This is a genomic window from Nostoc sp. PCC 9305, assembly GCF_963920915.1.
GTDB lineage: Bacteria > Cyanobacteriota > Cyanobacteriia > Cyanobacteriales > Nostocaceae > Nostoc.
Genome location: NZ_CAWUDN010000055.1, coordinates 1 through 52,875 on the forward strand (window position 1 = coordinate 1; position 52,875 = coordinate 52,875).

A 52,875-nucleotide genomic window follows, 5' to 3' on the forward strand; every position below is an offset into this window, starting at 1 on the left:
AGCTTTGGCGGGGTGGGGTTCTTTCTTATTTTTGATTTATGCAAGAGGTCTACTGGATCTGTGGGTTTATTCTAGAAACTACACGGTACAGCGCAAATTTGTATGTACCACAAAAATCTGTATTACCGTACTTTTATGGAAAATCAACTAGGATTAATTCTAAAACTGCTTTTACTCTCGGCTTTGTTATCGGTTTTGATCAAGTATGCAGGGCCAAGTCTACCAATTCCGGCGACAGCAACCAACGCGCTAATTATAGTATTCTTGCCGATTGCGATCGTAGCGATCGCTCTACTGTGGCGATTTCAAGCACAAAAACAAAATTAACTCAAACCATTTACGCACAAGTTCCTAAAATCAGCTAACCTAGCTTAATTACAAGAAAATTCCATCTCGCCAACCGTTGGGAGTTAGCCTGTGAACCTGGGTCAATGGATCGGCTTAATCGCCATACTTCTTTGTTTATACATCCTGTGGCAAATTCGGGAAGTGCTTTTGTTGATGTTTGCCGCAGTTGTGTTAGCCACCACCTTAAATCGCCTAGCGAAACGCTTCCAAAGATTTGGGATGAAGCGCGGATTCGCCGTACTCCTAGCAGTAGCTATCTTTTTCGCAGGTGTCGTGGGTTTTTTCTGGCTAATTGTGCCGCCATTTGCCCAGCAGTTTCAAGAACTAACATATCAAGTTCCTAAAGGGTTTGGACGCTTTAATAGTTGGCTTGATGCCCTGAGAACTCGTATTCCTGACCAGTTAGTTCCTTATATCCCAGATATCAATAGCCTCATTCAACAAGTACAGCCCTTCGCCAATCGGTTGCTGGGAAACTCCTTTGCTTTTGTATCTGGCTCTTTAGAAGTCGTCCTCAAGATTTTGCTAGTGTTGGTTTTAACAGGAATGATGTTAGCCGACCCCGTGGCTTATCGCAAAGTATTTGTCCGGCTTTTCCCTTCATTTTATCGGCGACGGGTAGATGGGATTTTAGATAAATGTGAAGTTTCTTTGGAGGGATGGATTACAGGCGCTTTCATTGCCATCTTTGTAGTGGGGGTGATGAGTCTGATTGGCTTATCAATTTTGCATGTCAAGGCAGCACTAGCTTTAGCGGTTTTAGCGGGATTTTTTAACTTGATTCCCAATCTGGGGCCAACAATGAGTGTAATCCCAGCAATGGCGATCGCTTTCTTGGATGAACCTTGGAAAGCGATCGCTGTCTTGATTCTTTACTTTATTATTCAACAGATTGAGAGTAATTTCATCACGCCTGTTGTCATGGCGCATCAAGTCTCATTACTGCCAGCCATAACCTTAATTGCCCAGCTATTTTTCGTCACGTTCTTTGGCTTTTTAGGATTATTCCTAGCACTACCTTTAACTGTTGTCGCTAAGATTTGGTTACAAGAGGTGTTAATTAAAGATGTTTTAGATGAATGGGGAAATAATCATAAAAAAGAGACTGAGTTTGTGATAGTTTCTGAATCTCCTAGAACAGATGATAATTGGACGGCAGAAAATCCAGATATAAATGAGAATCCCTCGATTGATGATGATATCTTGAAAAAATAAGATTAGTCACTCGACTTTTAATGCGGCAATAGGGTTCGGTTAAGGTTTTTTGATGAAAATTTTAGATTAAAAAGATGCTATAAATCGCCGTCAAGACGAAAGACCAATTATTGTAGAGGCGGCGATTCATCGCGTCTCTTGCCTTAATCAAAGATAGCAACAATAATCCCTGGAAAGCCAAAAAACTCAATGACACGAGTTATATGAAGTCTTGTAAATTTTGAAGCTATTAGGATAATGAGTGCTGGAGTGAAAAAACAATAAGATTCCCAACTTCTTAAAAAAGTTGGGAATCTCATACTTTTGAATCAGTCTGAATAAATCCTCTTTGAAAGAATAACCATGAGCATAGACACAATTAGCTAATCAGCTATTGTTTGTTCTGGCTCTTTACCTCTGCTTCTGCTTTGTTTGGCTCATTAGATGAAGCTGATTCTGTCTTTTCTGATTGCGTCTCACTAGTTTGTTGCAATTGGTTGAGATGAATATTGTTCACTTGAACAATAAAATATTCTAATGCCTGACTTGCCTTTTGTTGCTGTTGGGTTTCGTCAGATACATCATAACAACGATAAGGCGGAGTCACGCCCAATATAAATTTCTCTTGTTCCGCTTCTAATAATTCAACGGCTGTATTAGCAGCAAGCGAATTCTTCTGAAAAGGAAAAGAGGTAACTATACTCGCAACTATAGAAGCAATAGCTGGGCAAAGCACAGGCAGCCACTTCAGCCAAGCTTGTCCCGCTTCTAATTTGTCTACCAGAACTAAAATCGGTGTGACTCCTGATAAAATCACTGTCGAAATTTGTAAGCTATAGTAAAGGTTCCTTGATACACTCCTAATTTTTTTATAATCGTCAATCAAGTCTTGGCTATATTGTAAAGCCTTCCCTCTTGTCAGAGTCAGCGTATCTTTATCCCAAGAATTAGGATTGGTCAATAAATAACTATAGAGTTCAGCTTTTTTGGTGAGTTCAGATTTATAAGCGGCCTGCTTATAGTTCTGATATACTTGTCTATTGATAAGCAGCAAAAAAAACAAAAAAGTTAGAGATACGGCTCCAGAAATTACAACTGTTTTATCATCTGAAAGAAAAATAATAAAGAGTCCAGCAGAGACAAAAGCTGCAAGTAATAAATACTCTATTACCTTCAGGTTGAACAACTTTTTTTCATCTAATGAAGAGGATAAATTTTCAATCCTATCGGAAACCTTATTTTGGTTTTTTTGCTCAAGATTAGCTAATTCTGAAGTAGTCATTGCCTCTTACTCAATTCATTATCGGGTCAAATGTAGCAATAAAATCAATAGCAATAAGTAGAATTGCTTTGAGGAAGTAGAAGTCAGAATAAGTCCGCCAGAAAGCAACTTATTTTTGCTTATACTTCGCTTCTATTAACGCTCTTAAATAATTTCTACCTTCTCAAAACTTTCTAGTATCTGCTATTAACTTCCACTTTGCGATTGACTAGTTGGCTTATAATGCTTTACAAAAACCAGAAATGTTTCTTTCGGTTGACGTAAAATTATTTAAGTCCAGTAAGTCCACTTAATCCTAACCATACATACATTTGATTAATAATGCAAGGCTTAGTTTATGGTAATTTTACGTAGAGTAAAAACTATTTTGGATACAAGCAGCTTGTTTGCCCCAAAAAATATATCATCTTAATTTTGCAATCCTTGAATTGTTTTTTGGAATTTTATCCTTATTCGGGGTATTAAGCTGTCGTGCAGAGATTGGCGATCGCTATTTGGAGATGAAATTATCCTAGAGTCTCGATCATCTGCGCTCACAAAGAGCAATGAAAATTTCTTTTCCCTAATCCCCATTTCCCACTCACCAGGAAGCGTAAGCACTGATAAGATGCGAACAATTGCAGAAATTAATGAAAAAATTAAGCGTCAACGTGCAGTGGTGTTGACAACTGAAGAATTAAAAGCGCGAGTTGTAGAAATCGGTGTTACTAAAGCTGCTAAAGAAGTCGATGTAATTACCACTGGTACTTTTGAGCCGATGGAATCAAGTGGTGCAATTATCAATCTGGGACATACCGATCCCCCAATAAAAATTCGTCGTTGTTGGTTAGATGGCGTGCCAGCATACTCTGGTTTTGGGGCAGTAGATTTATATTTAGGTGCGAGTTGCGCTGTGGAGACGACGGACGGAGAAGAAGTGCGAGAACGTGGTGGCGGTCATGTAATCGAAGATTTGATCGCTGGTAAATCTATACACGTGAAAGCGCAAGGACAAGTAACAGATTGTTACCCCAGAGCAAATTTTGAAACTACAATTACCAGTGACACAATTAATCAGTTTTATTTATTCAATCCGCGCAATCTTTATCAAAATTTTATTGTTGGTGTAAATGGTGGCGATCGCCCCCTTTTCACCTATCTCGGCCCTTTACAACCGCGTCTGGGGAATGCTGTTTATTCTAACCCCGGTGCGATTTCCCCCTTACTCAACGATCCCGATTTGCAACTCGTTGGTATAGGTACTCGAATTTTTTTAGGTGGTGGTATTGGCTATGTCGCTTGGGAAGGCACTCAGCACTTCCCCTTACAAAAGCGTTTAGCTAATCGTACACCGATTGGGCCTTCTGCCACTTTAGCTTTAATTGGTGATGCCAAGCAAATGGATGCTCATTGGGTGCGGGGGTGTTACTTCAAAAGTTATGGCCCCTCATTAATGTTAGGGGTTGGTGTACCACTACCTGTATTAAATGAACAAGTAATTGAACACTGCGCCGTCCAAGATCGAGACTTAGTAGCCCCAATAGTAGATTTTTCTATTCCCCGGCGCGTCCGTCCCACCTTTGGTTTGGTGAGTTACGCCCAACTCAAATCTGGGCGGATAACTATAGAGGGCAAAGCAGTACGCTCTGCCCCCTTAGCGAGTTTGTTTTTTTCTAGGCAAGTCGCCCTAGAGTTGAAAAAGTGGATCGAAGCAGGTACGTTTACCCTGACAGAACCAGTTTCTCCAATTCCGATGGAGCGATCTTTTCTACCCCAAGACCGTCGGACGGATTTTTGATTGGAGCAGGGGAGCAGGGGAGCAGAGGAGAAGTTGCAGTCAGTTTTCCCCTCTGCCCCTCTGCCCCTCTGCCCCATACCCTACTCTTGAGTCGGTTTCGGTCGCTTGATGGGTTTAGGAGCGGGTGTTCTTGGTATAGGTTTTGATACCACTGAGGTGTCGCCGCCTGTACTTGTTTTCTTAATGGGACGAGGGGTTTCGCCAGTGCGTCTGGGGGGGAATGGTTTTCTACCACCAGCACCACCAATGCCAGCACGAGGCCCACCTTTAAATGGTGGTTTGCGTTTTTTGGGCAAATCAGCGATCGCTTCAGCTTTTTCTACTACCAAAACGTCTGCTTCCCGCTTGGCTTGGAAGTCCCAGAATTTGCCTACTGCTTTGGTGGTTAGCACACCCCTCAATTTCAACTTAAAATATTTGGGTTTGTCAGTTGATTTGCGTGGAGCCTGCCTAATTTTGACTACCAAGCTTTTAGCATCAAAAGATTGGTATACTACTTCACCACGAACAGAAAAACCACCATCTGCAACTTCTGATGAAGGTTTGGGGGCAGTTGTATTTAGTTCAGAGTTCTCGGATAAGCCATCATCGAGTGTCTCTAACTCTTGCAACTCAAAATCCGATTCGTCCTCATCTGTTGAGTTTTTAGCCAGATTTTCTGGCTCCCAAACTCCGACGATTTGGATGTGCAAGGTGTCATTTTCTTGTCTAGTACGTGGATATACTACCCACAAGTGTTCTTTTTCTAAGTCTAGATGATTCTTGACTAAGCTCATAATCCGGCCTAGGAGGACGGCATTGAGTTCTACACCATCTGGAGTCAGCAACGTACCTTGAGTAAATTGTTCGCTGCTAGCATGATAGCGACCCCGGACTAAGCCGATCGCTCGATACTGCATCGGTTCACTGGGAGGCGGAATCGGTTGCTGGCGATTAATCAAGTTCCCATTTGAGTCAGTCTCGCTGGTGTTGACAGGCAAATTGTCAACTTGTTTAGAGGACTGGGCTGCTATATGAACATTAGCGGCTGCCTCTACGTTAGTTGGGCCCTGGTTAGAGGCAGAAGAATTGGAAGATTCAGGCAACGGCATCAGGTCGGAATTCATAAAAACTCCTTGCGGCGGAGACACATCCCATTGTGGGATTTTACAAAGGCAGCTGAAAAGAGCATTTGTGCGACTGATGAAAGTATATTGGCTTTTCACAAAATCACACTAGGGTACTCTATACAATCCTAAAGGCGCTAAATTTAATGTATAAACACTAAATGTCTAATTTAGCGGCTTTACACTAGTTTCGGAAGCATATCATAGCTACAATTCTGACGGCTCCTCCTAAAGTCATCACTTACTTTAGCAGTGTGGATAGTTAATTGTTATAAAATTCACAGGCAATTGGCGGTATTCCGCAAAGTTTTGGAAATTTTTAACTTTACGATTTGTGTAAATGATAATGTCATTAAAATTTAGGAGAAAGACAAAACCGTGTCTCAACCGCGCAATCGTTGGATAGTTCAAGTCGTCTTAGCGGTGGCAATTCTTGCTTTTGTGGGTGTTTCGGTGATTCCCATAATTGGAGCATTTAATAATACGCCACCCTCAAGTCAGAATACTGCTAGCACCAGAGGCAGTTTGTCCTCTGCTGACCAAAAATCAAAACTGGAAGACGAAGCACGGGGTTATGAACAGGTTTTGCAACGGGAACCAGAAAATCAGACTGCGCTTAAGGGTTTATTACAAGCGCGACTGCAATTACTGAGTCAAAAAGATAAAAGTGAGGTTAAACCAGCTGATATCCAAGTTGTCATTGAACCTCTAGAAAAGCTAGCAAAGCTGAATCCCGAACAGTCAGAATATTCAGTGTTACTAGCTCAAGCCAAACAGCAAATTGGCGATCGCGAAGGAGCCGCTCAAGCTTATCGCTCGATTTTGTCCACGAAACCAGGTGATTTGAAGGCTTTGCAAGGAATGGTGGCTTTATTAATCAGTCAGCAACGACCCGAAGCAGCCATTGGTTTGTTGCAAGAAACCCTCTCTAATGCAGCCCAAGCAAATACAATTCAGCCTGGAAGTGTAGATATAGTAGCTGTGCAGGTACTGTTAGGTTCTGTTCATGCTTCCCAGAAACGCTACGCTCAAGCTAGCTCTGTTTATGACCAGGCAATTAAGAAAGATCCCAAGGATTTTCGCCCTGTCGTGGCAAAAGCGATGCTCCTAAAACAACAGGGCAAAGATGCAGATGCAAAACCTTTATTTGATAGTGCCGCAGCTTTAGCACCTGCTAAGTACAGAGACGAAATTAAGAAGGCAGGAACGGTTTCTCCCATTCCTAAATCTGCTCCATCTGCCGCGCCTTCAGTGGGAAATACTCCCAAGTAATGAGCATTGGGGAAGAGGGAGCAGGAGTCAGAATTTCTTTAATTTTGAATTTTGAATTTTGAATTGATTTCTCCCCTGCTTCTTCCCCTCACGCTCCTTCTATGGCAGCGACGACACCAAAGACTAAAAACAGGCATCCGCCAATCAGGGTGAGTTGACGCTCAGAAATGCGTCCGGCAATCATTTTGCCGCCGATAACTGCGATCGCAGCACAAATGGCATGTCCTAAAATTGCACCTATTGTGACTCCAATGGGGTTATTGCCTGCCGCTAGAGCAATAGTGGCAATTTGGGTGCGATCGCCCCACTCTGCCATAAATGTCAACACAAAGGCTTCTACGACAATTGCCAACTGAGTCTTTTGCTTTGGTAACTGCAAATCTGCTTGTTTCACCGCAGCTTCAGCTTCTTCCACAACTTCTGTATCACAAGCAGCATTGGACATCTTACTAGCGTCATACAACAGCTTGATACCGAAGGCAATAAATAAAGCTATTTCGGCGTAATGAATATAAACTTTTGGCAACAAAGATACTGCTTGTCCAAATATCACCGAAAGAATTGTCATCGCCGCTAAAGCAGCTGTCACACCTACAAACACTAGCCGCCGTGGGTGGTGCATTGCCAAAATTACAGCAATAAAAAATGTTTTATCGCCTAACTCTGAAACCGTGATTAGTAATAAACCTGCGGTAAAAGCTGTTAACACTCTCTCAAGCTCCTGAAGAATCGTTTACCGATGTGAAGCTTGATGAGAGCCAAAAGACCTCACCAAGTTTACACTTTTCGGTGTGAACTTAGTGAAGGTCTCGCTTTCAAATATTGATTATTTGCCACCTGAACCAGGCTCATCGCCAGTATGTTGATTCAGATGTACTGGCTTTCAAGTTTTTTGCCAGCAGCTACTCCCCTTCTATGCGTTCTCTATTATACATTTTTTCCATGTATTAAGTCAATAGAGTAAGCAATATAGAGTAGCCCTTTCAAGGTGACTCGTAAACTCTCTGTTTTTCTCTCTGCGCTCTCTGTGTCTCTGCGGTTTAAAAGTAATTTATTTAACCACAGAGACGCAGAGAACACAGAGTTAAGAGATTAAAGAGGAATTTTTTGAGCAAAATTTTCACTCACCTTGAAAGGGCTAGCAATATAGAGGTATAACTGTACAGTGAAGCATTATATACAGACCAATTCAGGGCTTAGTGAGGTAAAAACTCATCATCTGTGACTTCTGCTAGCTGGTATGGGCAGTTCAGAGGAAAGGATTCCATTGACAAGCCAGTTTCAGCTTTTGCTTGCTTCACTGCTTGTGCATAACACTCAGCAAAAACTATCTCAAGATAGGATTTGAGACTAGGTGAATCATCTAGAGCTTCTTTGACAGGTCTACGATGTTCAATTATGCTTCCTTCCCAGCTACCGCTTCTTTTGTCGGGCTGAAATTGCCATTTGAGCAAATGCATCAGAATTACAATCAGATTACTCTTGAGACTCCGGCGCTCACTCCTTCCCATATCGGCAATTTCTTCAATTAGGTTCTCCCACTCAACGTTTGCGTAATCCTGACTTTGCAATTTTTCTACAGTCGTTTCTATCCATTGCAAGTAATCAGTTTCATATAGGGTTTGGGAATGTGCCTTTAGAGAAGACATGGCAGTTTCCATCAGAAATCTTTAGATAACTTTTCGTATCTTTTTACAATTAAGATCGGTGCGTTAACACAGTGTAACGCACCCTAAATAAAGCTATCAATAAAGTCAGAGGTGACGTAATAATCACCTCAAGCATTTTTACCTCTACAATGATGCCAATTCAAAAAAGTGGATTGATGAATAGATGAATCATGCACAAGGGTAATGCCACCTCCTGTTCCGTCATGCAAGTCCAACCAATTTGGCGCTTAGTTCCCACATGCGATCGCCTTTGTCGTCATCGCGAGCTTGAGGAGAGACTTTTTGCACAAAAGACTTGCCATCTTTCTTCTGGCGATTTCCCCAACTCCAATAAATACCGGATTGATTATACTCAGGATCGGCAACCACGGCAGCAACCCGTTCTCCCGCCAACTCCTGAGACACATATCCCCCAGTAATGTATTTCTGGAATAATGGGAAGATTTTCTGAAACAGGGGATAGTGGTTTCTAAATAGCGGCGTTTCTGCAACACATCCCGGATAAAGAGAATTGAAGACGATACCGGTTGACTCGTGATAGCGCTCGTGCAGTTCCCGCATAGTCAGCACATTGCAAACCTTGCTGTCTTTGTAAGCTTTGACTGGTTCAAATTTCTTGCCATCAATCATCGATATTGGCTCTTTAAACCCTTCTGCAAAGCCTTGCAAATCGCCTAAGTCGGGACGTGGTGGAATCTTTCCACCCAGTTCGTCTGGATTGTGCGTGACTGTTCCTAAAATTACCAGCCTTGGCTCTAAAGATGATTTCTTCAGATCCTCTATCATCAGGTTGCACAATAGGAAATGCCCCAGATGATTAGTAGTGACAGTTAACTCGTAACCTTCTGGACTGCGTAAAGGCTCTTTGATTAAGGGCATATAAATTGCAGCGTTACACACCAAAGCGTCTAAAGACTTGCCAGTGGCTCGGAAGTTCTTCACAAATTGTCGAACACTTTCCAAGGAGCCAAGGTCAATATGTATGCTGGTATAACTGTTGTAGGGGATTTCCACATCTTGAGCAGCTTTTTGTGCCTTCGCTAAATCCCGACATGCCAATATTACATACCATCCTTTATCAGCAAGAGCTTTTGCAGCATACAAGCCCACCCCCGAAGATGCACCCGTAATTACAACCGTTGGCTTTTGATGTTGTTCCATTGTGTTCGCACTCCATTGACTGTCTCTAGGATCTCATACCAGTGAGCCATGATTGTCATCAGCTTTTTCAAGGCTGCATTAGGCTGAACTAATCTCATACTCTAAATAGCAGAGACTAATGGTCAATAAAAAAGTATATAATTATACAAAAGTTGTTCAAAAAAATATAATTACAATCATATTTGTAATTTACTAATAGAGTTTAAAATTGTATCAATGCCATCTTGAATTTTTCTGGTTTCAAGTATTTTTTCAGATGTATATTATTATTACTGGGCCAAAAATTATATAGTGTTTCCTAATCACATAAGGTACATCATAGTTACCTTCTCGCTTATGGGGAGGTGATTGGGGTGGGGTTCTCATACCTTACTAAACCTAGAACCGCTATAAGTAAATTGCCTACCTGTTTAACAATTTATACACTGTGGACAAGCTTCTACAATCTGTAAAAAAAATTCTCCAAGACAAACCTCTCGATTCAATTCAGTGGTTTGTGCTCTATCAATCGTGGTTGGGTAAAACTTATGGTGAGATGGCAGAGGTATCAGGCTACGGCAACAATTACATCAAGGAAGTTGGTTCTGAGTTGTGGCAAGACCTTTCTATAGCACTTGGAAAAAGAATAACGAAAAAAAATCTGCATTTAGCCTTGAATAAACACTTACAAGACGAGTTAGGTAATCAAGAAAATCAGATCCAAGAAAAGTTCGGTCAAGAATCTAGCTTAAAAATGGTTTCTCCAGACTTTTTTTCAGCAAGCAAGATAGAATTTCCTAGCGGCCCTGTAGCGCTAGATTCTCCTCTTTACATCAATCGCCCTTCCCTGGAAGAACTTGTTTGTAATGAGATTTTACACCCTGGTTGCTTAATCCGGATCAAAGCACCTAGAAAGATGGGAAAAAGTTCTCTGCTCAATCGGATGATTGCTTATGCTAGAGAGCAAGATTATCAAATTGTCTATTTAGACTTTCAAGAAGCTGACCAAGACGTTTTTGCTTCCCTGGATAAATTTTTACGTTGGTTTTGTGTAAATGTCAGTAGGCAGTTAAACCTCCTTCCTTGTGTAGATGATTTTTGGGATATAGAAATGGGCAGCAAGGTAAGCTGCAAAATCTATTTTGAAGCTTATCTGTTGCAATACATTAATGATAGTCCTTTAGTTTTGGCCTTGAATGAAGTCCATCGGATTTTTGAACATCCCAATATTGCCCAAGACTTTCTGCCAATGCTGCGATTTTGGCATGAACAAGCAAAGCAAGATCGGACTTGGCAAAAACTACGGATGGTAGTGGTTCACACCACAGAAATTTATATTCCGCTTAAGCTCAACCAATCGCCTTTCAATGTAGGGATAACAATTACACTGCCACCATTTACGCTTAAGCAAGTACAGAGTTTAGCATTACGTTACGGACTAGATTGGGCAGGAAACTCGGAAGGGATAAAACGCCTTGCACCCCTACAAGCAATGGTAGGAGGACATCCCTATCTGGTGAGCCTTGCATTTTATCATCTATTTCAGGGAGAAATGACGCTAGAGATGTTATTAGAAACTGCATCTATACCAGTAGGAATTTACGGTCAGCATTTACGAGAACTGTTCACACTACTGCAAGAAGAACCAGAATTAATGTCAGCTATGGAACAGGTAATTGCAACAGATGAAAAAGTAGAGTTAGATGCGATCGCTGCTTATAAACTAGAAAGTATGGGTTTGGTTCAATTAAACGGCAATCAAGCTAGTGCCATGTGTGAGTTATATCGTCTTTATTTTAGTCAACAGTTGGGAAAGCAAAATAGTGCTAATACTTCTATTAAATTTCCACGCTAGTTTTAAGGGTTCATAGTAAGTACTAAATTTTTTACTATGAACTTAATATCTCATGAAGATGATGAGAATTTTATCAAAATTACCTACCTAGACAATTTTTTTGATTCAGATATACGAAGAAATTTAGAATTCAAAATCAATTAAATGAACAATTACCGATACCAAGTTGGTGGTACTCTTACAAATGATGCTCCTAGCTATGTTCAGCGCAGAGCGGATGTAGAACTTTACGAAGCTTTAAAACAGGGTGAATTTTGCCACATTTTAACCTGTAGACAAATGGGTAAATCCTCACTTATGGTCAAAACAAAGCACCGCTTGCAAAAAGAGGGCTTTAGATGTGCCACCGTTGATATGACTAATATTGGTTGTGAAAATATAACTCCCGAACAGTGGTATAAAGGAGTTGTCGGCGATTTATGGTTGAGTTTTAAACTGTTAGGGAAAGTTAATTTAAAAACTTGGTGGCAAGAACAAAACGATCTTTCTTTAGTTCAAAAAACCAGTCGATTTATTTCGGAAGTTTTGTTAACTCAGTTTCCTAACGAAAAGTTATTTATTTTTATTGATGAAGTTGATAGTATACTCAGCCTCGATTTCTCTGTTGATGACTTTTTTAAATTGATTCGGTTCTGTTACAATCAACGAGCAATTAATCCAGAGTATTATCGGATTACATTTGCAATTTTTGGAGTTGCTACACCTTCAGACTTAATTATATATCAAAATAATACTACCCCATTTAATCTTGGTAAAACCATCCAAGTAAATGGTTTCACCTTTGAAGAAGCTCAACCACTTTCTTTGGGACTAGATATTAAAGACAATCATCCTCAGAAAGTTTTGAAAGAAGTATTAGCTTGGACAGATGGGCAACCATTTCTTACTCAAAAGCTGTGTCGACTACTTGTGAGTTTATCTCAAGATGATATGGGTAGAAAGCTGAAAATTCCTCCTGGCACAGAAGAATTTTGGATAGAAAATGTGGTGCGATCGTACATTATCGAAAAATGGGAATCACAAGATGAACCAGAGCATTTACGAACTATTCGCGATCGCATCCTCAGAAACGAAAAATTTGCCGCCAGATTGTTAGGAATTTATCAACAAATCCTCCAAGGATTGAAAGTACCAGCCGATGATAGTCGAGAACAGGTAGAACTGTTACTGTCTGGTTTGGTAATCAAAAAACAAGGTTGTCTCCAAATAAAAAACCGAATTTATCAAGAAGTTTTTAATTTAGAATGGGTTGGAAAAAAATTAGCTTACTTGCGCCCGTACTATGAAAGCTTTAATGCATGGGTAGCTTCAGAAGAAAAAGATAAATCTCGCCTATTGCGTGGACAAGCCTTAATCGATGCTCAAACGTGGGCAAATGGTAAAAGCTTGAGCAACTTAGATTATCGGTTTTTAGCTGCTAGTGAAGAATTAGATCGGCGAGAAGTACAGCAAGCATTAGAGGCTGAACGTGCTCAAGAAGTCGAAGCACGACTTTTTGAGCAACAAAAAAGGCTAGCTCAACAAAAGAAAAATGCCACAATAGTGACACTTTTACTCGTGGGTATGACTATCAAGTTGGTGATTTCTATAGTGTGGGGAGTATCGCTTTTACGAAAGATTGATGTTTTAGAATCACAGCTAAAATGTGCCGAGCCGACTACACCCCTTCAATTTGCTCACTGTCCAAAGTCAAGAGCTGCTAGGGAAACCTCAGAATAACGATCGTTAAAAAAACTCTCAATAACGCAAGTGCAGCCGATGTATAGGTTAGTTATCGCCAGCAAATTTAAAACAGCTTTCCGAAAATTTCCTCGTCGTAATGCTGACTTACTTATGACGATGTTTATTAGCTCAATACAAATGCGATCGCTAATATTGTAGCGACAGTTTTTAAAGTCAAACGTAGGCGTAGCTCGTCGTAGACATCTCTCATGTATAAAGGTTGATTTAGTGCGATAAATTAATATGAGTTTGACGAAGCTCAAAAAGCGATAAGGATAAGACTTTTAAGTTGTTTATATCTTACGAGTTCTGTTATCAACGCAAATAATTAAGAGGAGTAAGCAATTGACTAACCTAGATAGAGTTTTAGATGCCGCAATGGAGCTTACTTTAGAGCAACAAGAAATGCTGGTACAAATTCTCAAAAACCGAATTATTAAAAGTCGGCGAGATGAAATTGCGTCAGATGCAGCAGCTTCCATTGCTGAATTCCAAGCAGGTAGGCTCAAAGTCCAGACTGCTGCCGAAGTAATTCAAGAATTACGGGAATATCTCAATAACCCAAATGCAGCCGATGTATAAGTTAGTAATCACGAGCAAATTTAAAAGAGCTTTCCGAAATATTTCCTCGTCGTAATGCTGACTTACAGGCCAGAATAGAAGAAACGATTGCTGCTATGGAGAATGACATATTTGCAGTCAAATTGGGCACTCACAAGCTAGAGGGAAAGCTCTTAGGGTTTTTCATGTTCTTGTGGATATGAATATGATTGTCGCGTTGTTTTCTCACTGAAAACCGATGACAATAGTGGGGAACTCGGTACTCATGACGATATTTATTAGCTCAATACAAGTGCGATCGCTAATCTTGTAGCGGCAGTCTTTAAAGTCAAGCGTAGGCGTAGCCCGTCGTAGACATCGCCAATAGAAACGCAGTTCTGACCAAAGCTACCAATGATGTGAGTTAAAATCCTGATATCTTCAATCACTACTCACGCAGACAGGCCCCGAAAAAGCGATCGCTATGCTTCAGTATCCCCATCTCGAACAAGCGCTAAAATATCACTTCGGTTATGACCAATTCCGCCCCGGACAACGGCAAATTATCGAAGATGCGCTGCAAAACCGAGATTTAATGGTTGTGATGCCGACTGGCGGGGGGAAATCTCTATGTTTTCAGCTACCAGCATTGTTGAAAAATGGACTAACTGTGGTAGTGTCGCCGTTAATTGCTTTGATGCAAGATCAAGTAGAAGCACTGCGAAATAATAATATTAACGCGACATTTCTCAATAGCAGTTTGAATGCTTACAAAGTGCGATCGCGGGAAGAAGCAATCCTCAGCGGTAAAGTAAAATTACTATACGTCGCCCCTGAACGTCTCCTCAGTGAAAGGTTTCTACCGTTTCTCGATTTAGTTAAAGAAAAAATCGGTATTTCTAGCTTTGCTATTGATGAAGCGCATTGTGTTTCGGAATGGGGACACGATTTTCGTCCAGAATATCGCCAGTTAAAATCTCTGCGAAAACGCTATCCTGATGTGCCTACAGTCGCCCTCACCGCCACAGCAACCGATCGCGTCCGTAGTGATATCATTCAACAATTAGGGCTGAAGCAACCAAGCATCCATCTTGCCAGCTTTAACCGTGAAAATCTTTATTACGAAGTTCGTCCTAAAACTAAATATGCTTACGCTGAATTATTAGAACTAATTCGAGAAACTGAAGGTTCGACAATTATTTATTCTTTAACTCGTAAAAAAGTTGATGAACTCACTTTTAAACTACAAAATGATAAGATTGGTGTTCTGCCTTATCACGCTGGATTAACTGATGAGGAACGTAGTAGTAATCAAACGCGATTTATTCGAGATGATGTTCGGGTGATGGTGGCAACAGTTGCCTTTGGTATGGGAATTAATAAACCCGATGTGCGGCTGGTAGTTCACTTTGATATGCCCAGAAATATAGAAAGTTATTATCAAGAATCTGGTAGAGCAGGTAGAGATGGAGAAGCATCTCGATGTACAATATTTTTCAGCTTTGGTGATGTTAAAACAATTGAATGGAGCATCGATCAAAAAACCGATCCTCAAGAACAGTTGATTGCTAAACAACAATTGCGTCAGATGATCGATTACGCTGAAGGCACTGATTGTCGGCGAACGATTCAACTGGGTTATTTTGGCGAAAGGTTTCCTGGTAATTGCGGTAATTGTGACAATTGTCGTCATCCCAAACCCATGCAAGATTGGACAATTGAAGCCATGAAATTTTTATCTTGTGTGGCGCGTTGTAAAGAAAGATTTGGGATGGTACACATAATTGATGTGTTGCGAGGAGCAAAAAAAGACAAAATTCTCCAGTACGAACACGATAAACTTTCTACTTACGGTATTGGTAAAGATAGAACTGTAGATGAATGGCGAATGTTGGGGCGATCGCTTTTACATCAAGGGTTAATAGAACAAACTAGCGATGGTTACTCAGTTTTAAAACTAAATGCCCTAAGTTGGGAAGTCATGCGAAAACAACGCACAGTTTCGCTAGCTGTAACCACAGTCCAAAAGATTACCTGGGAACAGGGGAGTGAAAAAGCAGAAGAAGCTGAAATATTATTACAGAAGTTGCGATCGCTACGTAAACAATTAGCTGATGAGCAATCTGTACCACCTTACGTGATATTCCACGATTCCACTTTAAAATTGATGGTACAGGTGCAACCCCAAAACTTAGCTGAATTTGCCAAACTTTCTGGTGTAGGTAGTCACAAACTTGCTCAATATGGCGAAAAGTTCCTTACAGAAATTCGCGCCTACCGCCAAGAAAAAGGTTTGCAAAATAAATCTGCTACTTCCGTATCTTCTTCCAAATCATCTTCTTCTTATACTGAATTGCAAACATTGCAATTGCATCAACAGGGTTTAAATATCGCTCAAATTGCCCAAAAACGCAACCTTAGTCCGGCAACAGTTAGCACTCATCTAGAAAAACTAATTGGAAAAAATCAGCCAGTTGATTTAAATCAATTAGTACCTTTAGAACATCAACAAAAAATTTGGCAGGTTTTAGAAGTACTGGGTGACATTTCCCTCACTCCCATCAAAGAACAACTAGGCGAAAGCTACACTTTTGATGAAATTCGTTTAGTACGGAGTAAGTGGCGGCGGGAAAATCGCAAGTGATAATTTGCTTAGGACAAATAATAAAAACAAAACAATGATTGTTTTGTTATGAAGGATAATCAAAATTAACATAATAGAGAAATAAAATCTCTCAAATATGCAAAAATTAATGCATTACCATAACTTGATATATTTTCTTTGTTGTGTTTTGCTTATTGCATTTGGAGTCAAGTTAATATCTGTACCAGGAAAGATTACAACTTTCTCTTGTGAGCGAACACAAAAGTACATCAATTGTCAGCTATTTATTTTTTGAAAAACTAGATAAGGAAGCTAAACTTAAATCTTATGATTAAAATATAGTGTTTCTGGGTTGAGTCTAATACAGACCTAACCCCCAATCCCTTCCCTACAAGGGCAGGGGAGTAAGATTTATCAAAGCCTCTCTCCTTTTAGGCTACGGTGTACACACAAATCATCTGATCCCCCTAAATCCCCCTTAAAAAGGGGGACTTGAAGAAATTTCCCCCCTTTTTAAGGGGGGTTAGGGGGGATCGAAACACTGTTAGACAACTTTATAAGACTTGTGTGTACACCGTAGCCTTTTAGGAGAGAGGTTTGGAGAGAGGTCAGAGTGTATTTCATACAAACGAGAAACGCTATACACAAAAGCCAGATTAAAGGAGTTAGCCGATGAGTCAGATGCTTAATACAGGAGTACGCTGGACAACTCAGGATGTGGAATTATTACCAGAAAATGAAGGGACGCGCTACGAGATAGTTGATGGAGAATTATTTATGACCAGGGCACCTCACTTTAAACATCAGCAAACTTGTGGCAAAATTTTCCGACAACTTGATGTTTGGTCAGAGTCTACTGGTTTAGGAGAAGCTGTGATCAACCCTGGCGTTTTGTTTTCAGAATCAGATAATGTGATTCCTGATGTAGTTTGGGCTACTAAAGAAACCTTGGCGCTAACATTGGATGAAGCGGGACATTTAACTGGCGCACCAGATTTAGTAGTCGAAGTTTTGTCTGCTAGCAACGAAGACCTAAGACGAGATAAAGAAGCGAAACTTAAACTTTATTCTTCCAGAGGAGTAAAAGAATATTGGATTGCTGATTGGCGATCGCGTAAACTAGAGGTCTATCGGCGCGAACAAAGTCAACTTAACTTGGTAGTAACCTTATTTAGTAGCGATCATCTTATTTCTCCGCTATTAACTGGTTTTAGCTGTATTGTAGACCAGCTTTTTCCTGTATAAATTTTAGATTGCATGGAAAAACAACTCTCATTCTTTTCCCAAAACACAATATGTATAATTTATTGTTCAGATATCGCCTTGCACCAATAACTAAGTTTTCTCCTCATCAAGGCGGTATCTATAGATCGTCAGTTTACATTAAGAAAAACTGGGAATTTCAGAGTTAGAATCTTGTGATGTCATAGCAGACTTTGAAGACTCAGTGTTTCGGTTTTTGACAGGCAGAATTATAGATAGCAGCTTAGGCAGTGCTAGACAGGCAACAGCATTTAATATCGTCAGAAATATACCATCTATCAAACTCATGTATTAATCTTCTCCGTTTGAAAATTGGTGATGACTATATTTACTAGTTTGAAGCAAAATCAGTAGAATTGCGTAAAAACAGAATTTAGATTTCTTTTAGAGAATATAAGCTAAATAAATATATTTTTATCAAAACAGAATTCAGGAGTCAGGTGGTCGCCGAGCGTAGTCGTTCGTGCAGCGTCTCCGGCAGGAGAGGTAAGCCAGAATTCAGTTGGGTATTTTGAACGAAAGAGCGGATAGCGTAGCGTTAGCGAGTATTTTCGAGTCGCGTCTTGATTTGGAATCCTGAATTCTGACTTCTTTTTCAAGTCTTCTGACTTCCTACTCTGATATATGCTGTGGGGTTAAACCCCTCATTCACCAGATATATCCTCACACAAGTCAGGGATATGAGTCTCTAGGCAGAGAGCAAATTAAAATTGCCGTATCTATTGCCATATCTATGAAATTAAAGCTATAGGTGAATGAAAAAATCTCATTTTTATCTATCAAAAGTATGAGATATAGATATAACAATTTCCTATATCTAAAGAAACTAAATATGTTGTATTTACTCTAAAAGTATACTTCTGACAGAGGATGTAAAAAAAAATTAGACATAGTAAATTAAAATCAATATTAATCAAAGTTCCTAAATAATTCAGGTAAGTGTGCTATACACGTGCTTGTAACAGACTAAAACTTTGTTAAAATCAGCAACACACAAACTATGAACTCTAACACCGAAAAACGTATCGCCTTGATTTCCGTCCACGGAGACCCAGCGATTGAAATAGGGAAAGAAGAAGCAGGGGGACAAAATGTTTATGTGCGCAATGTGGGTGAAGCACTAGCGCAGCTGGGATGGCAAGTTGATATGTTTACCCGTAAAGTGAGTCTGGAGCAAGACCCCATTGTTAAACATAGCGACAACTGCCGAACTATTCGTTTAAAAGCTGGCCCCCTAGAGTTTGTGCCGCGAGATGAGATTTTTGAATATCTGCAAGAATTTGTGGATAATTTCCGCCAATTTCAAGTAGAAAATGACATTACATACCAATTGGTTCACACTAACTATTGGCTCTCTGGTTGGGTGGGGATGGAGTTAAAGGAAATCCAAAAGAGTAAACAGGTTCACACCTACCACTCATTAGGAGCAGTAAAATATAACACTATAGAAGATATTCCTCTGATTGCTAATAAGCGATTAGACGTGGAAAAAGATGTGTTGGAAAAAGCAGAGCGAATTGTGGCGACAAGTCCGCAAGAACAGGAACACATGCGATCGCTAGTTTCCACAAAAGGTAATATCGACATTATTCCCTGTGGTACAGATATTCAGCGATTTGGTTCGATTGCACGAGAAGCAGCCAGGGCTGAATTGGGGATTGATAAAGAAACCAAAGTTGTACTATACGTGGGGCGCTTTGACCAACGCAAAGGTATAGAAACTTTGGTACGAGCAATAAATCAGTCTGAGATACGCGACTCCAACAATCTCCAGCTAATTATTGGTGGTGGTAGTACTCCAGGTAACAGTGACGGCATTGAGCGCGATCGCATTGGGCAAATCGTCAACGAATTGGGAATGAGTGACTTTACCACTTTTGCCGGTCGTCTGAGTCAAGATATTTTACCAACTTATTACGCAGCCGCCGATGTATGCGTTGTTCCCAGTCACTACGAACCCTTTGGATTAGTGGCGATCGAAGCGATGGCAAGCGGTACACCAGTGGTAGCAAGTGATGTCGGCGGACTTCAGTTTACTGTAGTTAATGAAGAAACTGGTTTATTGGCTCCACCGCAAGATGTAGATGCCTTTGCTGCTGCTATTGACCGAATTCTCTTAAGTCCAGAATGGCGAGATGAATTGGGTAAAGCCGGTAGAAAGCGCGTCGAAGCGAAGTTTAGCTGGGATGGTGTCGCAAATCAACTGAGTGAACTTTACACCCAACTGTTACAGCCACAACCAGTAGCGTCAACAGCAAAAGAACTAGTGCAGTCAACCACAGAACTAGTGCAATCAAAAGCAAAAGAACTAGTGCAGTCAACTACAGAACTAGTGCAATCAACTGCAAAAAAACCAGTTTTGGTTGCTAAATAACGCTTTTGCGTAACAAATAATGGTGAGTGAGCTTAGAAAACTCAACACCAAAAACAAACTGTATAAAAAACTAACTTATTACCTAAACGCAGAAGCTTATCTTATGATAATTTCTGCGTTTTTTTATTCGCAGCTATCACCAAACCAAGTAACCGCTATGATAGTTGAGGTCTGTTATGCTTTAACTAAACAAAAATAAAGGCATGGCGATCGCTACCATTTGAATGTTAAAAACTAATCGCTTTGCAACCAGTTGACTTTACCACTCTCACAGCTGCTTGTAGCGAAATCCGCGCTAACTGGCTACCATCACGCTTAGAACAGGTTTACCAGCGCGATCGCTACACGATTGCTATGGCATTACGCACCCTAGAACAGCGAGATTGGCTACAGATTTCTTGGCATCCCCAAGCTGCACATATTTGTATCGGCGATCCGCCACCGCGATCGCCAGATACCTTTACCTTTAGCCAACAATTAATACACCAATTGGGTGGTTTGGCATTGGTGGCGATTGAAGCGATCGCTCCTTGGGAGCGTGTGATTGATTTACAATTTGCCCGTCGTCCTGGAGAAAGCGCCCTGTATCATGTCTATGCAGAAATCATGGGCAAGTATAGCAACGTCATTCTCACCGACGCTAACAATATAATTATCACCGCCGCCCATCAAGTCAGTCAGCAACAATCTAGTGTCCGTCCCATCCAAACCGGACAACCTTATGAAACACCACCGAAACTAACTGGAACTGTCCCCAGTTTGAGCGAATCTCAAGAACGTTGGCAAGAACGGGTAAGTTTAGTGCCAGGAGCAATCAAGCGGCAATTGCTCAAAAGTTATAGTGGCTTAAGTGCTGCACTACTGGAGTTAATGCTGCTAGAAGCAAATATCGCACCAGAAACATCCACCGATACTCTCAACCCCGACGACTGGCGACGGTTGTTTGAACGTTGGCAAGAATGGCTGCAAGCCCTAGATTCCAAAGAATTTCAACCCGCTTGGACAAAAGATGGTTACACAGTAATGGGTTGGGGTGCGGTTGAAAAGGTCAAAAATATCCAAGAGTTGCTCAACCGCTATTACAGTAACCAAATTGACCAACAGTTATTTTCCCAATTGCGCCATCAGTTGAGTCAGAAATTAAATAATATTCTGGCGAAATTACGGAATAAAGCTCAAACCTTTCAGACGCGCTTGCAGCAATCAGATCGAGCTGATGAGTATCGAAAAAAAGCTGATTTATTGATGGCTCACCTGCAAAACTGGCAACCCGGGATGAAAGAAATTATCCTTGCTGATTTTGAGACAAATTTACCAATTGCGATCGCTCTCCAACCAGATAAAAATGCCGTCCAAAATGCCCAAAGTCTTTACAAACAGCACCAAAAGCTGAAACGCGCTCGTGCTGCCGTCGAACCGCTACTATTGGAAGTGCAGACAGAAATTGAGTATTTAGAACAAGTAGAAGCTGCGATATCTTCGATGGGCTACGCCTACGCTCAGATAGACACCTACCAAACAGCAGAAGATTTACGAGCTTTAGAAGAAATCCGCGAAGAGTTGATTGGACAAAAGTATCTTGAAGATCCAGAATATCGCAGTCGCAGCGCCAATGAACCCCCTAGCACTAACTTTCATCGTTACCTTACTCCCAGTGGCTTTGAAGTATTAATCGGTCGTAACAATCGCCAAAATGACCAATTGACCTTTCGTGTAGCAGTGGATTATGACTTATGGTTTCACGCTCAAGAAATTCCAGGGAGTCATGTCTTACTACGTCTAGAACCGGGTGCTGTTGCGGAAGAAGCTGATTTGCAATTTGTAGCTAATCTTGCGGCATACTACAGTCGCGCCCGTCAGAGTGAGCAAGTACCAGTAGTTTACACTCAGCCAAAACACGTTTACAAACCCAAAGGAGCAAAACCGGGAATTGCCATTTACAAGCAGGAAACCATACTTTGGGGAAAACCACAATTAACAATTCAAAATTAAAAATGACACTCTCTACTTAACCAAAACCTAAATCAGTTATTTTAATTTTTCTCCGCTTGCTTTTTTCTCTGGGTGCAAATTGATTAAATGAATCAGCTTTGAGTTGCCCGTAGATATTAGCAGTTTCTTTTTCTTGGTTATGCGCCTGCTTTTTCTAAATGGGAATTTACTGTGCCTTCAAGATGATGTATTTTTTGATTTTGAACATATAGAACAGCTTGCTCAAGTTGCTTACTGCCCAAAGAGAATATACCATATCCTTCTTGCCAAGCAAATTTTTCTGATGTAGGGCAAAGATTGTGGTTGAAATGGTGAGAACTACTTCCTTTAATTTTTTTCACAAACTCTGCAATCGCGATTGTTGGCGGTATAGATACTACTAAATGTATGTGGTCTTCAATACCTCCAATGGCATGGAGTATACAATTTAAACTAGTGGATTTATTAATGATGTAATTATAAAGCTCAGTTTCTTTATTGGAAGTAATTAGAGGTTGGCGTTTTTTTGTTGCCCAAACAATATGATAATAAAGTCGCCACAGAGACATAATATTTTTTAAATTTTGTATTTATTTACATACATTTATGTTTCCCATATTGCTGAAAAAATTATCATATTAGCAGTGTCAGTCAGCCAGTGAATCAGCCCAGCCAGTTCACGAAGGCAGCCAGAAGGCAGCCAGTCAGCAGCCAGCCAGGGAATGAAATTCCCTGTCTGAAAGCTAAAGTCGTCTGAAGACGACTATCTGGAACTAGCGAACAATTAAACCAAGTTTTTTTAGTCCTCTTCTAGAGGACTTGCACTATTAGACAGGGAATTCTATTCCCTGGCTATTCCCTAGCTATTCTGGCTATTCTGGCTATTCCTCAATTACAGCGCTTCCGGCTATTATGCAATATAGTTTTCTCCTTGCCCCTCTCCTATCATTGCTTTCAGCTTTTAGGATGTACCTCATAGCTGCCGAAACTGCTGTATCACTACCTCTCCTCTCAATTAGGCAAACTCTCAACCCGCATTAAATCCAATTCGCGTTCAAATATTTCATTAATTGGCAACATTTGACCATCAGCAGTCATAAACTTATGGTCTTTTGTTGCCCGAATTAATGAACCATCTTCTAAGCAATATTCAAACACCTCTTGTTCTCCGCGATCGTGCCACTGTGCCACAGGTTGCGTGTAAATATTTCCATTATCATCAACGCTGTACACACTGCATTCGATGCGTTTTTCGACAATTTCTCCAATCGGCATTAATCCATATTCTACAGTCAATATTTCCGTGTCATAGCTTAAACAATATTCAGCAAACTTCAACATCTGCTCAAATAATTCATCTGCAACTTTTTTCTGTACACCATTTTTAGCTGCGCCATCCACAAATTTCTCTCGCTGCTTTTGCATCTCAGAAACTTTCTTTTTACCCATCGCCCGACGCAGCAAGTCAGCTTGTCCTAAAGAATATCCCGCCATATCTTGAGCAATTTTCATGATTTGCTCTTGATAGACCATAATTCCATAAGTTTCGTCTAATATTGGTTCCAGAATTTGGTGCTGATAATCAATCTTTTCTCGACCGTGTTTGCGGTTAATAAATTTAGGAATTAGCCCTGCATCTAATGGCCCCGGTCGATAAAGTGCCAAAATTGAAGAAATATCTTCTATATTAGAAGGTTTCAAATCTCGCACGATCTGACGCATTCCAGAAGATTCTAATTGAAATATCCCTTCTAACTCACCTGCTTCTAATAATTCATAAGTTTTTTGGACATCTTTAGGTAAACTGCTGTGTTCACCTTTAGCTAATATCCTCTGGGCTTTTCTTTCCTGGCGCGGAATTTCATCAGGATCGACGCGATATCCTCTCGTTTCCTGAATCAAATCAACAGTTTTTTGAATCAGCGTCAAGTTCCGCAAACCCAGAAAATCCATTTTCAACAAACCCATTGATTCCAGGTCTTCCATGAAATATTGGGTAATCACGGAACCGTCATTATTCTTCTGTAGCGGGACAATTTCATCAAGTGGATCGGCAGAAATTACCACACCTGCGGCATGAACACCAAAAGTTTTGTTAGTTCCTTCAATTCGCATAGCCATATCAAGCCAATGGCGAACATGGGGTTCTTTATCATATTTCTCTTTAAACTCTGGTTCTGGAGTTTTATCAGAAACCATTACCTTGAGTTTCGTTGGTTTCCCCCGCACCACAGGAATCATTTTCGCCATTTTGTCAGCTTCCCCGTAGGGAATATTTAATACTCTGGCGACATCTTTCAAAACTGCTTTAGAAGTTAGGCGGTTAAAAGTAATAATTTGAGCAACTCTATCTGCACCATATTTCTCAGTGACATATTCAATCACTTTATCCCGTTGTTCAATACAGAAATCTGTATCAATATCAGGCATGGATTTCCGTTCTGGGTTCAAGAAACGCTCAAATAGTAACCCATGATGCACGGGGTCAATATTAGTAATTCTCATTGCATAAGCAACTAATGAACCAGCCGCCGAACCCCGACCTGGCCCCACAGGAATATTATTATCTCTAGCAAATTTGATGTAGTCCCAGACAACTAAAAAGTATTTAGAAAAACCCATCTGCTGAATCATTTTCAGCTCGTATTCCAATCTTTCTTTATAGACGGAATCGACTTCCTGACGAGATTTGCGATTTAAGCGTTCTAAAAGTCCACTCCATGCAACATCTTCGGCGTAAGTGTCAGCAGTATGACCGGAGGGAATAGGAGGCGTAGGAATCTGAGGCTCACCCATAATATGGTAAGGCTCGACCTTATCGGCGACTTCTTCAGTAGTAGCGATCGCTTCTGCAATTACATCATCCGGCAAATGGTCGCGAAATAGCTGCCGCATCTCTTCACCAGACTTGAGATACTCTGTGCCGCTATAACGCATCCGCTTATCTTCAATAATTAACTTGCCAGTTTGAATACATAGCAAAGCATCATGGGCTTCAACGTCAAAACAAGAAATAAAATGCGAATCATTAGTCGCAATAATTTTAATCCCTAGTTCACGCGCAATTTTGACTATTTCAACATTCACAATCCGGTCTTCTTGGGAGCCGTGGTCTTGAATTTCTAAATAATAATCATCACCAAATACATCTTTATACCACTGAGCAACTTTCCGGGCTGCATCTGGTCTATTACTGAGAATCGCTTGGGGAACTTCTCCACCCAAACAAGCGCTGGTGACAATCAAGCCTTCATGATATTCTTTTAATAAATCTTTATTAATACAAGGACGAGAAAAAATTCCTTTACCTTGAACACCTTTAAGGTGAGAAATTGTAGTTAATTTGACTAAGTTTTTGTAACCTTTGGTATTTTTAGCTAAAACGACTTGATGATATTTAGGACGGCGTTCTTGTTTCTCAATATCGCCATTAATTACATACATTTCATTGCCGATAATCGGCTTAATATTTTGACTACGGCAGATTTTGATCAGTTCAACGGCTCCATACATGACACCATGATCGGTAAGGGCGATCGCTTTCATGCCCAGTGCGATCGCTCGATCTACCAACTCTGGTAGCTGACTTGCCCCATCGAGCAGACTGTAGTCACTGTGAATATGTAAAGGAACAAAGGACATAAGCATCTCCAACCACAAGCCAAGACACCTCTAGGGGCCTACCTTGTGGTATACCCTTTCGAGCTAGATTTTGCAAAGCAACGGAATCTTAGATTAACAGTTTTTAACCAAAATTAAAGCTGTTCTTTTTCGGGAATTATCACTATCATTAGTGTTGTTTTAATAGTTACAGCAGTTAACCAGTACCTAGCCAATGAGTCAAACAGAGAGAACTACTTCGCCTGAAACCAAAGCTAGCCCTTGGTGGCAGCGTATCCCTCTCACGTTGCAAATTCTCATCGCCTTAATAGTAGCAGTCAGTGTCGGAATTGCCCTTGGTGCGGGGAATCCCAATCCCAGCAACACCGCTTTAATCAACAATTTAGCAATTCCGGCTGAATTGGTACTAAAGGCTCTCCGTGCCTTGGCTACACCCCTAATTCTGGTAGCGGTGCTGCATACTTTAATGACTACCAACATCCCTGGAACAGCCGGACGGCGGTTGGCAGTGCTACTTTTAACCAATACTACTGTAGCTATTTTGGTGGGACTTTTCGTAGCCAATGTCCTGCGTCCAGGGACTTGGGGCAATGTAGCTACCTCAACAAGTACAGCAATAGCTCCTCAGAGTCTCGATCCTTGGGGAATACTCAAAGATGCTGTACCGGAAGCTGTTCTCAAGCCATTGGTGGACAATAATGTCATTCAACTGATTGTGATTGCCCTGAGTTTTGGCATCGTCCTGCGGGGATTAAAATCTGAACAAATCGCCCAAGGGAAGAATGGATTCCAGCCGATAGAGGATGTCATCGGAATTTTATTTGAAGCGGTAGTCCGCATCCTCAACTGGGTAATTGCTTTAGTGCCGTTCGCAGTCTTTGGGATTGTAGCCAAAACTATTGCGATGCAGGGCTTTGCACCATTTAAATCTTTAGGTGCATTCATCGTCGCCGTATTGTTAGCACTGGTATTGCAAGCGTGCTACTACCTCATCAGAGTCAAATTTGGTTCTTGGGTACACCCGCTAAAATTCCTCGCTGGTGGTTCTGATGCCTTTTTGACAGCTTTCTCAACTTCTTCCTCAGCGGCAGCAATGCCCATAACCTTTGAGGTTTTGCAAACAAAAGTCGGTTTAAGGGAATCTTCTGCGGCTTTAGGGGCATTAGTCGGGGCAAATTTCAATAATGATGGTACTGCCCTCTATGAAGCAATGTCTGCGTTGTATATTTCCCAACTAATTGGACAACATCTAAGTCTGACACAGCAGTTAATTGTTATCCTTACCTCGATTTTTGCATCTGTAGGTGCGGCAAATATTCCCAATGCTGGACTAGTGACGATGACACTGGTGTTCACTTCTGTCGGCTTACCTACCCAGTACATCGCGTTGCTAGTTACTGTAGACTGGTTTTTAGATCGCTGCCGCACCGCCATCAATGTTATGGGAGATATGACTGTCAGTGCTTTACTTGACGGCAAAAAGCCTCGTTCTGTGGACGAGGCTTAGTTTGTCAGCTTTTCAGATATCTAATGCTGTTGAGGCCCTTTGGCGTCACATGCTTTAGTCCAGCAACGTTCTAAAAGTTGTAGACGCCAGATCAATACAAACCGTTGGGGATTCAATACTAATTTAGTATCCCGACTAAATAAGGGCTGGTTCAGATACTGCCAAAGAGGAAATTTAATTTTGGTGTGTTTTGGAGTCATAAGAACAAGAAAAATAATATAAAAGTTGTGTCTAGGAATTACCTAATACTGTTTTTCTAGTTAAAGGCTACCCTGCGTTTTTGCGATTGTCTTTGTGGCAATTGCGGAATTCTAGCAAGTGAATTTATGTTGTTTACGCTTTAATACTGAGAATTGTATGCACAATTTTTCTGATTCCATATCCTGTGAAATATTATGACTTTTCACGAAATTCTTGCTTCAAAGACATTGCTAGGGGCGTACATAATAAGGTTTGCTTAAGGCAAACTGTTACAAAGCCGTTGCTACCGTTGAGATTAGATAGGTGAAAAATTGCTGAATTAGACATAAATTTTGAATTGCTTCTCATCCCACCGTTATCACCCGCCGAATTTCGTCGCTGCGAAATCCGATCGCCATTAGACGACGTACTCCCAAAAGCGCGGCTAATTTTATCCTTTAAGTTTGGAACATATTGGAATGACTCTTTAATTAAGCATAAAAAACTGGGATGGCCATCTTGCCCATCCCAGAAAAAAGAGAATTTTCTCATCAAATGCCTTGGCTATATTCGAGCTCAGGCGGTTTCATTAAGTTATACTTCTGACTATCTAATAATGAGTGCCTGTTTTGCGATGGTTGATAGCAGTCACAGCATCAGGCTTGAGTAATTTCCCTTCGTCCACAGTTGCATACACAACCCAGTGATCGCCACATTCCAGACGTTGGTTGACTGAACATTCCAAATATGCTAAGGCGTCGGTGAGGACAGTACAACCGTTATCTGCAACTGCTGTACTAAAGTTGGCAAATCGATCTTCTCCAGGGGCGAAAGATTTACGGAAATGCTTCATGTATTCTTGATGATTGCCTTCAGGTAAAATATTTAAGGCAAACTTACCGCCTGGATACATCAAAGATTCGATGGCTCGCTCTTTAGCGATCGCCACTGTGATTCCGGGTGGATTAAAGGTGGCTTGAGAAACCCAAGCGCCTAACATTGCGGTAGACACTTCTCCTTGTTTAGCTGTCACCACGCAAACGGAACCAACGATCCGGCCAACAGCCTGTTCCACTGGAGTAGCGGCTTGTTGGGGTACGCGTACCTTTTTAGCCTTTTTCAGTGCTTGGGCAAAATCTGTACCGAGTTCTTCACAGAATTTGAGAGTGACATCATCAGGTTTAAACTTCACCTTCAGGGTGTCAAAACCAAAGCGATATCCAGCATCGCGGAGTTTACCTTCAATTAAGTCAAATGCTTCACCACTCCAGCCATAGGAACCAAATACCCCAGCGAGTTTGCTGTTGTCACCACTCGATAACACAATCCCTAAAGCAGTATGTATGGGAGTTGGTGCATGACCACCGATGGTAGGTGAACCGATGATAAAACCCTCTGACTGTGCGAGGTTGATGCGAATTTCATCAGGGGTAGCAAATTCGCAGTTGATTGATTTAACTGCAACTCCACCTTTAGTTAGTCCCAGAGCGATCGCTTGTGCTAAAGTCGCTGTATTTCCGTAAGCTGAAGCGTAAAGTAGGGCAACGGAAATTTCGCGATCGTTGTGAGAACGGCTCCACTCTCCATAAGCTTTGGTGAGTTCGATTAAGCTGCTGCGTACCAAAGGCCCATGACCCACAGCATACATTCTCACCTGCAAATCTGATATTTTCTCCAAAGCTGCTTGCACATGAGGAGTTTGGGGAGCCATCAGGCAGTTAAAATAGTAACGCTGGTCTTCTTTGAGCGCTTCCCAGTTATCATCAAACACTTCATCACCACAGAGATGAGTTGCAAATAACTTATCTGTGTAGAGAATTTGAGTTTGCCGATCGTAGGTACAAAGTCCTTCCGGCCAACGCGGACTGGGAGTGGGTAGGAATTTCAAAACATGACCCTTACCTAAATCCAGAGTTTCTTTCCCCCGCATCACCAAGACATTTAAATCTTGCTCTAAGAAAGCAGCACGCAAATTGTTCGCACCAGGAAGAGAACAGACAAAAGTTACCTGTGGTGCCAGTTCTAAAATTGCTTTGAGGGTTGCAACTCGATTGGGACTAAAATGACCCAGGATTATATAATCCAAACTTTGTAAATCTAAAGTCTGCCGCAATGCCTCTAAATAAATTTCGGTAAAGCTTTCTGGCGGTGGATCGATAAGTGCGGTTTTATCAGCTTCAATTAAATAGCAATTGGAAGTAGTACCTCTTTCAAGTGCGTATTCAATTTCAAACCGCAGACGTGACCAACTACGCGCTCTGATCGCTTTAGTATTTGTAGCAATTGGTAGAACTTGTACGTCGCGTGGCTTGGAATTGGTCATAGCTGTTGGATAAAGTTAGGGAATAGGGGATAGGGGATAGGGAATAGGGAATAGGGGATAGGTTATAGGGTATGGATCATAGGAAACAGGGGATAGTTTTCTTTGCTGTCCCCTGTCACCTATTACCTCTTCCCTATTTCTTAGTAGTAATTACCTACTTTCCGATGGCGAACGGCTGTCAATCCATCGTTTTTGGAGACACGACCTTCTTGGACAGTGCAGTATAAAATCCAGTGGTCGCTGCATTCCATGCTGGTCTGTATTTCACATTCCATGTATGCCAGAGCATCTGCCAGAATCGGCGAACCGTTTTTTGCGGTTTGAGTTTTTACTCCTGCAAAGCGGTCAGCGCCGGGATGCAAGCGCTTGAGGAAGTGTTTTTTGAGTTCTTGAAAATTGCCTTCTTCCAAAACGTTGAGGACGAAGCGATCGCCTACTTGCATTAAGGAATCAATGGCGCGGTCTTTGGCAACGGCAATTGTGAATCCTAATGGTTGCAAACTCGCTTGCGTTACCCACGATGCCAGCATTGCACTTGAGACGTTATCTTTTTTGGTGGTGACTATATATAGTCCGCTGCTAATGCGACCCAGCGCCTTTTCCATGTTGACATCAAGGGACTTAATTTGCTTGATGTTGCGATCGCGCACTAGCAATTGTCCGATGTCTTTACCCGCTTCTTCACACAACTGGAATGTTGATGCGCTGGGAGTCTCTTTAATCCGAATGGGTGGGAAAGCTTCTTTGATGCCAGAGTCAAGAAATTGTCTGCGGAGTGTATCAATGGGTTCATCATCCCCACCGTAACATTCAAACAGCCCAAGAAATTGCTTGTTCTTGGCGACAGCTAGCACCGAACTGATACTAGCTTGGGCGGCGGCGGAGGTAGTTGGGGGCATCCCGATAATGATGCCAGCTGCTCTCCCGGCTAGTTCTTGAATTTCTTGGCTTTCAGCAGTACTCAGATCCAGTACTTCTACCCCAACGCCAGTTTTCAGGATACCTTCGGCAATTGCGTGACCAAGACGCTCGCCATATCCATATTCTGAGACAAAAAACAAGCCAACTGTGGTTTCTGCTTTAGCTTGTTTTTGGCTCCAATTTTCATAACACCCGGTCAGAACATCTAAATGGTGGTATAATAGTGGGCCGTGACCATTGGCGATAATATTAATCTTTCCGAGATCGCCCATCCGCTTCATCGCATTCAGCAGCGAACGGGCATTAGGGCCCATCAAGCAGTCGTAGTAAAATCTAAAGTCAGCTTCAATCGCTTCTAAATCTTCATCAAAGGTGCGATCGTCACAAAAATGCATCCCAAAAGCATCACAGGTGTAAAGAATTTGGGTTTTGCGGTCAAAGCTAAAGATTGTATCCGGCCAGTGCAGGTTAGGCGCACTCACGAATTCCATTTCGTGGCCTTTGCCGATATCGATGCGATCGCCAGTTTTCACAACCCTCTTCGAGAAAGGATCGTGAACCAAACCTTCCAAAAACTGAAGTGCAACTTTTGAGGCTAAAACTGTAGCTCTAGGAGCTAACTGGAGTACATCTTCTACTAAGCCGCTATGGTCTGGCTCTGTGTGACTAACAATTATGTAATCAATTGTTTTGGGGTTAACAAGACCTTTAAGGGTCTCTAAATACAGATCGCGAAACTTCTGGTGAGAAGTATCAATCAAAACTGTTTGTTCGCCCCTAATTAGATATGAATTATAGGTTGTACCGTTTTGCAGTCCGAATTCGATATCAAAGCGATCGCGATCCCAGTCAAGAGAGCGAATCGCCGTTGTGTTAGGGGCAATTTCTACAGTTTGTATAGTTAGCCGATGTTGAACGTTCTCTTCGTGGGCCTTGCCGGTCGTAGACATCGATACCATTATTCGTCTCCGAGCGCAAATTAACAGGTTTTTCTTCTGCCCCCATTCTCTCTATTATTTTTATTTGAAGTTGTAATGAATATCAGTTTTTGAAAAATTTAACTTGTATCAAATATTGCTGTTTTTCAGCAAAAAATATGACTCAAAAAATCTACTCAATATTAATTTATTCCTAAGTTTTACTGAGTACTTATTTTTTCCTATTGATGTGGTTTTATCTTAATTCAAAAACATCATAGCAATTATATTTTTTAATTAGAACAGCATAATTTAAACAATATTACATTGCAAGTCTATCTATCAAGTTTAAATTACTTGTGATGCTTGATATTGTCAGAGAATATATTTTTCTACTTAAAAAATATATTTTTTCGGATACTTCCTTAATTAGAAAAAGTAGGAAAGGTGGGAAAGGTAGGAAAGGTAGGAAAGGTAGGATAAACCTTATTAGACTTCCAAAAAGCATCGAATAGGCTGTTAACATTAGTTAATTCAATAGATATTCAATCTGTTGTTGTCTTAATCAAAAATATGGTACATAGAATATAAACTTTATGTAAAGTCGGTAAAACAGATATTTTTTTGGAGATAATCAAGTCAAATTTCCAGAGACTAGTTGAATAAAAAGAAACTAGGCTTGTATCTCTTTTTCCGCTCATCCAAATGGAAACTAGCGTAAAAAGGATTTTTAAAGTTTCGATAAACCTGCGTAAGCATAGGAATAATCTCAGGAATTTAATGATACAGTCCTTTATTATCGACTTTAAACATTAATCAAGATAACGCCAACCAATTTTTCTTGTCATAGCTATAAGCTAAAGCTTTAGGCTATCAGATAAGTCTGCCTATATAGGTTAATGTGTAATCTCGGTGTGCCGAACTTTTTATAAAAATCCATTGTTGATGAAAAATTGCAAACTTTGATAGTGTTCTCAAGCCAATACCGATCGTGTTGCGGTCTTATAGACGCTGACATCCTTAATACTTTAGTTCAGTTTTCTCGAATGTATGGTGAAATACCTAAGTAATTCAGTATACAGACGTAAATAGATACAAAAATGACAAAAATTGATTTTGTAAAAGGCTATTTTTTATGGGATGCCGATTAAAAGTGTTTCTCACAGAAGAGGAAAAGCTAACTTTAGAAGAGTTGAGAAAAGCCAAAGATGTTCCTCAACGTACTAAGGATCGTGCTCAAGTTTTACTGCTGAATACTCGTGGCTTAAAAAATGAGCAAATTGCAAAAGGCTTGAACTGGGCAATTTCAACAGTGCGTCAAACCCTTCATCGCTGGGAAAAAATGGGTTTAGCAGGTTTATGGGATGCTCCCGGTCGAGGAGGAAAACCCCGATATTCGGAATCGGATTTGGTTTATCTCGAAAATTGTTTAGCTCAAGAGTCAGAGACTTATAACTCTAAACAATTAGCAAAAAAACTGGCGTCTGAACGTCAAGTAAACTTGAGTGCAGATCGACTACGACGGGTACTGAAAAAAAGGGGAAGGAGGTTTGGAAGCGCACGCACACAAACCCAGAAACAGCATAATTAGCTAATTAAACCATCTTGGACTTGAATCACTCGTTTCCTTTGAGATGCGATCGCTAAATCGTGAGTGACAATCATGATTACCTTCTTGACAAGTTCCTGCTTTTTGCAGAGATAGTGCGTGTTGCGCTTCTTTCTATTACTTGGGCTTAACTGAACGGTCTTGCTATATTAGCCCTTGAACTCAAGTTATACCAATTTAAAAAATGATTGCGACAGATGGAAAACTGAAACACTTATCCAATAGATGTTTCACAATCCAAAATCCAAAACTTGTACTGAGCGTATCGCTAAAGCGAAAGCTCCGCTAACGCGTAGCGTCTCGTAGAGAAGTCGAAGTATCTAAAATCCAAAATGGTATTAGCTGTGCATTATAGAAAATTCTGATGGGAGTTTCCCATAAAACAAAGTCCACTTACACATTACAGTGTCAAGTGGACTTGTTACTATCTTTAGTGGATCCGAGCAGAGTCGAACTGCTGTCCAAATTGGGTATTAACCCCCCGCTCATTCACAGGTTTAGCCTTTCTAATCCTCAAGGCGGGAATCGTTCATTATCCCGAACGTAGGATGCTCTGATTTGATCTTAGCCAGCAAGCCAACCAGAGAACGCTTGCTAGAGCATCCGTTGGGGGTTGGTCTTCAGTCCTTAACGGAGTCAAACTAAAGACGCTCGAACCTATAAGAGGCGTTTTAGGCTGCTACTAGAGCATCCTTACGAGCAAAGTTAACGATGTTATTCGCATTTACTTTTTGTTTGAGCCTTTGATTTCCGAGAGGAGACTCACTCTCGACCTGAATCACAGAGCAGCGTTCGCCAACCTGTCGAAACCGTGACGGACCCATGCGCTTCATACTTCAATTATAGTACGCGATTATTGAATTCGTAATTCGTAATTCGTAATTCGTAATTCGTAATTAACAAAATCAGGATATATGGCTCCAATTACTCAAAATAGCCAATCGCTAATTTTAAAACCATTAGCAATTGGCTATTTACGATGATCCACAACAAGTATTTTTCTAAGTTAGTGCTTCAGCACCACCTACGACCTCAAGCAGTTCTTGGGTAATTGCAGCTTGTCGGGCTTTGTTGTAAGACAGTGTGAGGGTATTAATCAATTCACCCGCATTTTCACTAGCATTACTCATAGCTGTCATCCGTGCAGCTAGTTCACTAGCCGCCGATTCTTGCAGTGCTCGCAATAGCTGGTTACTCAGATATAGGGGCAACAGAGAATCAAGAATCTGCACTGGATCTTGTTCAAAAATCATGTCAGGAGCCAACGGGCGGACTTGCTTAGTGACTTTCTCGCGTTCGACTTCAAATTTACCGCCACGAGTTGTCAAGCGGAAGATTTCGTCATCGCCTGCTTCTAGACCTTGCGGATCGAGCGGCAGTAAGGTTTGTATGACAGGGCGGGAGCTAACTAAGGAAATGAATCTGGTATAGATTAATTCGATGCGGTCAACTTCTTCCGACAGAAACAAAGAAAGCAGTTGGTCAGCAATTTGATTGGCTTCCGCAGCAGTAGGGATTTGCTCTAAACCGCTATAGGTAGCATCAATGGGCTGATCACGGCGTTGAAAGTACTGTGTAGCTTTGCGCCCAACGAGCACAAATTGATAGTCTAAACCTTCTGCCTTGATTTCCTTAGCACGGTTTTCTGCACGACGAATAACGTTGTTATTGTAGCCGCCGCATAAACCGCGATCGCCTGAAATAACCAACAACCCAACTGACTTAACTTGGCGTTTTTTCAGTAGTGGTAGGTTTGCTTCTTCAAAGCGCAGACGGCTTTGCAAACCGTACAATACTTGTGCCAAGCGATCGGCAAAGGGGCGAGTTGCTAGCACTTGTTCTTGCGCCCGACGCACTCTAGCCGCAGCTACGAGGCGCATGGCTTCTGTGATTTTTTTGGTGTTTTTGACCGACTGGATGCGATCGCGTATTGCTTTTAGATTGGCCATAATTTTTTCCTTAGTAGTTAGTCATTTGTCCTACCCTGCGGGAAGCCGCAGAAGCGTCTATGTCATTAGCCAGTAGTCATTAGTTCTGTACCAATGACCCGTGACCAATGACTAATGACTAATTACGCTGTAGCTTTGAAGGTCTTCTTGTATTCGGTGAGTGCTTCCTTCAAGGCAGCTTCTTCTGCGTCACCTAGTGCTTTAGATCCTTGTACTCCTTGGGCATATTTACCACCCTTTAAGTATTCCCGCAGACCTTTGGTGAAGGTAGTTACTTGATTTACAGCTACATCATCCAAGTAACCATTAATACCAGCGTACAAAATTGCTACTTGCTCGTATACCGAGAGTGGCGAATTTTGTGGCTGCTTGAGGAGTTCGCGCAACCGTTGACCCCGTGCCAACTGGTCTTGAGTGGCTTTATCTAAGTCGGAAGCAAATTGTGCGAAGGCTTGTAGGTCATCAAATTGGGCTAGTTCCAATTTAATCTTACCGGCAACTTTTTTCATTGCCTTGGTTTGAGCGGCAGAACCCACGCGGGATACTGAAATACCAGGGTTTACAGCCGGACGGATACCAGCGTTAAACAAGTCAGAAGATAGGAATATCTGACCATCGGTAATGGAGATTACGTTGGTGGGGATGTATGCTGAAACGTCACCAGCTTGGGTTTCGATGATTGGTAGGGCGGTCATGCTGCCTTTACCTAATTCGTCACTAAGCTTTGCTGCTCTTTCTAACAAACGAGAGTGAATGTAGAATACATCTCCAGGGTAAGCTTCGCGTCCGGGTGGACGACGCAGCAAGAGGGACATTTGGCGATAAGCTTGGGCTTGCTTGGAAAGGTCATCGTAAATTACCAGGGTAGCTTTGCCTTTGTACATAAAGTACTCGGCAATAGTTGCGCCTGTGTAAGGAGCTAGGTATTGTAGGGTTGCTGGTTCACTGGCACTAGCAAAGACGACGACGGTGTAATCCATTGCGCCTTTTTCTTGCAATGTCTGCACCACGTTAGCAACGGTGGAAGCTTTTTGACCGATCGCAACGTAGACACAAACTACATCTTCTTCTTTTTGGTTGATGATGGTGTCGATCGCGATCGCAGTTTTACCGGTTTGGCGATCGCCAATAATCAATTCCCGTTGACCACGACCGATGGGAATCATCGAGTCAATAGCTGTAATCCCAGTTTGCATGGGTTCGTGTACAGACCGACGAGCGATGATACCTGGTGCTGGAGATTCAATCAAACGGCTGTCTGAAGTTTTGATGTCTCCCTTACCATCGATGGGACGACCCAAAGCATCTACAACTCGGCCAATTAAGGCTTCTCCTACGGGTACTTGGGCAATTCTACCAGTAGCGGTTACAGAACTACCTTCTTGAATTTCCAGCCCTTCACCCATCAGCACCGCGCCCACGTTGTCTTCTTCTAAGTTCTGGGCGATGCCAATAGTGCCATCTTCAAATTCCAAGAGTTCCCCAGACATAGCCTTTTCCAGACCATAAATCCGGGCAATACCGTCACCTACTTGCAGGACGGTACCAACGTTAGCAACTTTGACTTCTTGGTCGTATTGCTCGATTTGTTGTTGGATAATGCTGCTAATTTCGTCAGGTCTAATTGATATGCTCATGTGTCTATCTTTTTTGCTTTCGAGACGGAAAAATTAATTCAGTTAGGAGTTAAGAGTTAGGAGTGATGAGTTAAAAATGCCAAAATTACAAGTTAAAAGTCAAAATAAATTACTATTTACTTAACTCCTAACTGTACAGACAAGGGTTAATCGCATCTCTCTACTTCCTGTACAGACGCGTAGACGCTCGTAGAGCGGCTTCTCGTAAGAGTATAATCGCGTCTCTCTAACTCCTAACTTTCTAGCTATTAGTTAAGCGCAATGAAAGGCGGCGCAACTGACCCCGGATACTGGCGTCAATTACCTGCGAGCCTACTTTAATGATCACACCACCAATTAACTCACTGTCTACCTTGGTTTCTAGTTCTACCTGGCGAGCATTACTGATGGCAATGACCTTTTGGATGATCGCCTGCTGTTGAGCTTCTGTGAGGGGAACGGCTGAAATTACTTCCGCTAATACGGTTTGGTTCAGCTGCCGCAACAGCGCCAGATACTGTTCAAAAATCGATTCCAAGAAGGCAATGCGGCGTTTGTCTACCAATACCAGCAAAAAATTGCGTAAGTAGGGGTTAGAACCTTCACCGAGTATTTGTTTGATGAGAGCTTTTTTGTTCTCAGCCTGAATAAACGGGTTGCTGAAGAAGTTGTGTAACTGTTTGTCTGCCCTGAGCAGTCCCAGGAAAGTCCGCGCATCTTGCCCGAACTCTTCTGTCAAGTTTTTCGATTGAGCTATTGACAAAAGTGCCTGTGCGTAAGGTTGGGCTACTTCGGCTGTCGCTACTTGACTTGTCATACATTGCCTCCCAGTTGTGCGATGCTACGGTCAATTAAACTTTGTTGAGCATCGTCAGCAATCCCGCCTTGAAGTTGCGATTCGACTTTTTGCAATGCTAGTGTAGCAACTCTTTGCCGCAGTTGAGCGATCGCTCGATCAGTTTCAGTGTTTAAATCTGCTGCTGCTGTTTGTTTCAAGCGTTCTACGTCTTGCACTGCCTTCGCTAACAAAGCTTCTTTAGCCTTGATGGCGTTTTCTTCAGCAGATTGGCGGATGCGTTGTGCTTCTGCCTGAGATTGCTTCAACTGCTCTTGCGCTTGGGAAAGGGCAGTCTTTGCCTCTTTTAAGCGCCCTTCTGCTTCCTGAATTGCGGTGGCAATATTGGATTGTCGCTCGTTCAGGATATTGCTTAAAACCTTACGTCCGAAGTAGAATAATATGCCAATCAGAATCGCTAGATTAATCAGATTGGTTTCAAAAATGTCTAGGTTTAGACCGAAACCACCTTCTGCTGCGCCTTCTGCCAATTCAGAGTGAACAGCGTTCGCTTCTGCGGCAAGTAATAAGAATGTCCCCATGATACCCATTTACAAGTGCGCTGCTCGCTTGCTAATACGTTGTATTTTCCCGAAGGGAAATTAATTATCTTTCCCCCGCAGGGAAATTAATTATCTTTTCCCCGTAAGGAAATTAAGTATCTTTCCCCTGAAGGGAAAAAAGTGCCTTTTTTTGACACTTAATTAAGCGCTCTGGACTAGGGCCCAGTTGCGCGTATGCTTTCACAGAACCAGTCTAGTTAGCTTATCTAACTGGAGTTGGCCCCAATAGTTTTTCTAGAATCTGCCTGCTTAGAGCATCAACTTGTTGCTCTAAGGTGCGAAAAGCTTCTTGCTTTTGTTGTTCTATTTCAACAGAAGCTTGTTCTCGTTGAGACTGAGCTTCCTTTTGGGCCTCAGCTATTTTCTCGGCAGTAATTTTCTTAGCTTCAAGTTGAGCTGCTTCTAAAGTCGCTTGCGATTGTCTGCGAGCGTCTGCAAGTTGCTGCTCATATTCGGTAGCCAAGCGCTCGGCTTTAGCCAAGCTTTCTTGCGCCTCAAGGGTATTCGTTCGGATATAATTATCGCGATCGTCTAGTACCTTGGTCAGTGGCTTATAGAAAATTGCATTCAACAAAGCTGCTAATAGCAGGAATTGCAATGCCATGAAGGGCAAGGTAGCATCGAAATCAAACATTTGTCTCCTCTTTGGCTGGAGTAGCAGTTTTCATGGCTAGCAACATCATCCAACCTTTCATATTTTAGAGACCCATAGCCAACAAGGGTCAACTGAACTTTAGAACTATTAAGATACCCAAAATGTTTCGATTGTAGAGGCGTGATTGTTCACGTCTCCACACTCACAAAAATTTTCAGGTATTAGGCAAAGGGGTTAGCAAACAGCAATACCAAGGCAATTACTAGACCATAGATAGTCAAGGATTCCATGAATGCCAAGGTTAATAGCAGAGTACCGCGAATTTTTCCTTCTGCTTCAGGTTGACGAGCAATACCTTCTACTGCTTGTCCAGCAGCGTTACCTTGACCAATACCAGGGCCAATTGCAGCTAAACCAATCGCTAAAGCAGCAGCGAGAACTGAAGCAGCCTGAACTAATGGATCCATGTTGATTTTCCTTGCTTTGATTACAAAACTAACAAAAGTACGTTAACGACTAGAAACGTGGTTTTCACGCTGCACATGAGTTCATTTGATCGCGCTTTGCGATGTTTTGAGCAAAATGCTCTTGGAACTGTGCTATCAACTGAGAAGTTTAATGCTCCTCATGTTCTTCTCCGCCATGTCCCTCCATTGCCTCATGAATGTATGCTCCGGCGAGGGTGGCGAAAACCAGGGCTTGAATGGCACTGGTAAATAAACCCAAGGCCATTACAGGCAGAGGTACAAATAGAGGAACTAGCAGCACCAACACCGCGACTACCAATTCATCCGCCAAAATATTACCAAATAGCCGGAAGCTTAGGGAGAGGGGCTTGGTGAAATCTTCAAGAATTGCGATCGGCAACAAAACGGGTGTTGGCTCTATATATTTCTTAAAGTAGCCTAAACCCCGCTTGCTAAAACCCGCGTAAAAGTACGCTAAGGAAGTTAGCAGTGCTAATGCAACAGTCGTATTGATGTCATTGGTGGGAGCTGCCAATTCGCCCGAAGGTAGCCTGATGAGCTTCCAGGGAATTAGTGCGCCTGACCAGTTCGATACGAAAATAAACAAAAACAATGTGCCAATAAATGGCACCCAAGGACGGTACTCTTTCTCACCAAGTTGGTTTTTGGCCAAATCACGAATAAATTCTAGGGCATATTCCATCAAATTCTGGATGCCCTTGGGAATTCTTTGTGCGTTGCGAGTAGCAGCTATTGAAGCCACTACTAAAATGCTAATCACAAACCATGAGGTGAGAAAAACTTGCCCATGAATTTTAAGATTGCCTAATTGCCAGTAGAAATGATGTCCTACTTCTAATTCGGCGAGGGGAAAAGAATTAAAGGCGTTTAAGACACTAAGCATTTGCATTCTTCAAGCATTTTCCCCAACGAGCGAGGATGGGATTACTATCTTTGTGAGCCTGACTTTTTAAGAATCAGGAATGAACGCAATTTGCACCATATAGACGAAGAGCGTGGCTTTGTAAGTTAGAAATCCCAAAAATATGGGCAAAATCTGTAGCTCACGCCATTGAGTTGCCACGATCATGACTCCCATAAATAGAGCAAAACGAGTTTTGCTCAAACTGGTTTTCTCACTACCGAGCTGCTCAACATCTCTAGCCAACATTTTTAAGTAAACCACACCTGTACACGCCCCAATTAAATAATTTAGGGCAATGTTTAAGGAATAAAAAATCCACACAGAGATAAAAATAACCCCCGTTAAGACAAGCGTGATTACCAACAATCGCTGGAAGAGTTGATGGAACTCTTGCATGGAGTTACCTGATTCTGTGTCTTCAGAACCAGTTTTAGCATCTTGTTGCGTTGTCGGAGTGGGCGCAATTGATTCGTCAGACAAGCTCACGGGACTTGAAACCAGTACAGTTAAATATGATGACTGCACATTCAGTCAGCTGAATCATATCACGATGCGGTAACAATACTTTAGGAAAAAACAATTAACTTCTTGTCAACATCAGAGAGTAAGTGCCGACAGACTAAAGCCTACAGCACTTTTACCAAGTCCGCTGAGGTGGGCTTAGTGAAAAAGTTAGGGTTTTATAGGATATTGATAAATTGAGGGCAGGCAAGATGCCCACCCCACAATAATCTTGGGTTGAATCTACCTCTCGATTAAATTATCTTGGCAGTCCGCAGACCGAACAGCAAACCTACAGATAAGCCAAAGAATAAACCCAAGAAGACGATATAAGATACAATTGCAAACATTTATTGCTCTCCAGAATACTTCCTAAATCTATTGAATCATTAGTTGTTGGGTATTGAGCATAGGGCAAAACAGTCCCGTTAGCGGATAGCTAAGGTTTAACCCGTGCTGAGTCCTGAGTCAGATTCCCTACTTCCTATTTCCTAGATTGCGATACAATACAGCCCACGAGCGCTTGTTTGGGGATGGGCAATGACTTCTGTAATTAATGTAAATTTACCAGAGCAGTCTTATGAGATTGCGATAACTTCTCTTCGAGACGCTACACGAACGTCGAGCTACGCTAACGCACCTTCGAGTTTAGATCAACTGGGTCAACAGATGGCCAGTCTTAATCTAGGCAAGAAGGTATTGCTAGTTTCTAATCCGACGATTTTTAAGCATTTTGGCGAAAGAGTAATAACATCCCTAAAATCTGCTGGGTTTGAAGTTGCTAGCTGCACTCTACCACCTGGTGAACGCTACAAAACCCTCAATTCCATTCAAAAACTCTACGATGTAGCCTTGGAAAACCGCCTAGAACGTTCTTCGACGATGGTGGCTTTGGGCGGAGGTGTAATTGGCGATATGACTGGCTTTGCAGCCGCAACTTGGCTGCGCGGTATTAATGTTGTCCAAGTGCCTACCTCTTTGTTGGCGATGGTAGATTCGGCAATTGGTGGCAAAACTGGTGTGAATCATCCCCACGGTAAAAACTTAATTGGGGCATTCCATCAACCGCGTTTGGTTTTGATTGACCCAGATGTGTTAAAAACTCTACCTATGCGCGAGTTTCGGGCAGGGATGGCAGAAGTTATTAAGTACGGTGTGATTTGGGATGCCGAATTGTTTGCTCAGTTGGAAGCAAGTAAACGCCTCGATCAACTCCGCTATGTAAAACCTGACTTAATAACAAATATATTAACGCGCTCTTGCCAAGCTAAGGCTGATGTTGTTAGCAAAGATGAGAAAGAAGGTGGATTACGGGCAATTCTCAACTATGGACACACCATCGGTCATACAGTGGAAAGTTTGACTGGTTATCGTCTAGTAAATCATGGTGAAGCGGTGGCTATTGGTATGGTAGCAGCCGGTCAAATTGCTGTGGATTTAGGACTGTGGCAAAAGGAAGACACAGAACGTCAAAATGCTTTAATTCAAAAAGCGGGTTTACCTACTCAGTTACCAGATGGGGTAGATATTGAAGCAATTATTGAGGCGTTGCAGTTAGATAAGAAAGTCAAAGCGGGGAAAGTACGGTTTGTTTTACCAACAGAGATTGGTGTAGTAACAATTACCGATGAAGTGCCATCGGATATTATTCGGCAAGTTTTGCGAGGAATGCGAACAATTTGAAGAAGAATTCAGGAGTCAGAATTTAGGAGTCAGAATAAAAGTTAGTTGCTCTGTCCTTCAATTACCAATTAATGAGCCATGATACTCCAAGCCAAAAATCAATTAACTTTGCAAGAGTTCTTGAATCTTCCACCAGGCGAGGGAGATATCACCTACGAACTTGTTGATGGTCAAGCAATTCCTAAAATGTCACCCAAATTTTTTCACGCGAAACTTACCCACGTTCTTCTCAATTTGATTGAAAAATCGTGTGAGGGAAAAGGAGAAGTTTGCCCGGAATGGGCTGTTGCATTAACTCGTCGGGGACGAGATTGGATGCCAATTCCAGATATTTTACACATTTCTTATGAGCGTTTACCCGCTAACTGGGATGAAAATGAAGCTTGTCCTGTTCCTCCTGATTTGGTGATTGAGATTATTTCGCCCTTCGGGTTCGAGAGTGACGCTCGAAGACTCGCTAACGCTACGCTATCGCAATCGACGGAAACCGCCAAGACTGCGACTCTCTCACCAGGGCAAACCTTTGGACAAATGGCGGCTAAAGCCAAAGACTATTTGGATGCTAAGGTGCTGCGGGTGTGGGTATTAGATAGTAAAGCCAGAAGCATTACTGTTTTTTATCCAGATGCAGCACCACAAACTTATATGGGAGAAGAACTACTCACAGATTCTTTGTTTGAGGGACTGCAATTTACTGTTGAGCAGGTGTTTCAAAAGGCGAAAATACCATTAGATGCTCAATAGTACAATTTTCTTACTCTCAAAATTCATCAAAATTTTAAGTGGTGCAAGTTTGCCTAGTTTTAACAAGTTGCTTGAGCAACTTGGCTAGTTAATTGAGATGGTAGCTAGATTGACGCGCACTGTAATAAGAGTTTAGCTAATTAATTCATCCATTTGTAGGAGGTAATTAGTAACCCAAGAAGTGTACTTTGCTTATAGTCAGACCAATACAAGATGGTTTGAAGCAAGATTCACGCAACAGATGCATCAATTATGTTAAACCTAATATTCACCGAATGTATAAAAATAAAACCCTTGCTGCTTTCAACAGCTTTTTTGCTAGCTATACAGACTTCTGCCAATGCTCAACAAGCTGTTCCTAGTTTGACGCCACGACAAGCTCAACATTTATCCCGTGACTTGGTTCCATATAATTCTCAAGACTTTTTTAGGCAAGGAAAATATTCAATTGAAAGAGAAATTCAAATTCTTAGGCAAGGACAACAGCGCCTAATTAAACCTGTTCTCAAGATTGATTCAGTACCGCAGATCAAAAAACCGAATCCCCAGCAAAAACCCCAAGGTCTTATCTAAGTAAGAATCATCATCCTTTTATGACTCCTTAGATTGCTACTTATTCTAATTTTAATTTATTGAGATATAGTACATAAACTAAAGTCCCAGGCATCAGAATCGCTATGCTCTACTTTTGGTTTACAGAGGTTTGGTGTTTTTAATAAACTTTGCAACACAAATTTACAATTTTAATCGTCTAGTAAACCCATCAACGCTTGAATTTCAACGTCTTGATCTTGCGGCTCTGATAATTGAGACTGTAGCTTTAATAATTGACTCTGTAATTCTTCTGCTACATGGATCATGTCGGATTCTTGTGCAATTTTTAGCTGATTTTCTTTAATTTTGATTTGTTTAAGCAAATTATTGTCAAGATGAGTTGAGTTGTAATGTTGAGCAATCATAAGTTTATTTTTATTATCAATGTATGGAGTGCAATGAAATTTTTCACCTATGTATTATTCCACACTTTTGTCATTTTTTAAATATAGCTGTTCTTGGTGAGTTAAAAGAACCCCACACCCAATTACCTCTTTGCTGGTTTCGTGGAGGGGACTATGATGTACCTTGTATTATTAGGGAACGCTATAAACATTATTTTTGTGAACAGTATGGACTTAAAGTTTATCAAGAGAAAGATTTATACCTTCGTAAAAATTATATCTACAGTGCTGATAACAAGTGCGATTGGATTAGAATCATGGAATATTTATGCAGCAATTACTAATACTAATGTACCAAGCAGCCTTAATCCAATTTTTTGGATTGAGCGTTTTGCGATGATGAGCCATTTTATCGAGAGTATTATAGCAGCTTTTTATGCACCTTCAAGACAAAAAATACCAATAAAATATGCTACTTATACTTTTTTTGTTGGCACAATTGGGTTGTTAGAACTGTTTGAGCGACAGGATGATTATTGACGCTTCTATGCCTTAAAGGCATGGGTTTTAGACTAGGTTGCTAGGATGCGATCGCACCCTAAGTACAAAGATTATTAAGTTATTAAATATACCCTAGTAAGCAAAAATCAAGTGCGGTAGTTTCCCAATGAATGATAGGTAACTAATGAATCTGGCACTCAGAAGGGAGTATAGTTTGTATAGTTAGCTTTTTGCTGAAATTTTAGTTTGACACTAAGGAATTAAAAAATGTCTACTGATACTGACATAGTTACTTACGTTGAAGAAAGTGAGTTTGATGTTGTTTTAAACGGAAGTGAAGAGAAAGTTGTAGTTGTTGATTTTACTGCTACTTGGTGTGGCCCCTGTCGCTTAGTCAGTCCGTTAATGGATCAACTTGCCGAAGAATACAAAGGTCGTGCTAAAGTCGTTAAGGTAGACGTTGACAGCAATAAGCCCATTTTCAAAAAATACGGTCTTCGCAGTATTCCAGCAGTTTTAATTTTCAAAGATGGTATTTTAGCAGAAACCATTGTGGGAGTTTCTCCTTACGAAGACTTTAGCAATGCTGTTCAGAAGCTTCTTTAGATAATTCGTAATTCGTAATTCGTAATTCGTAGATAGCATCATTAAGAATTACGAATTATTTTAAATATTTCTTTTTCGCCTATAATGCGTTTGAAGTAAACCACTTGGATATTGTTTTGAGGTAATAAGCTCCAATTTTTCTTCAGGGGTAGGTGGTGGGAAAAGATATATACCGCCACCTAAGATAGTTGGAATCGTTGAAATGATATATTCATCAATCAAGCTGTGCTGAAGAAACGAATTGATTAATTTTCCGCCACCAACTAGCCAAATATTTTTTAAACCTTGAGCCTCTATATTAGCTAACGCCTGTTTTACTGGGTCAGAAACAAACACAACGTCCTCACGATCGGATTGGAGATGACGTTGGGTGAATACGAAGGATTTTTTTTCTGGGTAAGGCCATCGATCAAAACCCAGCCCTACTTCATACGTCTTGCTACCTAAGACGATCGCATCAATCGATTCGTAAAAAGCAGTGTAACCGTAGTCTTCACCTTCTGCATCAAGGATTGATAGCCACTCAATTCCGCCATCGCTGCGAGCAATGTAGCCATCCAAACTAGCTGCAATGTAGAGTGTAACTTTCGTCATTGTGTTTGTAAATTTGGTAGTTTTCACTCAATGAGTGCAAGCGATGCCTGTGGCAACGCGAAGCGCGATCGCAGCCTTATTTTTTCTACAGCATTTTAGCCCTTGATGGTTTATATCACAAAAGAGCGATGTCTACGACGGGCTATGCCTAAGCTTACCCAATTACTTACGTTTTTTGATTATGCGATTTAAATCGACCTGCAATAAATTCTCGCTGAGATAAATGCTTTGTATTGCGTTTGGTGACTCGTTCTCGCCACATCTTGAAACTAGATTCTTTCATTTCGCGCCTCATTAGGGCGATTACCTGTTTCTCCAGTAGCCCAAACTGAGCCTCAATGGCATCAAAAGATGTTCTATCTTCCCATGCCATTTCAATGATGCGATCGATGGTTTGTGAATCGAGGTTAGGTAGCTTCATTTTTTACTGGAAAATAAAAAAATAATTCAGGAGTCAGGAGTCAGGAGTCAGAATTCAGAATGAATTCTATATTATTAGCGAGTGATAAGTGGGTTTAATAAATTCGCTAAATCTTAAATTTAGTGGGGGATTCAAACCCAGCACTAATTAATTCAGAATTCAGAATTCAGAATTCTGTATCCTTCTTTAACAGGACTTACGCAAAATACCTCTCAAACTCTTATTCCTCCGTGTTCTCTGTGCCTCTGTGGTTCGATTTTCCGTTACCTGTGCGTAAGTCCTATTTAAATATATTTTACTTTTCGTTTTGAAGAACCATTGTGTCTGCTGCACCCAGTTGGAGAGCATAAAGATTGGCGTAAACACCTTGCTGATTAACGAGTTCGGCGTGAGTACCCTGTTCTACAATTTGTCCTTGCTGAATAACTAAAACCCGATCTGCCTGCGTAACTGTACTGAGGCGGTGGGCAATTACGAAACTGGTACGACCTTGGAGCAAACGAGCGATCGCACTTTGTACTAGCGCTTCTGTGCGGGTATCGATGCTGCTGGTGGCTTCATCGAGAATCAGAATTCGGGGATTAATTAATACCGCACGAGCAATACTGATTAGTTGTCGCTGTCCTTGGCTCAGAGGCGCTCCCCGTTCGCCTAATTGAGTTGTATAACCCTGTGGTAGTGAGGTAATGAACTCATGCACATTTGCCAGTTGTGCAGCCGCTTCGATATCAGCTTGAGTGGTGTAAGGAGCGCCAAAAGCTATATTTTCGGCAACAGTACCGGTGAACAAAATATTATCTTGCAGGACGATGCCAATTTGACGGCGCAGACTTGCTTGAGTCACGCTACGCACATCAATATTATCAATTTTCACTGCACCGCTTGATACATCATAGAAGCGCAAAATCAAGTTAATAATTGTACTTTTTCCCGAACCGGTTTGCCCGACTAATGCAACCATCTGCCCTGGATAGGCGTGCAAGTTCACTCCTTTGAGAACCAGTTGATCTGGGTTGTAGCCAAATTTGACATTCTCAAATGCCACCTCACCCTGAATAGGCGGCATTTCTGTGGCATCGGGTGCATCTTTGAGTTCTGACGGTTCATCTAATAATAAAAATATTCGCTCTAATCCGGCGAAGGCAGATTGAGCTTGGGTATAAAACTGGCTGAGAATTTGGATCGGGCGGAAGAACTGCTGGACATAAAGTAAAAAGGATGTCACCACACCCACTGTTGCAGCCCCTGTTACCGCTAGATAACCGCCATAAGCTAGTACGCCAGCCGTTGCTAATGTGTTGAGAAAATCGATGGAGGGTAAAAAAGCTGAAGTAATTGCCACAGCTTCAACGTTCGCATCTCTATTGGCGGCGTTAAGAACGTCGAATTCTGCGATATTCATCTGTACGCGATTGAATGCTTGTGCTTCTCGCACGCTGCCAATATCTTCTTCTAACTTGGCGGAAAGTTCCCCAATGGTTTGTCGGGTGACGCGAAATCTGGCTCTTGCCCAACGTGCAAACAAGCTTGTGGTAAAAATCATCAGTGGCACAACTAGATTGCTCAACAAACCAAGTTGCAGGTTGATTGAGAGCATGGCAATTACGATGCCCACCAAACTGAAAGTGTTGCCCAGCATTTGAGCGATCGTCAGTCCAAATGCTTGATTTACGGTGTTGACATCATTCAGCAATCGACTCATTAAATCGCCTGCTTCGCTGCGATCGAAAAAGCTGAGTGGCAGACTTTGGATTTTAATGAAAATATCTTGCCTCAGTTGAGCCAACAATCGCTGCATAATCCAGCCGACTCGAATAATTTGACCCCGGATTGCTAAGACACCAAGTCCATAGTTCAACCCTAGTAGCCCTAACAATACCAGCAGTCCTTGTAAATCCCCTTGTGCAATCAGATGATCGATCGACCAACCGAGAAAGAATGGCCCAACTGCCTGAGTTATGGCACCAATTAATACTAATGTCAGGGCGATGGGAATTTCTTTGCGATAAAGTAGCACATATTGTAAAAAGCGCCGCAGGGTGGAAAGTTTCTGACTTGCGTTTTCCTCGGATGCAACAACGGGAATAGTGCCTCTCATTTTTTCTCCTTCGGCTTTACCTGAGATTCCAAAATCACACCGTAGAGTGGGCTGGTTTGCATCAATTCCTCGTGAGTGCCTTGTGCTACCAATCGTCCTTTATCCATGAGAAAAATGCGATCGGCATTTTTAACGGTGCTAATACGTTGAGCTACTACAAAGGTTGTACAAGCTTTTTGGCGCATTAAGCCATCTAGTTCGGCTTGAATTTGGGCAGCAGTTTTGGCATCTACAGCCGAGGTACTATCATCCAAAATCAGAATGCTGTAATCAGTTAACAAGGTACGAGCGATCGCAATTCGCTGCTTTTGTCCACCAGATAAGCCCACGCCTCGTTCACCCACAATCGTCTCGTAGGCATCGGGTAGACCGCTAATAAAATCATGCATTTGGGCGGTTTTTGCAACTTCAATTACCTGCTCTAAGGTGGCATCAGGTTTGGCGTAGGCAATATTTTCGCGGATTGTGCCTGAGAAGAGGGTGGTTTCCTGAAAGACAATACCAATATGCGATCTGAGGCTTTTGAGTGTGAAACTTTTTATATCTCGTCCGTCAATGCGAACTGCTCCCTTGGTAACATCGTAAAAGCGGGGAATCAGGTTCATGATTGTGCTTTTTCCCGAACCAGTCATTCCTAAAACGGCGATTAGCTCGTTAGGCTTGGTTTCAAAGGATACTTCTTTCAGAGTTTCGGTTGTCGCTCCAGGATAGCGAAAGCAAACATTTTCAAAGGTAATTCTACCACCGCAGGTGTCAAAGGGGACAGCACCAGGGCAATCGTGAATTTCCACCTCTGCATCCACAACTTCATAGACACGTTCGGCGGAAGCTGCTGCTTGAGCGATCGCAGGTGCAGCAAATCCAATTAACAAAATCGGTTGGAGTATCAACGCTAGATAGGAGTTAAACGCCACCAGTTCGCCAATGGAAAATCTGCGCCCAATCACCTGCGCTCCCCCATAGGCGAAAACTGCCAGTGTTACCAAATTACTCACCAAAAAAATGAATGGGAAGGTATTGCGGATGGCGCTAATGGTCTTCATGTTTGCTCTGACTAGACCATCATTTAGAGTCGTGTAACGCGACCTTTCGGTTGACTCCCGCACAAACGCTTTCACCACCCGTATTCCTAGCAAATTCTCTTGCAATACAGCATTGAGATCGCTTAGTTGCTCTTGTACTTGCCGAAAAATTTTGTCATTCCGAGTAACGAATTGTGCCATCAACCATGCAGCTATGGGCACTGCCGTTAGCGTAATCAATGCTAGTTGCCAGTTCATCACCAGCAAAACTACCGAAATACTCACCAATGTCACAAGTGAACCAACGACTTGAATTAAGCTAGTGCCAACAAAGGTACGAATCTGCTCAATGTCGCTGGTGACACGGGTTAGTAGTTGGGAAGTCTGCGCCTGGTCATGAAAGCTGAAACTGAGATTTTGAATCTTGCTGAAAATTTTGTTTCGCAGGTCATAAGCAACACCCTGAGACGCTGCTTCTGCTAGATAGCTTTGTCCAAAATTAAATACCCCGCGAGCGATCGCTGCGACTACCATCCAGGCAGCGCTGTATAGCACAATTTGGAGATTTTTTGGCGCGATCCCCTCATCAATTCCCCACCGAAATAGTTGTGGAGTGACAGCGTTGGCGATCGTCAACAGCAACAGGCTGACCAATGCTCCAAGCGAAGTCCATCGGTAAGTACTTAAACTCTTAAGCACACGCTGGGTTGCCTTTATCGACGAAGTTTCCTGGAGTTCTGGTTGCTGAACCACTGCAATTCATCCCTGTATCATTGGAAAATTATCTCGTATTTTGATTGTAAAAAACCAATTTATTCTTTGAGAGTGGGGAATGTGATATAGAAAACAGGCCTGTTCTTTGTGATGAAGATTCCAGGTTTTGGGACAGTGGCATGGGAGAATACATTTCTAGCAAGCATTGCGGCTAATCAATTTCAAGACCGAAGAAAACCAAAGAACAAGAATAATGGCTCAAAATTTTCATAGCAATTCCCAACTTCCCTTAGATATTTCATCTGCTATCAGTCGCACAGCAAAGCCAAGTTCTGAGTTCTACTCTCTTTTTTCTGAAGAAGAAGTTTTAGGGATAATTCATGCATTAGAAGTCAGACGAGAAATTCCTCTAAAGTATTCTTATAAAGGAAGAGGTGCAAAAATTTGGAACGATTTTTATCTGAAATATGCTATTCCTAGATGGTATGGAAGAGCAAATGTAGAAATCGACCTTTTAAAAGATAACTTTCAATACCTAAATGGTAATATAAAAACTGGTGAAAGAGTAAATATTATAGACGTTGGCGCAGGTAATTCCTATCCAGTTAAAAAGTTTATTTGCAGACTAAACAAATTAGGAAAGGTTAATAAATATATTGCTTTAGACATTAGTGAAGAGTTGCTTAATGTATCCAAAAGCAATTTTATAAAATGGTTTCCACTCGTCGAGTTTATCAGTTCCACAATTGACATAGAAAGTAGTTATGTACCCCAAATTTTATTCCAAAATCAAGCTAGTCTTGAAATTGACGACACAGCAAAAATATTTTTACACTTAGGAGTTACCATTGGAAATCATCAAAATAGAGATGATGTGTTGAAAAACTTTAGAGATAGTATGGGAAAAAATGATCTTTTAGTATTTACTAACGAAACTGGCTCTAACTCAACATGGGATGGAGTAGTTAGAGGTGGCTGCAAGTATCATGTAGAAGAAGTATATGGATGGGTTAAAAAGAAGATTGGGATTCAATCCGAAGATTGTGAACTAGTGAGAAAGTACGATTTAAAAACAGATAGTATCGTTGCTAATCTGAAACTACGTCATGATTACACTATAAATTTTAGTCGGATGGGTATAGATAAAAAGATTGAAATCTCTAAAGGTGAAGAGATTACTATTTGGCGACATCACAAGTATGAAATACCTAAACTGTTGCAAGAACTAGAACGTTCTGGACTACAACTTATTCACTATACTACTAATAAATACAAATCACATATTATGGTGATTTGTAAGGTTGCTACTAACTAAGTTCTTCACTTAGAGGATGTTTGAAAAGTTATGATTAATGTATCAAATATTATTTTACCCTACCCTAACCCTCCCCGATATATTGGCTACGGTGTACACACATCTCTAAAAATCCTACCCACCCAATATTTCTGTTCAAGTGAAAGTCCCACACTGAGAAAATATCACGCCCAGAACTAAAGTTCCGGGCTGATAGCTAAAGTCCACTCAAGTGGACTGAACTAAATTTCTTGTTTAGTCATCTTTTAGATGACTTTCGCTATGAGACTCGGAATTTATTCCGAGGCGTGATAGATACACTGCACTAACACTTGTGTGTACACCGTAGCCAATATATCGGGGAGGCTTAGGGTGGGGTAAAACCTTGGATTTTTCAACTATTTGAGACTTGTGTGTATACCGTAGCCTTTATAAGGAGGGATTAAGGGGAGTAATTCGATTTGTGGTACAAGCGTTTGAGCTTAAGTTGAGAATAATAGGCAATACTGTGTACCCATTCAAATGAGAATTGCTATAACTTAGATACTATAATGGTAGCCAGTAGAATTTTTTAGGTATTTTAGCGAAAATTTTTCCGATCCGTATCTAAATATGGTATTAAATATTTCTGATGATGCTAAAAAATCAGTTTAACTTGGTTTGTATATCAATTAAATGTACATCAAACGCGGTCTAGGCTCAGGAACTGGACGCCCCAAATCTTTAGCAGTTTCTATCCATTCCTGCACAACTAATTCTACATTATGCAGGGCTTCTTGATAAGTATCACCGTCAGCAGCACAGCCTGATAACTCTGGAACTTCAGCAATAAAGGCTCGATCTAATTCACTCCAGTAGAGAATAATTTCATACCGAAACATCATTTTTACTTCCTAGCTTATATTTGAGAATCACTGCCCGAACTTGTTTAATTTGATAGCTTTTGGCTTTTCCTCTTTTATGTTGTAGGTTCAATATTTCCTCAACATCGGCTTTGACAAAAATACGATGATCGCCACGAATCCGTTCTTCAAAGCCTAGTGTATATAAAAGTTGCCACAGTTGGGCGAAAGGGATATCTGTATCAGAAGTCCCAGAGAGAATTTTGTCTAAGAGTTTGTCTTGCTGACTCACGTTTTTCTGACTGCTTTAATGATTCTATAGTCTCATATTTATTTAAAATCAGGGTATCCAAAAGCAAATCTATAATTTTGCTCCTGAGTTAGAGCATCCCTGATGACAATGACTATTCCAGTTATCAGGACCAACTTTAGGCTTGGATACTGCCCTACTAATTTACTTGATTTAAAAAAATACTAATTATTTGGATGTTACAGATGCTTTCTTTGAACCGATATTTTGCAGTGAGTTTAATTTTGTGACACCAGTTTCGCCTCTAGTGGAGTGTATCATTTATCTTCACTAATGATGCTTATTTACCCTTGTTACTGGGGTTATATCATGTCCGCATAATTAGTTATGCTAACCACAGTCATTGCACCCCACACGCCAGTCGCTCATGGGGGAAACCCCCAAGACCGCGCTGGCTCCCCTTAATCCCCTCCCGAAGAGCGGCTACGGTGTACACACATCTTTGTATAAAACCAAAATC

48 protein-coding genes, 1 other RNA gene and 1 pseudogene are annotated in these 52,875 nt (G+C 41.4%); 20 read left to right on the top strand and 30 right to left on the bottom strand.

The features are described from left to right. Nucleotides 1–135: 135 nt before the first annotated feature. Together ACM0OX_RS20285 and ACM0OX_RS20290 are read left to right on the top strand one after the other, a co-directional pair. On the top strand, nucleotides 136–327 hold the full coding sequence (locus tag ACM0OX_RS20285; RefSeq protein ID WP_289800122.1) for a hypothetical protein: 192 nt from the start codon (nucleotides 136–138) through the stop codon (nucleotides 325–327). Nucleotides 328–417: 90 nt separating this feature from the next. Next, a complete protein-coding gene (locus ACM0OX_RS20290) occupies nucleotides 418–1,563 on the top strand; it encodes an AI-2E family transporter (RefSeq protein ID WP_334839394.1) in 1,146 nt (381 codons plus the stop codon). Between the two features lie 370 nt (nucleotides 1,564–1,933). Here the strand turns inward: ACM0OX_RS20290 and ACM0OX_RS20295 are convergent, their stop codons facing one another. Continuing rightward, nucleotides 1,934–2,824 (bottom strand): DUF4231 domain-containing protein, encoded by an 891-nt coding sequence (locus ACM0OX_RS20295; protein WP_414516820.1) that lies wholly within the window; start codon nucleotides 2,822–2,824, stop codon nucleotides 1,934–1,936. Nucleotides 2,825–3,431: 607 nt separating this feature from the next. Here ACM0OX_RS20295 and ACM0OX_RS20300 point away from each other — a divergent pair. Beyond that, on the top strand, nucleotides 3,432–4,601 hold the full coding sequence (locus ACM0OX_RS20300) for a homocysteine biosynthesis protein (protein WP_334932918.1): 1,170 nt from the start codon (nucleotides 3,432–3,434) through the stop codon (nucleotides 4,599–4,601). Between the two features lie 80 nt (nucleotides 4,602–4,681). On the opposite strand, the gene ACM0OX_RS20305 is transcribed toward ACM0OX_RS20300, so the two are convergent. Next, nucleotides 4,682–5,707, bottom strand: a complete 1,026-nt coding sequence (locus tag ACM0OX_RS20305; RefSeq protein WP_414516821.1) for a hypothetical protein — start codon at nucleotides 5,705–5,707, stop codon at nucleotides 4,682–4,684. A gap of 378 nt (nucleotides 5,708–6,085) precedes the next feature. On the opposite strand from ACM0OX_RS20305, the gene ACM0OX_RS20310 reads away from it, so the two are divergent. After that, nucleotides 6,086–6,979 carry a tetratricopeptide repeat protein gene (locus ACM0OX_RS20310; RefSeq protein WP_414516822.1) on the top strand — a complete coding sequence of 298 codons (894 nt, stop codon included), beginning with the start codon at nucleotides 6,086–6,088 and terminating at the stop codon, nucleotides 6,977–6,979. A gap of 88 nt (nucleotides 6,980–7,067) precedes the next feature. Here ACM0OX_RS20310 and ACM0OX_RS20315 read toward each other — a convergent pair whose 3' ends face one another. The 4 genes from ACM0OX_RS20315 to ACM0OX_RS20330 all read right to left on the bottom strand — a co-directional run bounded on the left by ACM0OX_RS20315 (nucleotide 7,068) and on the right by ACM0OX_RS20330 (nucleotide 9,908). Continuing rightward, entirely contained in the window at nucleotides 7,068–7,688 is a 621-nt protein-coding gene (locus ACM0OX_RS20315; protein ID WP_414516823.1) for a TMEM165/GDT1 family protein, read from the bottom strand. Between the two features lie 487 nt (nucleotides 7,689–8,175). Continuing rightward, on the bottom strand, nucleotides 8,176–8,628 hold the full coding sequence (locus tag ACM0OX_RS20320) for a DUF29 domain-containing protein (RefSeq protein WP_414516824.1): 453 nt from the start codon (nucleotides 8,626–8,628) through the stop codon (nucleotides 8,176–8,178). A gap of 222 nt (nucleotides 8,629–8,850) precedes the next feature. Continuing rightward, complete coding sequence (locus ACM0OX_RS20325; protein WP_414516825.1) at nucleotides 8,851–9,810, bottom strand: protochlorophyllide reductase; 960 nt, start codon at nucleotides 9,808–9,810, stop codon at nucleotides 8,851–8,853. Then, complete coding sequence (locus ACM0OX_RS20330; protein WP_414516826.1) at nucleotides 9,780–9,908, bottom strand: hypothetical protein; 129 nt, start codon at nucleotides 9,906–9,908, stop codon at nucleotides 9,780–9,782. Before ACM0OX_RS20330 ends, ACM0OX_RS20325 begins: the two co-directional genes overlap by 31 nt. A 329-nt stretch (nucleotides 9,909–10,237) precedes the next feature. Between ACM0OX_RS20330 and ACM0OX_RS20335 the strand changes: the two genes are divergently transcribed. The 4 genes from ACM0OX_RS20335 (at nucleotide 10,238) to ACM0OX_RS20350 (ending at nucleotide 13,948) form a co-directional block, all read left to right on the top strand. Next, the gene (locus ACM0OX_RS20335; RefSeq protein ID WP_414516827.1) at nucleotides 10,238–11,644 is read left to right on the top strand and encodes an AAA-like domain-containing protein; all 1,407 of its coding nucleotides are present in this window, start codon (nucleotides 10,238–10,240) and stop codon (nucleotides 11,642–11,644) included. Between the two features lie 144 nt (nucleotides 11,645–11,788). After that, complete coding sequence (locus tag ACM0OX_RS20340) at nucleotides 11,789–13,363, top strand: AAA-like domain-containing protein (RefSeq protein WP_414516828.1); 1,575 nt, start codon at nucleotides 11,789–11,791, stop codon at nucleotides 13,361–13,363. Nucleotides 13,364–13,402: 39 nt separating this feature from the next. After that, a complete protein-coding gene (locus ACM0OX_RS20345; RefSeq protein ID WP_414516829.1) occupies nucleotides 13,403–13,525 on the top strand; it encodes a hypothetical protein in 123 nt (40 codons plus the stop codon). 186 nt (nucleotides 13,526–13,711) lie between these two features. Further along, entirely contained in the window at nucleotides 13,712–13,948 is a 237-nt protein-coding gene (locus tag ACM0OX_RS20350) for a hypothetical protein (protein WP_414516830.1), read from the top strand. A 257-nt stretch (nucleotides 13,949–14,205) separates the two neighbouring features. Here ACM0OX_RS20350 and ACM0OX_RS20355 read toward each other — a convergent pair whose 3' ends face one another. Continuing rightward, entirely contained in the window at nucleotides 14,206–14,355 is a 150-nt protein-coding gene (locus ACM0OX_RS20355; protein ID WP_414516831.1) for a hypothetical protein, read from the bottom strand. Nucleotides 14,356–14,390: 35 nt separating this feature from the next. Between ACM0OX_RS20355 and recQ the strand changes: the two genes are divergently transcribed. The 4 genes and pseudogenes from recQ (at nucleotide 14,391) to ACM0OX_RS20375 (ending at nucleotide 22,140) form a co-directional block, all read left to right on the top strand. Beyond that, complete coding sequence (gene recQ / locus ACM0OX_RS20360) at nucleotides 14,391–16,550, top strand: DNA helicase RecQ (RefSeq protein WP_414516832.1); 2,160 nt, start codon at nucleotides 14,391–14,393, stop codon at nucleotides 16,548–16,550. A 633-nt stretch (nucleotides 16,551–17,183) separates the two neighbouring features. After that, a complete protein-coding gene (locus tag ACM0OX_RS20365) occupies nucleotides 17,184–17,756 on the top strand; it encodes a Uma2 family endonuclease (RefSeq protein ID WP_414516833.1) in 573 nt (190 codons plus the stop codon). A gap of 1,018 nt (nucleotides 17,757–18,774) precedes the next feature. Then, nucleotides 18,775–20,010: pseudogene (locus tag ACM0OX_RS20370) on the top strand (glycosyltransferase family 4 protein); the annotation flags it as partial. Between the two features lie 381 nt (nucleotides 20,011–20,391). Further along, nucleotides 20,392–22,140 (top strand): NFACT family protein, encoded by a 1,749-nt coding sequence (locus tag ACM0OX_RS20375; protein WP_414516834.1) that lies wholly within the window; start codon nucleotides 20,392–20,394, stop codon nucleotides 22,138–22,140. Between the two features lie 137 nt (nucleotides 22,141–22,277). Here the strand turns inward: ACM0OX_RS20375 and tnpA are convergent, their stop codons facing one another. Together tnpA and ACM0OX_RS20385 are read right to left on the bottom strand one after the other, a co-directional pair. Continuing rightward, on the bottom strand, nucleotides 22,278–22,688 hold the full coding sequence (gene tnpA / locus ACM0OX_RS20380) for an IS200/IS605 family transposase (RefSeq protein WP_414516835.1): 411 nt from the start codon (nucleotides 22,686–22,688) through the stop codon (nucleotides 22,278–22,280). A gap of 442 nt (nucleotides 22,689–23,130) precedes the next feature. Then, nucleotides 23,131–25,761: a DNA polymerase III subunit alpha gene (locus ACM0OX_RS20385; protein ID WP_414516836.1), complete on the bottom strand. Its 2,631-nt coding sequence runs from the start codon at nucleotides 25,759–25,761 to the stop codon at nucleotides 23,131–23,133. Nucleotides 25,762–25,954: 193 nt separating this feature from the next. Here ACM0OX_RS20385 and ACM0OX_RS20390 point away from each other — a divergent pair, with 193 nt between their 5' ends. Then, nucleotides 25,955–27,247, top strand: coding sequence for a dicarboxylate/amino acid:cation symporter (locus ACM0OX_RS20390; RefSeq protein ID WP_414516837.1), 1,293 nt, complete (start codon nucleotides 25,955–25,957; stop codon nucleotides 27,245–27,247). A gap of 20 nt (nucleotides 27,248–27,267) precedes the next feature. Here the strand turns inward: ACM0OX_RS20390 and ACM0OX_RS20395 are convergent, their stop codons facing one another. From ACM0OX_RS20395 to ACM0OX_RS20410, 4 genes are all read right to left on the bottom strand, one after another. Further along, the gene (locus ACM0OX_RS20395; RefSeq protein WP_228013468.1) at nucleotides 27,268–27,447 is read right to left on the bottom strand and encodes a hypothetical protein; all 180 of its coding nucleotides are present in this window, start codon (nucleotides 27,445–27,447) and stop codon (nucleotides 27,268–27,270) included. 193 nt (nucleotides 27,448–27,640) lie between these two features. Further along, nucleotides 27,641–27,979 carry a hypothetical protein gene (locus ACM0OX_RS20400; protein ID WP_414516838.1) on the bottom strand — a complete coding sequence of 113 codons (339 nt, stop codon included), beginning with the start codon at nucleotides 27,977–27,979 and terminating at the stop codon, nucleotides 27,641–27,643. 58 nt (nucleotides 27,980–28,037) lie between these two features. Continuing rightward, nucleotides 28,038–29,750, bottom strand: a complete 1,713-nt coding sequence (locus ACM0OX_RS20405) for a diflavin flavoprotein (RefSeq protein ID WP_334839356.1) — start codon at nucleotides 29,748–29,750, stop codon at nucleotides 28,038–28,040. A 140-nt stretch (nucleotides 29,751–29,890) separates the two neighbouring features. Then, on the bottom strand, nucleotides 29,891–31,630 hold the full coding sequence (locus tag ACM0OX_RS20410; RefSeq protein ID WP_414516839.1) for a diflavin flavoprotein: 1,740 nt from the start codon (nucleotides 31,628–31,630) through the stop codon (nucleotides 29,891–29,893). Nucleotides 31,631–32,723: 1,093 nt separating this feature from the next. On the opposite strand from ACM0OX_RS20410, the gene ACM0OX_RS20415 reads away from it, so the two are divergent. Next, nucleotides 32,724–33,179, top strand: coding sequence for a helix-turn-helix domain-containing protein (locus ACM0OX_RS20415; RefSeq protein WP_334839353.1), 456 nt, complete (start codon nucleotides 32,724–32,726; stop codon nucleotides 33,177–33,179). 449 nt (nucleotides 33,180–33,628) lie between these two features. Here the strand turns inward: ACM0OX_RS20415 and ssrA are convergent. The 10 genes from ssrA to petL form a co-directional block, all read right to left on the bottom strand. Beyond that, nucleotides 33,629–34,019: a transfer-messenger RNA gene (gene ssrA / locus ACM0OX_RS20420) on the bottom strand. A 179-nt stretch (nucleotides 34,020–34,198) separates the two neighbouring features. Beyond that, on the bottom strand, nucleotides 34,199–35,146 hold the full coding sequence (locus ACM0OX_RS20425; RefSeq protein WP_414516840.1) for a F0F1 ATP synthase subunit gamma: 948 nt from the start codon (nucleotides 35,144–35,146) through the stop codon (nucleotides 34,199–34,201). Between the two features lie 122 nt (nucleotides 35,147–35,268). Next, on the bottom strand, nucleotides 35,269–36,783 hold the full coding sequence (gene atpA, locus ACM0OX_RS20430) for a F0F1 ATP synthase subunit alpha (protein WP_414516841.1): 1,515 nt from the start codon (nucleotides 36,781–36,783) through the stop codon (nucleotides 35,269–35,271). Between the two features lie 241 nt (nucleotides 36,784–37,024). Then, nucleotides 37,025–37,579 carry an ATP synthase F1 subunit delta gene (gene atpH / locus ACM0OX_RS20435; RefSeq protein ID WP_414516842.1) on the bottom strand — a complete coding sequence of 185 codons (555 nt, stop codon included), beginning with the start codon at nucleotides 37,577–37,579 and terminating at the stop codon, nucleotides 37,025–37,027. Further along, the gene (locus ACM0OX_RS20440) at nucleotides 37,576–38,148 is read right to left on the bottom strand and encodes a F0F1 ATP synthase subunit B (RefSeq protein WP_414516843.1); all 573 of its coding nucleotides are present in this window, start codon (nucleotides 38,146–38,148) and stop codon (nucleotides 37,576–37,578) included. Before ACM0OX_RS20440 ends, atpH begins: the two co-directional genes overlap by 4 nt. 214 nt (nucleotides 38,149–38,362) lie before the next feature. Then, complete coding sequence (locus ACM0OX_RS20445) at nucleotides 38,363–38,794, bottom strand: F0F1 ATP synthase subunit B' (protein ID WP_414516844.1); 432 nt, start codon at nucleotides 38,792–38,794, stop codon at nucleotides 38,363–38,365. Between the two features lie 182 nt (nucleotides 38,795–38,976). After that, a complete protein-coding gene (gene atpE, locus ACM0OX_RS20450) occupies nucleotides 38,977–39,222 on the bottom strand; it encodes an ATP synthase F0 subunit C (protein ID WP_013192016.1) in 246 nt (81 codons plus the stop codon). Nucleotides 39,223–39,370: 148 nt separating this feature from the next. Further along, nucleotides 39,371–40,132: a F0F1 ATP synthase subunit A gene (gene atpB / locus ACM0OX_RS20455; RefSeq protein WP_322674305.1), complete on the bottom strand. Its 762-nt coding sequence runs from the start codon at nucleotides 40,130–40,132 to the stop codon at nucleotides 39,371–39,373. Nucleotides 40,133–40,192: 60 nt separating this feature from the next. Beyond that, nucleotides 40,193–40,633 carry an ATP synthase subunit I gene (locus ACM0OX_RS20460; protein ID WP_334719948.1) on the bottom strand — a complete coding sequence of 147 codons (441 nt, stop codon included), beginning with the start codon at nucleotides 40,631–40,633 and terminating at the stop codon, nucleotides 40,193–40,195. 269 nt (nucleotides 40,634–40,902) lie between these two features. Continuing rightward, a complete protein-coding gene (petL, locus tag ACM0OX_RS20465; RefSeq protein ID WP_099101760.1) occupies nucleotides 40,903–40,998 on the bottom strand; it encodes a cytochrome b6-f complex subunit PetL in 96 nt (31 codons plus the stop codon). 190 nt (nucleotides 40,999–41,188) lie between these two features. On the opposite strand from petL, the gene aroB reads away from it, so the two are divergent. The 3 genes from aroB to ACM0OX_RS20480 all read left to right on the top strand — a co-directional run bounded on the left by aroB (nucleotide 41,189) and on the right by ACM0OX_RS20480 (nucleotide 43,648). Further along, the gene (gene aroB, locus ACM0OX_RS20470; protein WP_414516845.1) at nucleotides 41,189–42,331 is read left to right on the top strand and encodes a 3-dehydroquinate synthase; all 1,143 of its coding nucleotides are present in this window, start codon (nucleotides 41,189–41,191) and stop codon (nucleotides 42,329–42,331) included. 78 nt (nucleotides 42,332–42,409) lie between these two features. Then, nucleotides 42,410–43,075 (top strand): Uma2 family endonuclease, encoded by a 666-nt coding sequence (locus tag ACM0OX_RS20475; protein WP_414516846.1) that lies wholly within the window; start codon nucleotides 42,410–42,412, stop codon nucleotides 43,073–43,075. A 252-nt stretch (nucleotides 43,076–43,327) separates the two neighbouring features. Continuing rightward, nucleotides 43,328–43,648: a hypothetical protein gene (locus ACM0OX_RS20480; RefSeq protein WP_414516847.1), complete on the top strand. Its 321-nt coding sequence runs from the start codon at nucleotides 43,328–43,330 to the stop codon at nucleotides 43,646–43,648. 170 nt (nucleotides 43,649–43,818) lie between these two features. Here ACM0OX_RS20480 and ACM0OX_RS20485 read toward each other — a convergent pair whose 3' ends face one another. Then, on the bottom strand, nucleotides 43,819–44,034 hold the full coding sequence (locus ACM0OX_RS20485) for a hypothetical protein (RefSeq protein ID WP_334898543.1): 216 nt from the start codon (nucleotides 44,032–44,034) through the stop codon (nucleotides 43,819–43,821). A gap of 207 nt (nucleotides 44,035–44,241) precedes the next feature. On the opposite strand from ACM0OX_RS20485, the gene ACM0OX_RS20490 reads away from it, so the two are divergent. Both ACM0OX_RS20490 and trxA read left to right on the top strand, forming a co-directional pair. Continuing rightward, nucleotides 44,242–44,553 (top strand): hypothetical protein, encoded by a 312-nt coding sequence (locus ACM0OX_RS20490; protein WP_334839666.1) that lies wholly within the window; start codon nucleotides 44,242–44,244, stop codon nucleotides 44,551–44,553. Nucleotides 44,554–44,781: 228 nt separating this feature from the next. Continuing rightward, a complete protein-coding gene (gene trxA, locus ACM0OX_RS20495) occupies nucleotides 44,782–45,120 on the top strand; it encodes a thioredoxin (RefSeq protein WP_094351155.1) in 339 nt (112 codons plus the stop codon). Nucleotides 45,121–45,180: 60 nt separating this feature from the next. Here the strand turns inward: trxA and ACM0OX_RS20500 are convergent, their stop codons facing one another. The 4 genes from ACM0OX_RS20500 to ACM0OX_RS20515 form a co-directional block, all read right to left on the bottom strand. Continuing rightward, nucleotides 45,181–45,714 carry a dihydrofolate reductase family protein gene (locus ACM0OX_RS20500; RefSeq protein WP_414516848.1) on the bottom strand — a complete coding sequence of 178 codons (534 nt, stop codon included), beginning with the start codon at nucleotides 45,712–45,714 and terminating at the stop codon, nucleotides 45,181–45,183. 166 nt (nucleotides 45,715–45,880) lie between these two features. Then, nucleotides 45,881–46,135, bottom strand: coding sequence for a TIGR03643 family protein (locus ACM0OX_RS20505; RefSeq protein ID WP_094351153.1), 255 nt, complete (start codon nucleotides 46,133–46,135; stop codon nucleotides 45,881–45,883). A gap of 295 nt (nucleotides 46,136–46,430) precedes the next feature. Continuing rightward, a complete protein-coding gene (locus ACM0OX_RS20510; protein ID WP_414516849.1) occupies nucleotides 46,431–48,233 on the bottom strand; it encodes an ABC transporter ATP-binding protein in 1,803 nt (600 codons plus the stop codon). After that, a complete protein-coding gene (locus tag ACM0OX_RS20515; RefSeq protein WP_414516850.1) occupies nucleotides 48,230–50,008 on the bottom strand; it encodes an ABC transporter ATP-binding protein in 1,779 nt (592 codons plus the stop codon). Before ACM0OX_RS20515 ends, ACM0OX_RS20510 begins: the two co-directional genes overlap by 4 nt. Nucleotides 50,009–50,222: 214 nt before the next feature. Between ACM0OX_RS20515 and ACM0OX_RS20520 the strand changes: the two genes are divergently transcribed. Continuing rightward, complete coding sequence (locus ACM0OX_RS20520) at nucleotides 50,223–51,284, top strand: L-histidine N(alpha)-methyltransferase (protein WP_414516851.1); 1,062 nt, start codon at nucleotides 50,223–50,225, stop codon at nucleotides 51,282–51,284. A 650-nt stretch (nucleotides 51,285–51,934) separates the two neighbouring features. Here ACM0OX_RS20520 and ACM0OX_RS20525 read toward each other — a convergent pair. Together ACM0OX_RS20525 and ACM0OX_RS20530 are read right to left on the bottom strand one after the other, a co-directional pair. Then, the gene (locus ACM0OX_RS20525; RefSeq protein ID WP_099103575.1) at nucleotides 51,935–52,147 is read right to left on the bottom strand and encodes a type II toxin-antitoxin system HicB family antitoxin; all 213 of its coding nucleotides are present in this window, start codon (nucleotides 52,145–52,147) and stop codon (nucleotides 51,935–51,937) included. Beyond that, on the bottom strand, nucleotides 52,131–52,397 hold the full coding sequence (locus ACM0OX_RS20530) for a toxin HicA (protein ID WP_099103576.1): 267 nt from the start codon (nucleotides 52,395–52,397) through the stop codon (nucleotides 52,131–52,133). Before ACM0OX_RS20530 ends, ACM0OX_RS20525 begins: the two co-directional genes overlap by 17 nt. Between the last annotated feature and the right edge of the window lie 478 nt (nucleotides 52,398–52,875).

Excerpts from the sequence above, each read along its gene's own strand:
- ACM0OX_RS20340 (WP_414516828.1), top strand. The coding sequence starts at position 11,789 with ATGAACAATTACCGATACCAAGTTGGTGGTACTCTTACAAATGATGCT.
- atpH (WP_414516842.1), bottom strand. The coding sequence starts at position 37,579 with ATGACAAGTCAAGTAGCGACAGCCGAAGTAGCCCAACCTTACGCACAG.
- recQ (WP_414516832.1), top strand. The coding sequence starts at position 14,391 with ATGCTTCAGTATCCCCATCTCGAACAAGCGCTAAAATATCACTTCGGT.
- ACM0OX_RS20425 (WP_414516840.1), bottom strand. The coding sequence starts at position 35,146 with ATGGCCAATCTAAAAGCAATACGCGATCGCATCCAGTCGGTCAAAAAC.
- ACM0OX_RS20300 (WP_334932918.1), top strand. The coding sequence starts at position 3,432 with ATGCGAACAATTGCAGAAATTAATGAAAAAATTAAGCGTCAACGTGCA.
- ACM0OX_RS20520 (WP_414516851.1), top strand. The coding sequence starts at position 50,223 with ATGGCTCAAAATTTTCATAGCAATTCCCAACTTCCCTTAGATATTTCA.
- ACM0OX_RS20400 (WP_414516838.1), bottom strand. The coding sequence starts at position 27,979 with ATGAGAAAATTCTCTTTTTTCTGGGATGGGCAAGATGGCCATCCCAGT.
- atpE (WP_013192016.1), bottom strand. The coding sequence starts at position 39,222 with ATGGATCCATTAGTTCAGGCTGCTTCAGTTCTCGCTGCTGCTTTAGCG.
- ACM0OX_RS20525 (WP_099103575.1), bottom strand. The coding sequence starts at position 52,147 with ATGATGTTTCGGTATGAAATTATTCTCTACTGGAGTGAATTAGATCGA.
- tnpA (WP_414516835.1), bottom strand. The coding sequence starts at position 22,688 with ATGTCTCTGTGGCGACTTTATTATCATATTGTTTGGGCAACAAAAAAA.
- ACM0OX_RS20345 (WP_414516829.1), top strand. The coding sequence starts at position 13,403 with ATGTATAGGTTAGTTATCGCCAGCAAATTTAAAACAGCTTTCCGAAAA.
- ACM0OX_RS20480 (WP_414516847.1), top strand. The coding sequence starts at position 43,328 with ATGTTAAACCTAATATTCACCGAATGTATAAAAATAAAACCCTTGCTG.
- ACM0OX_RS20325 (WP_414516825.1), bottom strand. The coding sequence starts at position 9,810 with ATGGAACAACATCAAAAGCCAACGGTTGTAATTACGGGTGCATCTTCG.
- ACM0OX_RS20475 (WP_414516846.1), top strand. The coding sequence starts at position 42,410 with ATGATACTCCAAGCCAAAAATCAATTAACTTTGCAAGAGTTCTTGAAT.
- petL (WP_099101760.1), bottom strand. The coding sequence starts at position 40,998 with ATGTTTGCAATTGTATCTTATATCGTCTTCTTGGGTTTATTCTTTGGC.
- ACM0OX_RS20490 (WP_334839666.1), top strand. The coding sequence starts at position 44,242 with ATGGACTTAAAGTTTATCAAGAGAAAGATTTATACCTTCGTAAAAATT.
- ACM0OX_RS20385 (WP_414516836.1), bottom strand. The coding sequence starts at position 25,761 with ATGTCCTTTGTTCCTTTACATATTCACAGTGACTACAGTCTGCTCGAT.
- ACM0OX_RS20295 (WP_414516820.1), bottom strand. The coding sequence starts at position 2,824 with ATGACTACTTCAGAATTAGCTAATCTTGAGCAAAAAAACCAAAATAAG.
- ACM0OX_RS20505 (WP_094351153.1), bottom strand. The coding sequence starts at position 46,135 with ATGAAGCTACCTAACCTCGATTCACAAACCATCGATCGCATCATTGAA.
- ACM0OX_RS20405 (WP_334839356.1), bottom strand. The coding sequence starts at position 29,750 with ATGACCAATTCCAAGCCACGCGACGTACAAGTTCTACCAATTGCTACA.
- ACM0OX_RS20440 (WP_414516843.1), bottom strand. The coding sequence starts at position 38,148 with ATGGGTATCATGGGGACATTCTTATTACTTGCCGCAGAAGCGAACGCT.
- ACM0OX_RS20500 (WP_414516848.1), bottom strand. The coding sequence starts at position 45,714 with ATGACGAAAGTTACACTCTACATTGCAGCTAGTTTGGATGGCTACATT.
- ACM0OX_RS20395 (WP_228013468.1), bottom strand. The coding sequence starts at position 27,447 with ATGACTCCAAAACACACCAAAATTAAATTTCCTCTTTGGCAGTATCTG.
- trxA (WP_094351155.1), top strand. The coding sequence starts at position 44,782 with ATGTCTACTGATACTGACATAGTTACTTACGTTGAAGAAAGTGAGTTT.
- aroB (WP_414516845.1), top strand. The coding sequence starts at position 41,189 with ATGACTTCTGTAATTAATGTAAATTTACCAGAGCAGTCTTATGAGATT.
- ACM0OX_RS20365 (WP_414516833.1), top strand. The coding sequence starts at position 17,184 with ATGAGTCAGATGCTTAATACAGGAGTACGCTGGACAACTCAGGATGTG.
- ACM0OX_RS20390 (WP_414516837.1), top strand. The coding sequence starts at position 25,955 with ATGAGTCAAACAGAGAGAACTACTTCGCCTGAAACCAAAGCTAGCCCT.
- ACM0OX_RS20415 (WP_334839353.1), top strand. The coding sequence starts at position 32,724 with ATGGGATGCCGATTAAAAGTGTTTCTCACAGAAGAGGAAAAGCTAACT.
- ACM0OX_RS20330 (WP_414516826.1), bottom strand. The coding sequence starts at position 9,908 with ATGAGATTAGTTCAGCCTAATGCAGCCTTGAAAAAGCTGATGACAATC.
- ACM0OX_RS20510 (WP_414516849.1), bottom strand. The coding sequence starts at position 48,233 with ATGAGAGGCACTATTCCCGTTGTTGCATCCGAGGAAAACGCAAGTCAG.
- atpA (WP_414516841.1), bottom strand. The coding sequence starts at position 36,783 with ATGAGCATATCAATTAGACCTGACGAAATTAGCAGCATTATCCAACAA.
- atpB (WP_322674305.1), bottom strand. The coding sequence starts at position 40,132 with ATGCAAATGCTTAGTGTCTTAAACGCCTTTAATTCTTTTCCCCTCGCC.
- ACM0OX_RS20285 (WP_289800122.1), top strand. The coding sequence starts at position 136 with ATGGAAAATCAACTAGGATTAATTCTAAAACTGCTTTTACTCTCGGCT.
- ACM0OX_RS20445 (WP_414516844.1), bottom strand. The coding sequence starts at position 38,794 with ATGTTTGATTTCGATGCTACCTTGCCCTTCATGGCATTGCAATTCCTG.
- ACM0OX_RS20410 (WP_414516839.1), bottom strand. The coding sequence starts at position 31,630 with ATGGTATCGATGTCTACGACCGGCAAGGCCCACGAAGAGAACGTTCAA.
- ACM0OX_RS20305 (WP_414516821.1), bottom strand. The coding sequence starts at position 5,707 with ATGAATTCCGACCTGATGCCGTTGCCTGAATCTTCCAATTCTTCTGCC.
- ACM0OX_RS20320 (WP_414516824.1), bottom strand. The coding sequence starts at position 8,628 with ATGTCTTCTCTAAAGGCACATTCCCAAACCCTATATGAAACTGATTAC.
- ACM0OX_RS20485 (WP_334898543.1), bottom strand. The coding sequence starts at position 44,034 with ATGATTGCTCAACATTACAACTCAACTCATCTTGACAATAATTTGCTT.